This is a genomic window from Lysinibacillus sp. BF-4, assembly GCF_000743635.1.
GTDB classification, from domain to species: Bacteria; Bacillota; Bacilli; order Bacillales_A; family Planococcaceae; genus Metalysinibacillus; species Metalysinibacillus saudimassiliensis.
In genome coordinates this window covers 345,315-402,985 of the sequence record NZ_JPUW01000001.1, presented here as the reverse complement: position 1 = coordinate 402,985, position 57,671 = coordinate 345,315, and the positions used below count along the sequence as shown (strand labels likewise).

The window sequence follows — 57,671 nt, the reverse complement described above, 5'->3', positions numbered from 1 at the left end:
GTGCCATGTACATATGAGCTCCTGTTGATAAAAGACCATATAAATTTGACACTAAAGTTTCAGGTTCATTTTCTTCCGCTAAATATTTAGCTAACTGGTTAATACTTCTAGGTCCACCATCTAAAGAATACCATTTCGGAATAAACCCTCTCCTATCTTGATTTTGCAACTCATTAAATTTGATTAATACTTCTTGTAATTCTTCTAATTCTAGCTCTTTTTGGTGGTAACTTAATCCTCTACCAAGAAACCTTCTTTCTTGTTCACTAAAAATTTCTTGGTTTACAGCATTAATTTGTAGCTTATGATATCCAATCTTATATGCCTTGGATCGATCATCCATTTTTGCCGGATTTTTAAGTATATATTCCAATGCCAAAGTTGCTTCAATAAGAGCTCGATAATTTAGTTCGGCTGGACCAGCAAGGCCATTAGCTGCTGATACTCTAACGCCTTCACTTAGTTCAATAATTTTTCGATATAAAGCTGTAATTACTATTGTAGATACATCATCTAGACTTTTCGTTACTTTAAATGCTTCTAATTGTTTAGAAGCAAACTCGATAGATCCTTTTAAAAGATCATACGGTTTCATTAGTATTCCAACTCCCATTTCATAATAAAAACTCCCATTTCATAATAAAAACTCCCATTTCATAATAAAAACTCCCGTTCGCTTATTTTAATTATAAGCGAACGGGTGAAAATTATTCGAACATTTAAACAACTACTTTATATTTTAAATGATTTTATTATTTTTTAAACAACTTTATTATTCGAACACATAAATGATTTTTCAAAAGTACTTTTATTTAAGTCCAGCGCTCCTAACCCTCTACCAAAACCACTAGCTTCTATGCCAAGAAAACAACGGATGAAACTTTTTTAAAACTTTCTCTGCTTCATACGATGTTAAACTTAGTACTATAAAGAGCTATTCCTTTTTGGAGTGGCTCTTTTTCTATTATAAAGGAGGTTGTTGAACGAATGATTATCAGACGGCAAGTTACACAAACAGATGAGATACAAATTAAAACCATGCATTTGGACAACTTGTTGCAACTTGTTAAGAAACACAATAACAATCCAACAGAAGCTACTTATTTATTTGAAGCGCAGTCTACGCAAGCATATAACATCTGGATTAGAGTACATTTCACTACAAATAACCAAGAAGAAAAATGTGAGGAAGTACGTGTCATTGATGAAGAGCCAGAAAAAGTTGAAGTTAATCTGCCTTTCAATGTAAACGAGTTATTGGGATTAGATATGGAGTCAAAGATAATAAAAGAGGAACAACAAAGAACACAATCAGGTGGCCATATAGAGCTCGCTGTAGTAATCTATCACAATGCTGAATTATATCTCTTACAGGATACTAAACAAAACTACACAAGCGAATTAGAGCCTTTCATACGAGCGTTACAACGTAAATCATGCATTGACGAAAAGAAGCTTCAGGAACATAAATTAAATTATAGTAAACACCTTCCTATAACAATCGACTTGAACCAAAACTTCTATTCTTTACAGACCGTTCGGTACACGTTAAAGGAGATTTTCGATCATCGCGCGCAGCTAACCATGTACGCAATGACGAGCAGAAATGACCACTCTTTAGCCTTAACTGTTGAAGGTCAACAGCTTATTTATCAGAGCAATCACCAAAATAGCTCACCTACTATCTTCTTAGAAGCTCTACAACAATTTATGACAGAAGATTTTGCTACGTTCCAACAATGCTTTAGATTACAAGACTAATATTATTTCCCCTACAAAGCTAATAATACAGCATGTAGGGGATTTTTTAAGAAGGGATAATATTATGCAGCATAAACCGACAGGCTATCTCTCGCGAAAAAAGAGAAACAATATAACTTATATTTACCTGAGAAGATCTTATCGTGAAAACGGTAAAATCAAACATCAGTACATCTATGCATTTGGCAAAATGCCTATAGCACTTGATAACTTGTATGCTATCACAAACAATGAGCAACCTTTTCCACTTGAATTAGAACAAGCAGGCTTTGATATTTCAAATGTGATGGATTGGATTATGACGCTTGAAACTCAAATCACGCCTTATGGACGAGTATTTCCGTTATAACATACACACGTCATACATTAAACATACTGAGAAGGGCTATGACATACACAAGACATACAGATAACATACACAAGTATGTTGAAATCGCATTTTCGACATACATTAAACATACAACTTACGATATAACATACAATACGTCATACATTTCGACATACAAAATAGTATAAAACATACAAACAACATACATTTCGATATACAACGTTAATTTATAACACACACAAAACATACAACAAACTATTTTGTATGAATTAACTATTGATTATTTCATACAAAAGAAATACAATGTATGTAATAAAATAAAAGGAGCTAATTATAATGACTAAAACTGCATTCGCATTTGATTTAGGTAACGGCTATGTTAAAGCTATGAATAGCAAACGGGAGGTAATTGCCCCTAGCATGATTGCACGTGAAAGTGCTGTAGGCTCAAGCAGTATCTTCAATATTTTGAAACACAGTAGCAATAAAGGCTATGAGGTGTTTGAAAGCCAACTAGATGACACTACCAAATATGTTTGGGGAGAAGGTATCATGGAAGCCGTAGCACCTGAATCCTTGATTGCTACGTACACCCATAACGACCGCTATACACAAAAACGTTTTAAATTACTTTGCACGTTTATTTTGGCGGAACTAGCAAGTGATTTTACAGATGAGGAATTACTCGATGTCGTAGTGGTTACAGGTCTACCATCACAAGAGATTGGTACAGAGGATGAACGCAAATTCAAAGAGTTTCTTCAGCAAAAGCATGTGGTAACACGTAATGGCGAACAACGCATGATTAACGTAACCGATGTACGCATTGTCGAACAGCCGTTAGGCACGCTCTTAAAGCTATATATGAACAATAAGGGTCAATTCCATGAGGAGCTGCTAACAAGCACCTTAACCCTTTTAGATTTTGGTGCTGGTACCACAATCATGGACACCTTTAAAAACTTTAAACGTCTTCCTGAGAAGTCCGAAACGTTTTATGAAGGCATGAATGACTTACACCGTACCATCGCAAAAGAGTTGGAAAAGCAGCATAACATTAAAGGGCTAGATCCCGCCTACGTAGATGAAGGGTTCCGCCGTGGTGATTGTATCGCTGAAGTTTCTGATCGAAAAAAATATGCTTTTGAAGGGATTGCTAAACGAGTGATTGAAGATTTCGTTGATAAATGTTTAGCTGAGGTAGATCGTACACTTACAAACCGAGATAGCGTAGATAAATTTATCATTACAGGCGGCGGCGTAAACATTGTGAAAGATTATTTTCTAGAAGCCTTTAAAGAAGCCAATATTACCGTCATTCAAGACTCACAACGTGCAAACCTTGAAGGCTTCTATAAACTTGCCAGTCTACTATCACAATAATAATGAACATTAGGGGTTCCCCCTGGTGTTATTGTATAAAGGAGCGATTAAGATGAAAACTGAAGATGAACACATTCGTAAAGGCTTTATGTATAACATAACTGAGGATGAAGACATTCATTATTGGTTAAACGGTTTACCTGCACGAAAGCACTCAGAGTACATCCGTAAAGCCATTCGACACTTTATGCATAGTGAACAGCAGCATTCGGTACAAGTGGTTCATAAAAATAATGACGAGTACCTTGTGTCACGAAAAGAAATAGAAGTCATTCAGCAGCGTTTAAATGCGATTGAAGCACAACTTGCAAAGCAATCTGCGTCTTTAGGAGCTACTACAGCTGAAAATACACAAAATAAAGAAAACCGTTATATTAGTGCACCAGACATTCTACAAAATTTAGGGAGATGATGATATGATGAGGGTAATTGAAGGAGGATTTACAATGAGCCATATTCGAAAAGGATTTATGTATAATTCAGAAGACGATAAAGACATTCATGATTGGTTAATGAGTTTACCAGAACGCCATCAATCTAAACATATTCGCACAGCTATTCGCTTCTATTTAGAACACCAAGGCGAGATTAAAAATACGAAAGAACAAGAGTTTTTAGATAAGCTGTATGATATTGAACAAAAAATCGAACAACTAAAAGAAGAGTATAGTAACGATCCTGTATTAAGCAACTACGAATATGAACAAAAAGATGAATAAAAAAATAAGCCCTGTCCTCTTACAATTACCGTAGAGAACAGGGCTTTTCTTATGAAATCCATTAAAAATATTTAACTTAACTCTATTACTACTCCTTTTGTTTACTTTACATTAATCTGTATTTCTTTCTGCTCTAACCAGGTATCTCTTATCGATAAATCAAGGTTGCACACTCCTTTCTAAACGCAAAAAAAGCGTCTATCCCTAAATGAATAGAAGCGAGATGGATTAAGAAAAATCTGCTTCCCAATCCTTATTTTTAGGTAAACCCTTTATATGTTTAGCACTTGTAGGTTCGTAACGAATATAGGCTAAATCAGCTTGTGAAAAATCAATCACATTTAATGATGTGTCGATAAATGAACCACCTGTCAAATCACTGTCTGTAAAACTGACTTGTTCTAACTCACTATTCTCAAAGGTCGCACCTGCTAGCTTTCCCCTGTCAAACTTACAATCTTTAATGACCGTATAATCAAATGCTGACTGTTCTAAATCCGCAGCTGTAAAGTTGCTATTTGTGATATAGCTATCTTCAAAGTTGGAAAGTCTTAAATTTGCGCTTGTAAAATCTATATGTTCAAGTGTCCGATTACTTAAATCAATACCTGCTAAGTTTTTCTCCCTAAAATTCGCTTGTTGTTCCTCTTTGCCATCACTTGCTAGCCATTGTTCATGACGCTGCAACATCTCGTCTACCTCTTTTTGAGGTAATGGCAACGTAATATTACAGTCATTTAGTGCTTGTAAAGCGTCTTCATTCTGCTTTAGTGTAGTTAGAAACAATCGAACTCTGGCAGGGTTGTCATAGACATCTTGTAGCAGCGTATCAATCATTGTTACTGTTTCTTTTACTGACAGCTGTTGCTCACGTGCTTGCGTATTGATTGCTTCTTGCAGTTCCTCATAATCCACCACTTCCTCTACATCACTTAAGCGGCTCGCCATCGCATTCTCAATATGTTCCACTAATTCTTCTGGTTGATATCCTAATGCAACTAAATGCTGTTGCACTTGGCGCTCCACTAACACTTGTACTTCAGGTGGCAAAGTATTGATGTAACGATGTTGATTTTGAGCTACGTTAAATTTCGCTTCATTCGCTTTTTGGATATACGCTTGCACTTCTTCTTTCGAAAAAATATCCCAATCATCCCATTCTCCTTGGTTAACTAAGCGTCCTTCTACAGCGTAATACCCTTCATTTTCAATATCTTTGAATACTCTTACCTCTTCTTCTGTCGTGCCAAAATAAAATGCCTTACTATCTTCTTGCTGAAATGAAAATGACTTCTGCGGCCAGCCTTGCTTTAGGACTTCGAATGCATCTCTTTGCGTAAATTTCATATTAATGTCTCCTTCCTAAAAAAATAAAAGAGCCAGTCGTAAATCGACTAGCCCTTGATGTTTCATAGTGTTAATTCCTGCTGTTTTTTTACCTGTCGTTCACGCACATTGGCTGTGGCCACCATGTCAGCAGCTTCATCGTAATACACCGTGTCCCAATCCATCCAATCTTCTTGCCCATGTTCACGACCTTCCACATTAAAAAAGCCTTGCGCTTCATAATCTTTAACAACCTTTGCTTCTTGCTCATCTGATTTGAAGTAATAAGCATGGTTATCTTCCATTTCAAAATTAAAATTCTTGCCCCATCCCTCATGCATAATAATCGTTGCTGTACGTTGATTTAATTCCATTCATCCGATCTCCTGTTCAAATTGTTTCATTTTATTTTTAAATTGTTGTTGTTCCATAAGTGCTTTATAGTCCTCATGTTTACATTCAAATTGGTGAGTTGCCGCTAGTGAGTAGACGCCTTCTTTGCCTACAATGTAATGATCCAACAGCTCCTTATCAAACAACTGACAAACCTGCTGTAAATTTTCCGTTACTGCAATGTCTTCTGGGCTTGGCTGGGTGTGGCCACTTGGGTGATTATGAAATACTGCGATGCCGTGAGCACCTTTAATTAACATTTCGCGTGCAATTATTTTGCTATCGACAACTGCACTATTGGTACCACCTTTAAACATTTCTTGTACGTCGATAATTTGTTCATGCTCGTCATACATAATGACGCCCAGCACTTCACGCTTATGATGCTGGTAGCCAAATTTCAGTAGCTCCTGTAACTCTTTATTATCATTAAGGATATTTAACCCTTGCGCTTCAGCATTGATGTAATAAGGCGCAAATTCCGTAAATCCATCTAATTCATATAGATTGCCATAGAAAGTAGTGGATTCCATCTGCATATTTGAATGTGAATTGAGCTGAAATGTTTCATTCCCACGTGTAGATGTTAGATAGTTCATATCCACCAAAAAGGTATCTAATACATCAAAGTTTGCTTGCTCTATCATGCCTTGTGTTCGTGCCTTATCCCACTCATGTAAATTATTATCAACAAATATCATTGCTGAGTTAGCACCTGCCACAATTCCTTCACGCAGTGCTTGTTGCGTTTCTTTTGTGTATTCAGGATTAAACTTCACCATATGAATAGGCTGATTTTTAGTGTTTAAAAACATCACAAGTGCTTGCCCATCTTCTAATGGGTCCATATTGGTATAATAATCTCCTGCATCACGGGGGCTTCGAATAGGAGGCGTTTTAGCTAATAAATCCGTACTGCGGGTATACGTGATAAAATCATTTAATGCTTTTACAGATGTGTCATTTCCCTTTACCATTTCGTATAATTCTTCCTTTGACGTACAGCCAAAAGTTTCGTATAAGTTCTTCATATATTCCCTCCTCTAGTCATAAAAAAAGAGCCAATCCTGGGATTAGCTCGTTAATTCGTTTCATCTTGTCTTGCTTGATATGCTAAAAATGCTTGTAACTCTTGTACTTTAGCGTCTTCAGGATTGTCTGCAATGTATTGCTGCAACTCCGCGTGACTGGTAACACCAAAGTACGCTAGTAACTTATTCTCTTCCATTTCATCACCTCCTTAAAATGTAGGTTCTACTCGTTGTAGCGTATTAGGCTGCATAAATAATCGGTCTACTGTCAGTTGAATATGACTCATATTTTCTGCATACCTTACCGCATCTATTTTTACGTCTGCCTGCTCTAGCATCGTTAATGCATCTTCATGTAACTGATTCATAAAGTTATCGACTTCTTCTTTAGCCTGCGGCATCTCAGTATAAGAGTTGTAAAAGGTTGCACTAATTAGCTGTTCATCGTGATGTAACATTAGGGCATTTGTTTGAGTTGTAAACGAAAAATTCATGATGTCTCTCCTTATAAACGAACTGAAATATCAATAGCTTTCTTTTGTACAAAGTACATTAAAACCATACCTAATCCTGTATAACCACCAATAATCGTCATACTGGCTGCCTGATGTTTCAAAAAGGCTGTCCAAAGATCCGGTGTCATTACGGCCATAATTACTGTTGTCGCAAATACCATGCCCATTAAGACAAGAATATTTGTTTTAAGCCCTTTTTTACGGCGATACAATTCATCACGTTTTTGCATTTCTGCCACCATACGTTTCTGAATCACATCGAATAACTCTTTGGCATCACCACCACGGTCATAACGAATCGCTAGGTTTTGATGGAATTGATTCAGCGCTGGGAAATTATATTTTTCAAAGTGTGTGGCATCGAGTACCGTATCTTTACGCATAATTTCAATTGTTTTCTCTAAATCTTTACGTACATCTTCATTAACGGACTGTACAGACGTTTCTAATGAGCGCAGCACACCGTCACCTGAACGTAGCGAGAACGTAACGTTATTGACGTACTTTAATAAGTTATTTAAATTATCTTGATACCTTTTTAACTTACGATTTTGCAAAGAGAATACCAAAAATAAATAGAGTCCTGTTACAACACTAAAGCCTAAACTCAGTTGTGTATCTCGTAATAGTAAATTGAAATAATAAAAACTTGCACCAAATAAGATTGCCGCTAGAATGACCAGCTCAAGTGGTGAATATAAAGAAAAGACCTCTTGTATAGAGATCTTTTGTTGCTTCACTTTTTTTGGCTTTTCTAGCTTTAATTCTTCGTTTTTTGGCGATGCTTTTGGCGTACCTTTTACTTTTTTAGTTCTTTTCCACATGGTGTAATGAGCCTCCTTCTTTTTTAAAGACATCTGGCAGTAAATGATACAACTTGCTATCTTCTACACGCTTTAATAAGCGTTGCGGCAACACATTTGTTACTTCGTTTACTTGGTATTGATCCGTTGCCTGGTTATAATGATTGGCACGATTATATAAATATGTGCCTTGTAGTCCTTCAGAAGCAAAGCTTTCAAACGCAACTATCTCTTTAATACCTCGAACTACACCCTTACCTTCAATTTCTAGTAATTCAAGCTGTAACCCAATCGGTAAGAACTCTACAATTTCGCTACCAATTAACGTATCACTCATTTGAGAATAGGCATCTGATTTGCGAATCATCGACATCAAGCGTGAAGGTATATTCATTGCGCCTGTCGCATGTAGTGTAGTAATAATCGAGTGATTGGTTTTCGCCGCATCTAACATATCCGCTGCTTCAGCGCCACGTGTCTCAGAAACAATCAACCAATCAGGGAAGTTACGTAAACCTGCCTTTACAAGATCTTGGATTGTCACTTTGTGTTCACGTTCAGATGCCGTTAACGTTTGATAACTCTTAATCGTTTTTTGCGGGTAAAGCTTTTTAATATGACTATCACGTGTATCTTCAATCAAGACAATTTGTTCATCATCATGCATATAACCAACGAGTAGCTTTTGTAGTTCCGTTTTCCCTGTACCTGTCGCACCGCTAATAATGATATTAACGCCTGATTGTACAAGTATGCCTAGAAGTTGAGCCACATCATTACGAATTTGTTCATTATCACTAATCAAGGAATCTGCAATATTTGTCACTGCTAGACGAGGACGTGAGACACGCAGCGAAAATGTCATACCTTCTGGACTGGCGGCTGCATGTACAGCATTGACACGTAAAAAACCAATCTCAGTATCTAAGATTGGTCGATTAACCGTAAACTCCATATTTTGCATATCTGCAATTTGTTTAAAAATATTTTCTACCTGGGCTAAAGGCGGGCGCTCTTTCACAGGTACGGTGCCTTTTTTGTTATGCTTCAGTAATAACTTCACCCCGTCAAAGTTAATATCCGTAACATGTTCATCTGCTAAATAAGGGGCTAAAAAACTATTATCTAGAAGCGCCTTAACGCGTGCTTCCTTTTCTTCTACTGTAATGGTAAACATTATTCTTCCTCCTTAGAATGCATTCATAATTGGTGCAAAGAACTCTACAAGCATTACACCAACAAAAGCTAAAATAAATAAAATAGATAAGAAGATAGGCAAATAACCTAAATACTCCATATCATTCATTTTCTTTGTAATCATTTCACTTTGTGCATTTTTCTCAAGTTCTTGCGCGAAATTACCCAATTCTTGTAGCGACTCTTTCTTACGACCAAACTCACTAAACTGATAAATCGTATCCATAATCATATTTGCCTCGCTAGTACCTACATACTCTGCAAAAGCCATATAATGTTCACGCTTATTATCTAGCCATACATTTTCGATTAACTGTTGTAACGCTGAGCGTAACGGCTCTTTCGTATAAGGTAGCGCCGCCACAAGCGTTTGATAAACGTTACCTGTAGAAGGAATAAGCGCGATGAAACTTCCTAAGAACTCTGGGAAAGCATACATATTGAGTTTATCTGCTGCAGCTTTCTTCACTAACACATCGTAGTACGGAAATTTATAGCCAATAATAAAGCCAATTGGAATGGCTAATAAATAAGAAAAGCTTTGCATCACCCACCACAACATAGCACCTATTAGTAAACCACCGATGCCATATAATAAGCGTGTTTTCGCAAAGCTTTTACTATCTTTCTGAAAGTACGCTAAGTTATATGCGCGGCTTTCTTCTTTCAATAATTCAAAAAACATACCTTCACTCCTTCACTTCGTACGTCAGTTCTAGATTGTACTGATAGTATTTGTCAAATGTACGCGTGTCCATTCCTGTCTTGCGCACGGTGCCTTGATAGCGCCATTCACGCATATCTGTATCTGGTTGTTTCACTACACCTTGGTAGCGATAGACACGTGTGTCAACAGAGGGTTTATTAACTGTGCCTTGGTAACGATAAACACGGGTATCTTTAGCTGGGCTTTGTTCTTTATAAGAATAATGTAGCCGAAATGACACATCACAACGTTCTTCCGTCTCTTTTGGTGGGCTTTCCCATCCTGTATAATAAAAAGATTCAACTTGTTTCCCCACAAAATTGCTAATTGTTGAGTGAGATTCGTTCAATATTTCATTTTTATACTGACTGAAACTCTTATACATTGAACAGTGTTTGCCAGAAGTAGTTAGCATCCATGAGTTAACAACTTTAGAGTCACTTTTAGTAACTACTTGTGCAGGAGTGTAACTCCCACTATATAAATAACTTGTCAATGTTCCTTGGTAGCCTTGACTGTCACTGTAATTAGAAGAAGTCTGTCCTGTTACATATTTCGATCCACCAGGTTTTAATTCGCCACTGTAAAGATATGCTGCAAGATCGCCTTCATACCCTTCTGCATCACGATAAAATCTTCCGTATTGTGCGGTAACAAATTTCTCTCTCCCTTGCATCAAGTAGCCACTTGCGACGTATTTATTTAGCACACCTTCAAAGCCAGCTTTGTCTTTATAAACTTGGCTAGTTTGATTCGTGACGTACTTGGATTCTCCTTCAACGTACTCACCGCCTGTTTGGATTTGACGGCTCGTTGCACCACCTGTCATTTTTACTGTTACTTGATTACCATTAATACGTAGGATTTCCGCATTCCCTGTATCAGAACTAATGCGTTTGACTTTACCTAAATCGTCAACAGTAAACGTTTGTGTTTGATTAGCACTTTTTAATTCATCTGAAGTTAAAATAATTGTTTTTGTTTCGCTTCTCCCAGTGTTGCCACTATCCTCACCTGGAGTGATGGGCTTGCCTCCACCTGTTGATGTCTTTTCATCACGTTTGGTTACTAAAGCTGTATTGGTACTTTTTAAAACACGCTCTTTAAACACACTTTTGAAAGTGTAACGATAAGCAAGATTAATTGTACTGCCATAAGGTACAGTGCCTGTAACTGTAGTGCCTTGTTGGTCTGTTAACTTTACCTCATAGCCTTTGGTTTCAAGGCGCGCTTTCACTTCCTTACTCTTACTTGTAAGCCCTGCTTCTTCTTGTACTAGTTCTGTAAACTCCTTTGTATTCTTTGTGAAAGCATTTTGATTAAGTGAATCAATACCAAATTGCAAAATGCCTGGGAAAAGAATAGCTACAAAGAAAATCATAAGCAGCATGGCCGATTTAATTTCTGACAATAGATTCCCTCCTTAATCTTCTTTTACAGTTAATCCATGTAGCGCTAAACGCTTTTCAGATGTCGCCTTGCGCTCACCGTCTTTCCAATACTCAGCACGGAATTGAATACTGCGAACTTTTGAATCATCCGTTGTAATCTTGCCAGCCGCATCTAAAAACACATAGTCCACATTCACGTCAAAACCATGCGCCTTTTGCGAAGTAGCAATATGAGCTAATGCACTTGTTACGAGTTCATCTTTATCAAAATGTGGCTGTTTTCCACGCTCATCAAATTCACTCCGTACAGTGCCTGTGCCTAGGACTTCATGTAATGCTTCCACCTCTGCGGTACTTCTTGTCGCTGTATTCTGCACCAAACCGCGGTACGATACAAAAAACACGAACACCATTACCAAGAGAATGGGTACTAACCAACGAAATGTTGTTGACAATTACTTGTCCTCCTTTCCATATAAAAAAGCGAACACGTGTTAACATGTTCGCTTTATCCCTGCTATTTCAATTGGTAAAGCTACTTACTCCCAAGCCCTGGTGTAACCGTACCGTTTGTTTCAAATACATCATCAACCATCGTTTCGAAACCTTCACCTGTTTTGTTTAGTGTTGGTTTAACGTATTTATCACCAAACGTTACCCAAGCTGCGAATAATAATAACACCGCAATAATTAATGTTAATGCCCCTTTATGACTATCCAATCACGTCACCCCCCTTTCTGTTATTTTTTCTACATCTTTATCTTAACGCGCATAGACATCATACGAGGTTCGCACATTGTACATAAAAAGTACGCGAAAAGTACACGTCTTAAAAATAAAAAAGAACCCGTAATTTTACGTGTTCACTCAAAGCCCAATATCTCCTACAATAGCCTTTACTTTATCTATAAAGTCGCGGTCAGAGATTCGGATGTTATGCACTTTTGGTTGGTTTTTACGTTCTTCTTGCAACGCATGGAACTTAGCTAAATCTTCATATTTGATATATACATTTTTCGAAGCACCTGCTGGAACAGGGACGCGTGAATCTTTTTGTTCAATATAAAATGCATCATCTGCACCCGAGCCAAATAAGTAATGTTGGAAGTAAAATGAAGTAGGGTACTCAAACGTCATATCATTCAGCCCTACATGTTCTAACACATTATAGTTTTCATACAAATGCATTGGCTTTAATGGTGATTCAGGATTAATTGGGATGTAATAGCGTTGTAATTTAGCAAAGTCTTTTTCTACGTTTGGGTACATATTATCGTCAATGTACTTTGTCTTGAACGTGTTTTGGTATTCACTTTCAAGCTTTGCTTCACCAGCAGAAAGTAACGCGCTTGCTGTTGGTCGCTTACCTGTACCTAAAATTTCTTTTTTAGCAGGATCAGCATATGGTACACCTACAATAAAGCCTGTAAATTTACTAATAAAGAAAGCATCTGTTACATAGTCCCACTCAAATACACGCTGCTTGCCATCCATCTTTTTATCCTTCAAGATATGTTGCTGCACAGGAAACGCATAATCTGCATAGGTCCATTTCGTTTTATTCGCATACTCTCGCTTTAGACTATCATCAATATCTACAGGGAATGTGTAACCATTTGTTAGCTCATGACGCAATGGTTGAAAATCACTCTTTTCATGCTCTTTAGAAGGTAACTCAACTTCATACGTTAATACCCCTGATGTGGCTGGCAAAGTAGATTGCGAAATTAAATTGTACGAAGATTTTTGTTCATTACCTTCAGCACGCTTTACTCGCTCGTGATACACACTACTACGCTTTTTAGGATTATAAATATCCTTACGGCCAACAATATACTTACCTTCAGCAATACCTTCTAAATTTGGCGCTTGGACCGTATCTTTTTGTTTACTGTCAATTTTAATTTTATCTTTCAATGTAAACGTCTTACCCTTTGACCAGTCAGGTACATACCAACACTCACGATCATCGCCTTGTCCTGAGCAAACTAATTTTTTGTGATTGGTATAGTCATAGGAAAACTCGTACTCAAGGTGTGTTCCTTTTACATCTAAGCCAGGCGCTTGTAACTTAATTTCTTTACCATCACCATTCTTTGTCACAGTCTGCCCGTTAAATTTGACTGTGTGCTTCGATGTTCTTACTTCGTAATGCTTACCTGCTTTCGTAAAATTACTATAGATGTGGACATTACTATCCTTGCTACGGTCATCACGGCGTAACTCCCAATAAGCTTCACCCTTAGCAGCCCCTTTTGATAGGTTTGGTACTTCTGCTGTAGCAGGTACTAACACAAACCCCTCCATAACGATGTCATTATCGTTATACCAATAGGCACGTGCACCTGTTTGGCAATCGCCGCCAGATGAAGGTCGTCCACCATCGCCAGGGCCATTCTTTGTATTTTCATTGTAAATACTCCAATACGTACCTGTACCGTGTAGCTCTCCTTTTGCTTCTGCAAAATCAATGCCATATTCCTTCTCTAAATGCCCATATTTTTCTTTTAATTGCTTTGTATATTCCGCATTAGGCAGTTTCACAATATCATGCTTATTATCTGTATGATAACGAGGATCATCAATTAGCCACTTAGACTCTGGATAATCAGTGCCCCAAAAACCACGTATACATGTATGAGTTTCTGCCGCCCAACCAGTATGAGTAGTAGGCTTTTGGAGAATTAAATTTTCAGCCTCCTCAACATTTTTAGGACGTTTAGGTTTATCCAACATAATAATTCCTGCTTGTTTGTTGCGCTCAATATCAGCAGGAGATAACACACCTCCGCCACCTAACTTCGGCTGAAATTTTTGATGGATTGGCACCTCAATATACTCTATCTTTTCCTCCGCATAACCATTGGCAGGTAACATACTTAAACTAATTAAAATAAAGCTGCACAAAAGTAACAATTTATAACGCAAAATTTTCTCTCCCTTCTAGAAAAAAGACCTCTCCCAAAGGGAAAGGTCTTTCATTATTCATACAAATTCAACAATTACTTTTCTTTGGTAATCATAATACATTCCAAATCTATGGTCAGGATGAATATAAAATTCACCAGATTCAATAGTTTTAGTAATTAGTGCAACATATTCTTCATAAGTAAGATTAACACCTCGTGCATTAAGACCACTTAACATAGCCTTTAATTTCTCACTCATTCCTAAACTTCTTTTATCATGAATGTTAATTGTACCTCGTCCATGGTTATTAATAGGAGATTTTTTATACACTTCTTCAACTGCTAGCTCCTCATATTCCTTCATTTTGTCTGCTGTCCATCCAGCAGGCGTTTGAATTTCTTGTCGGTTTGGAATGCCAGGAATTGTCGAGACATTACGCACAGGGTCTTGTTTCCAATCATCTGGTTCATAACCTACCTCACCTGGCTTCGGCTCATTTGGCTGCGGTATTGGCTCTGGTTGAGGTTCAGGTTTAGGCTCTGGCTTTACTTCAGGTTTTGGAATGGGCTTTGGTACAAAGTCAGGATCAATATTTAATAGACGATGTAAGAAGGTTGCATAATGTGCACGAGTGACTGCATCATTTGGTTTGTAATAGCCGTTAGAGCCAGTTGTAATACCGTTAGAATATAAAGCGCGTACATATTCGTTACCCCAATGCGTAGTTGCTACATCTGGGAAGTCATAGTCTGCTTTTACTTTTAAATCAAAAGCTAATGTTAAAATCTTTGCCATTTGTACACGTGTCAATGGCTTGTCGGGGTTGAATTTACCATCTGAGCCATCAATAATCCCCGCTCGTTGTACCTTTTGGATAGCTTCATAATAGGGGTGAGTGACAGGCACATCTGAAAACTCTTTTGCTTCACGTACAGGCTCAAGTGGTAAAGCACGCGCTAATAACTCTGCTACATGACTACGCTTAATTTCTTTAGCTGGTTGAAATGTGCCATCGGGATAACCATTAATGATGCCTGTATCACGCATCTCATGAATAATAGCAAAGCTTGGATGTGTTTTTGGCACATCTGTAAAGGTTGGCTGTGTTTCTGCTGCTTGGACCAATGGTGCTACTGCAACTGGTACGGCTAAACTGGCTGCTAAAGCTGCCATAAATACGGTTTTGTTCATTTTGTTCCCTCCTGAGTCATTTGTCTTATTACATATAGCTTAAAACACTTGTTCGTAATAATCAAGCTTATTTTATTATTTTTACATACATAAATTAAATCATTGCATACTTAACTAGAGTAAAGCTTTACCTAAAAGATACAGTGCCTCCTTTTTCTTTTTGTAATAATACGTGCGCCCAATATGCAATTCCCCATAGACAAAATCATCTAATTTTTGTTTTCCTTCACTATCGACTTCCACATATTTTTTATTGATAATCGCTTGATGTAAAGTCGGTAGCTTTGCTAGCCGCATTGCAAAATAATGCTGCTTGTGTTCATCAAATCGCCATTCTAAATAAGTATTCAACCATTTAAGCGCATAGTTTATTACATCCTTCTCACCTCCTTTGGTAGCTGCTTTATAAGACTGGTTAGGATTAAACCAGTAATTTTCAAATTGATTAGCTTCGGCATATTTCGCTGTAGCAACTAATGTTTCAAGCTCTTTAACAGTAACGTGCTCAGGTATGCCATGAATCGTACAACCACTTACTTGTAAAGTAACTGTAGACGGACTCACTTTACGTTGGAACGGTACAACTTTATTTGTCGTTTTCATTGCTTCTACATGCATCAACACTCCCTCCTCCTCTCAAATAAAAAAGAACCAATCCCTTTAGGATGGCTCTTGATACATTTTGCTATACTACTAATTTATCATGCGATTTCGCAAAAAAAGTTTTATTTTAGTTTCAAAAAAGTTTCGAAAAAGTTTTCGAAAACAATTATAGATTATAATGACGCTGAATGGCTTCTATTGAAACCTGCCCCGCCACCATACATTTGATCCCTAAAATCCGTTCTTTTGTAGGGCGTAACCCTTCCTTTTCAAACTGTTTTACAATGTGTTTTGTCTTTTCATATTCTGCTTTATTAGTAAATTGAACGCCATGAAGTTCTATGTTGGTACACCTCGCCTTATTGAATCTCATGTTACATCGTAACATTAATGATGTATCAAATCACAAGACTATACCTCAAAATCTTGTATTTTCCGTTGTTCACGTTGGTATTCTACTTGTCGCACTTTAATCAATTTCACTAATAAACCTGTCAAATCACGATGCGTTAACTCGCCAATTTTCTTTCGAATATGACTAGGGTTAATTTCTTCAATATCTTCAATATTACATTTAATGATAGACGGTGAAGTTAACCCTGACTCTTCCCAATCTTCCATAAGATAACCATATTTATGATTAAGCTTTTTATCAATTTGACTTGTGATTTTCAAAGCCTGCCACGTTTCTGTTTCAGGATCTTTTAAGGCCACCACTGGTCGATCTTTCCCTACACCATTTTCATGATCTTTATAGCGCATAAAAGCATAGAATACTTCGCCATTCTCATAAGTGTCCTGTTTAGCCATCTAAAAACCTCCATAAAAAAAGAGCCCCCATAATATGAGTGACTCTGACTTCATTAATTTTTATAATACTCGTCTTCAAACCATTCCTGATCGCGCGGATCATCGGAATTGAGTAATAGCGCACCATCTGCACCCGTTTCTCTTTTTTTAGGCTTCAACTTTACCAAACGATTCATACGACCATATACTGCTAACAACTCATCCACCGACATAGCTTCTAAATCCTTTTTATTCATATCTCACACCCCTTTATACATACACTATTATACGATACGTACTCATTACCTGTAGTATAGTTCGTTTGAATCTCATTTGCAAAGTATTATCTAATTAGAATTGCGCCTTCAGCCTTCCGTCTACAATTGTTAAAGATGCAGTAAATGTCGAACCTTTCTTACTCTTAAAGCCCTTTATTTTATCTGTCTTGTCTTGCGTTAATAGTTTTTTTATTTGGGTAACTGTAATGGCTTTTTCACACCATTTCTTTGGCAACGTAAAGGCGCAGCCACTGCGATAATTGCTACAGCCGTAAAATGTTTTTCGCTCTGTAACCTTACCATCCTGGCACACAGGACAATTGCCAACATATTCAGCGTCCTGCTGGACCTTTACAGCTTGTTCGACAGATTGAGAAGGCATTTTCGTTGGTGCTTCTTGAATGGTTACAGCCAAAAACTTTTCAATATTCTTTAAAAAGTTCTCTTGGCTACCTGTCCCTTCACCAATCTTTTTCAAATACCCTTCCCATTTCGCTGTCATCGCTGGACTAGATAAAAGCGTTCCCCCAATCGCTTCACATAAAATTTTCCCTTTATCAGTAACCGTTACAATATTCTTCTTCACTTCGATATAACCGTTCTTTTTAATCGTTTCTATAATACCTGAACGCGTAGCTTCTGTACCAATACCCTCAACTTCTTTTAACATTTCACTATCGGCCACGTCTTCTACAAGTTTACCTGCTGTTTTCATCATCGTAATTAAGCCACCTTCTGTATATGGCTTAGGGGGCGTTGTTTTTCCTTCTTTAATCGTAAGCACCGCATCTACCTCACGTCCTTGCTGCACAATTGGCAACATCGGATCGTCTTTCATTTGTTCACTTTGAGGGAATAAAACATGCCAGCCCTTAGTAACTTCAATTTTTCCTTTTGTATAAAATTCAATTCCGTTAACTTCTGTAATAATGACTGTTTCTTCAAATTGATAATCGTTATGAAACATCGCAAGTGTAGTACGTAAAATTTCTTCATAGACATGCTTTTCTTCTATTGACAGCTGCGCTAACTTTTCAGGCGTTGGTATTGTCTTAGTTGGTACAAGGGCATAATGTTCAGCCACCTTCTTATTATCCACATAACGCTTATTAGGTGCTGTATGGGGCGTAAAATCCACCTTCAGTAGCGTCTGATACTCAGCTACACCTTTTGCTAAATACGCAAACTCATTTTCCGTAATATAGTTACAATCGGTACGTGGATAGGTCACCAATTTCTTTTCATAAAGCCCTTGCGTCACTTCTAACACTTTAGCTGGACTATACTTATACAATTTATTCAGACGTGTCTGTAAAGTAGATAAGGAATGCAGACGAGGTGATTTTTCATGCTTAACTGTTTTAGTTATTTCTTTAATATTTGCTTGAGTAACTACTCCTTCAGCTAAACTACTTTGCTGCAAAAGATGCTCAATTGTTGCTTTATCCTCTTCTTTATAGGTTGCCTTTCCTTGATAAATACCTTCTTGTGTTTCAAAAACCCCCACCAACTCATAAAAAGGACGCGATACAAAGTTAGCGATTTCTTGTTGACGCTGGTAAATCATATAAACCGTTGGCGATTGTACACGGCCAACACTTAATGTTGTGTTTAAGCCTTGTTGCTGAAGCAATAACGTATACAACTGACTCGCATTAATACCGACTAGCCAATCGCTTAATTGACGCGTTTTCGCTTCTTCATACAACAATAAGTCTTGCTTATTATCACGCAAGTTATTGAATCCTTTACGAATCTCATCAGGTTCTAATGAATTAATCCATAAACGCCTAATCGTTTTGTTGTTAACACCTGCCATATGTAGAATCGAATAAAAAATGTTACTTCCTTCTCGATCCACATCACAAGCATTAATAATTAGGTTTGCTTCATGCATAAGCTTTTTTACGGCATTAAATTGTTGTTGTTTATCTTTTGTCACTTTAAACTCAAAACGTTCAGGGATAATCGGCAAATTCGCTAAATTCCATTTACCCCATGCCTCTTTATATTCACCAGGCATTTTCAACGATACTAGATGACCGATTCCCCAGGTCACTACAGCTCCTCTCGGAAATGTGCTACAAGACTGCAACACAATGTGTGTCTTTTCTTTTTTGGCAATAGAAAAAGCCTCCGCATAGGCTTTAGCTTGCGAAGGTTTTTCAGCTAAAATTACTGTATTCATTTTTATTTTTCCACTCCTTTTCAAATTTCAACAACTCGTATAATAAACCGAAACAAAGAAGGTGAATATTAACAATTCACATTCTTGTTTTTATAAATAGAGGAGGAAATGTTTTGATAAAAAAAATTACGTTTCGCAATAAATATTTATTACAATATTCGATTAATTCATCTTTTGTAATCACTTTTTTATTGAAAACTAAATATAGATTTTCACCACTATCCCCTGCATGTTTCAAGGTGCTATCATCTGATATATAAAGGAATATTAATGGCACGTTTTGAAAGTCTATTTCAACATCAACAATATAAGAACCTCCTAAATACTCAAATCGGTATTCTAATACTTTTTTAGATTTAGGCTTACCGATAATTAGTGTTGGCTCATATTTATAATTATTTAATTCAATACTGCCTGTTTCCGAATAATATACATTCAAATTATTAGATGAAGTCATTTTTCCACTCCTAAGAATTTACTATCACGATATACAAAACAGAAAAACGTATTTAAGTTACTAACAACGGGGTTTAAAGCTCCTCGTCTTTTAGTCCATTCTAAGATATATTGGTAATCTTTATTTCCCTTCATTTTCCCACCCTCCAATTAATTCGAACGTACCGTCAGTTAATTTTTCAACTGGTACTGATTCGGTACACAGAAATTCTGCACATACATAATCAAAAGCGTCTGTAGAATTCATATCAGCTAATATAGCAGCTAATCTTGGCTCATTCAGTACCAACAGGTAGCTACAGTCATTTCTTTCTATTAAATACTTTGTACTTTTTTCAAAATTTCCGTAGTTTTTTTTAGCGAGTATATATCGCCCGCTTAATTGCATATTTGAAGTGTCGCACTTTATACCGTTTTCATTTCGATACATAAACCCAAACTCGTTTACATCAAGTACAATTGCTTCTTGTGCGTGCCAATAACTTATGATTGCTGCTTCTGCTAATTCGTAGCTAGGAAAATTATGAACGAATACACATTTCTCACCTTGACAATTGACTATTTCCTCGTAATCATTAATTTCGTCATCTTCTAAGCAACGATAAACTTGGTAATTATCGTCTTTACCATCTGTCACAAAGTAGATGCAACCCTTACCTAAATCGTATTTTTCTTTTTTAGGATGTTGTAATTTAATCATGTTATCGCCTCATCTAAAAATAATTGTGATATACACACTTCTCATATGCCTTCTATGCTGTACTGTAACTGCCTACATTTCCCGCTCATTCGTGCTTTTTGTAGTGACGTTTTGCGCTACTTCCTTTTGTTGCGCATAAGCTTCTTTTTCTTGATCGAGTTGCTGTTCGATGTCATTCAATACATGTAATTGCTCTTCAGTTAAATCTAGTTGCTTTACTTCGTTAATCACTTCTTTTTTCAAAAGATAAACTAACTCAAAAGAATGCTTCTGCTCAAACTCTTCAATTTCTTGGCTTGTTTTATCATCGGTATGCTCTACCTTAGTATCCGATGCTGTTGCTCGAAGTGTTTGCTTTGGCTCGCTTTCAACGCCCAAAGCACTTAATAAGTTTTGTTTATAACTCGTTTTATACGCTAGCTCATCACCTAATGAACGTTCACTATTAGCAGCTTTATCTTCTTTAGCCTTCCCCATAATTTGTTGAAGAATACTTTGACTATAGGCTTTCTTATAACTTTCCGTTGCCTGACGCTCTTCTTCAAATGCGTCAATGACATCTTGTGGTAAAGTTCGCCCTAAGCGCTCTTCTAAGTTAGCGATAGCAGCTGCTTGCTCTTCATATTGCTCACCTACATAAAAATCCTTATAGGACAACTCATCTTCACCAATATAATAAGACGTAAAAGTAGTGTACGTACTATCTAAATCATCGTAGGTTAACGCTTGAATATTTTTAAATTTATCAAACTGATAACCTAAAACGCGCATACCTAGTTGTTCCTCTTTACGCTTAAAAAGCGCTTGAATTTTCTCCTGGTTCAATTCCTCATGCACTTGCCATTCTTCAGTTGCTGTATTCATTCTTCCTACCCCTTCAAATAAAATAATAAAAGCCCACCTCAACGATGGACTTTTTAACCAACACCTAACTTATAGTTCAAGCTCTTTCGCTTTGCATGGTGGCTTTAAGCTGGTAAAAGCTTGACCTAAAAAATCATGATTTTGAATGGCTGCATTCACTTCTGCTAAAGTATCGTTTTCATTAAAGCCTAAATACTCCTGCATATCAAAGTCATACACTAACACAAACTCACCTTCCTTCATAAAGTCAGGCGTTTCAGCGCCACTGCACATATCTTGATAGAGCTGCATGCCTTTAATGCTTGGTAACGCGTCCTTATCAATAAAATCTACAAAATCTTGTGCACTACGATAATACAGCACATCTGTTGTACCCGTGTGCGGTTCTAACTTGGCATTGTCTAGCGCAGTATACAATGCTTTTACTTCTTCGTTTTGGCCATAATCAAAATAAGGATCGCCCTTTAGGTGCTCCGCAAAGTAACCGTCTTCCCAAATCTTCATGAGCACCTCTTCTACATTTGCGTCTTTATGCCATACTAAACGTTCATTCGTTGGCCAATCAATTAACATTACAAACTCCCCCTCTTGGGCAAATGCAGGAGCTTCATTCGTACTTAGCAACGCTTGATACTCTTCTAAGCCCTTAAAGTATAAGAGCTCTGGTCCTTCAACCTGTTCTAATGCTAAATTGCGCGCCACTTCTTCATAAACTTCATATAATTTCGTCATCCTATTTCCTCCTTATTATGAAAAATCAAAAGGCAAATCACCTGTTGAAAGTGACTTGCCTCGTTTTACTTCTTGCTGTTCTGTTCGCATGACTTCTTTGAGCATGGCGACTTTATCGGGTGCTACATCATTAATCGTCATCGAAAATTCCTGATTGTCCTCCACATAATTGTGCAACAACTGTTGCATCTTTGGTGTTACCTGAATAAAATCTTCCAACAAATAATCGCCACTTGTTGTATAAATGGCATAAGGTTCTAATTCGCCAGCCAAGGGATCATTGCCCCACAAACTATAAACTACTTCCTGCTGATTATCCCGCAGCACAAGTTGCGCAACCTCTCGTTCATCTATCACCTCCCTTAAAGGAAACGAACGGATCTCCAACGTAATCGTATCTTTATTTAACACTTGATTTAACAACCTACCACGTAAAGGGCGTAGTTGATGTGCAGGCGCGGCTACAATGTCATGTGCTACCCCATTCTCTTTCATTGCGTGTAAATATTCGTGCATCCTGTCACCATAAATAAAGGCTCCTTCGAGATGTAAATCATTTAACTTTTCCGCGTATGCCACTTTGTCTTCAATGTCATTAATTCGATGGATGCGCGCTGCACCAAATACAGGCGTGAGTAATGCAGAGGACGTTTCAGTTGATACATCTACTTGTAATAACGCCATATCTTTTACAATTTCTGCTTTGACAGTATCCTCTAATGACCAAATGCGGCCATCTTCAAATACCACGGCAAAATCACTTAATTCACCCCACTGCTGAATCTGTGGCGAAAAATCCACTTCAGCTTCTGGCAATGTTAATTGTAGAAAATAATCGTGATGTACTTGCCTAATTTCATTCACACTTTCTTTTGGTACAGTAACGTTTGGTAAATTTAATTCGATCTCTGATGTCGATTTTAGAAGCCGACTTAACTTCATATCACCTACAATTTCCTGACCGACTGTAAACTGTAGTATTGGATCAATATCTTCATGAATAATACGATTGCGAAAGCCATAACTTTCTTCTTGTTCTACTAAACGTATCCCCAGTTGCACAGGCTCCCCGTACGTATTTTCTGCCCTTACTTCTATATATCTTTTCATTGTGTCGCTCCTTTCTTAGTACAAAAATAATATAAATCAATTTATTTCTCCTTCCAACATACGATCAAATTCAGCAAGGTTTCGATCCTTTTGGTGCTCATGGTACGTTTTACGAAGCGCTTTATTTAAATGAAAAATTGCTACACGCAAGTCATTCGATTTTGTTTGGTAATAAAGCATAGGCAATGACTTCGACTGAACAGTTGGTGTATCTACTTGGTACATTCTTTCAGCTGTGTGCTTTACACTTTCCCCTTTTTGTTTTGAATAACCGTTACCCTGAAGTTCTCGTTTTTTATATTCGCGTAACTCTTGTAATACTGCATTCCCCATTCGTTTACGTAGGTCAGCTAATTTATTTTGTTTATATTGTTTGTGCTTACTATCTGCACCATACAACCGTTCTGCTAGCAGGACTTGTTCATCTAATACATTCGTCAGCTCTTCCATTTCATCTTTATGAAAGGCTGCTAAATAAATATCTGTAATTTTATCAATATAGGGGCGCGCTGCATTAATCGTTTGATAGCCATACTGCCACTGCCTTAAATCATCAGGTAAAGCTACTAAAGCTTGCGCAAATAATTCTGCCGTTTCTTCAAACTGAGCGACATTAAAACTTCGCTTTTTTGTGACCGTACCTCGAATCAATTCATCAATCTTTTGATAAGCCGGTGTACGGTCTACAATTTTATTTGCTACTTCAGCCTTCATACGGTCCAATGTATCTTGCTTTCTTTTACCACGATACTGCTCTACCACTTTCCCTGTTTCTTTATCCATAACAGACACACGTTGCAAGTAACTAGGCTCTTGTTCTATCGTAGCAATATGCACATGAATATTATCAGTATTGTAATGAAAGGAAGCCGTCCAAACAGGCGACTTCATTTTTTCTTCACTTATCATTTTATCCATCGCAGCACGAACAATATCTTTCATTGCATCTTCATTTAACCAATGTGTTTTGCTATCGTATAAGCCTTGTTCTTCTAGCCACTCGTTGTCAAAAGAAATGACATCTTGCCACATTGGTGATTCTTTTTTCTCTGCGGTTGTAAATACTTTACGTAGCGCTTTCTTTTGCACATCCGTGAGCTGATTGTGTGTTGCCGTAAATAAATGGCCCTCCTTTTCTTCATCGCCCATGTAATCCATATAACTATGAAACACCGCAAAGTCATGTGCTTTACCCGACTTACCTAATTCAATATTGAGCTTTGCTTCATCTCGATCAATGTACTTAACGTAGCCTTCATATTCTTTTGAATGTGGTAAAACAAATTTTGTTTTTAAAACAATACCTGGTCGTACATCATTCATTTTTCAGACCACCTCAGCCACGCTTTTTCTGTTGTGCATATAAAATACGGTTTTGAATATTAGCTTCGGCCTGCTGTACCTCATTTGCTTTTTTAACATCTGTGGTTACTAATGTGCCATCGCCTTTATCAACATAAAAATCATTCCAAAACTCTAAGTTCATTTGACTTTCTTTCGCTACTTGGTTAACAGCAATACGTGTACGTTTTGATTCTTCAACAATAGACTGCAAGTTTCCCTTAATTACCGCATCAAATAACTTTGCTAGCTCAGGATAATCTCTTCCTTCATGCTTTAAATAATAATGAATCGCTTCGTTAATCCATTTAGATTCAGACATATTTTCTTTTTCAGCCCATTCCTTAATTTTAAGATCTACTGATGGACTACAGCGAAAGAACTTACCTACTAATTTACTCATTTACTTCATCTCCATTCGATACAATATATCCGGCCAATACTTGCTCTACCTCTTCTTTGGACATTCCCATTAACATAGCCAACATCATAAATATTTTTTGATAATTTGTTTCGATGCCGTCTAGCTGGTGTGCAACAACTTCAAAAGCGTTGGCTGTTCTGGTGACAGCTTGTTCCATGTAAGCACGTTCTTCTTTTATCAAATCACGTTCCACATCTAATCTTAATAGATTAAGTAAGTAATCATTACGAGAAATTCCTTGTTGCTTTGCTTTCGTATCAATGATTGTAACTACTGCATTTGAAATGCCACGAATCTTAATTTCTCTTTCCAAACTCAACACTCTCCTTATTTAATTGCCTTAACAAATCTAGAAAATACTAAAACCCTTTGTTCGGAAAGTTCGTTAGTACTCACAAAGATCCCCCTCACAAATTTATGAGCATAAGGGGAAAGTGCCCCCAAATACTTTGGGGGGCTAGGCGGTGCCTAGCTTTCCTATGGGTACATCGAACACCTAAAAAATATCGCTTTGCTATCGCTTTTTTTCGAAAACATAGCATATTGCTATCATTAAACTTAATGTTTGCTATCACTTTGATTGCGCTTTTCCACGTCACTTTTTATATTTTCACCATCTAAATAGGCAATCTTCTCTTTCAATTTCACAATCTTTTCTTCAAGATTAACCACTTCATCTTCTAACTTCTCTTTATCACGTAACGCTGTTTTAATGGCTTCCTTCTTCGCATAAATATCACGTTCCAGTAACGCTTTCTCTTCCGCTGTCGCGAATTGTACTTCATCTTCTAGCGCTGTGATGTCCTGTTCAATTTCTAAAACGCCCTTTGTTTTGAGTGGTATTTTTTCATCCGTGATATAGGCAATTTGCTTTTTCACACTTTCAATTTCCACACGAATATTTTCTTTCTCATATTCTTTTTGTGGACGTGTTTTCAGTTTGTTGTCTGGCGTAATTTTGCGGTAATCGCCTACAAAAACATAGCGCTTAGGCTTCACTTCTTTTGCGTCACCTTCCACAATACCTTGTTCTACTTTGACGGTTTCTTCATCGCGGTATTCATCCATAGCTACGGTTATATATTTAAACTTTTCAGGGATGTCATGCAGTTCCAGTACGACCATATGGTCACTTTCAAAAATGATTTTTGTTGGGAGCTGCTGATTTTTCTCTGCTTCTTTACCTACATATTTGAACGTTGGCTTAATTAAATCGGTACCTGTATGCTTCTTCTCAATGATGACTTCCATGAAGTTTTGTTCCGCATTGTAGGCCCATTTTTTGAGTGCAATATCTGTTTGATCTAGTTGCTTGATGACCTGATTAAATGGTGTCTGATTGATAGGATCATCATCATACATCCATAATTTTGACGTAAATAAAATGGCTAACAATACGCTAGCCACACCAATAATCACAAGCATTACTTTATTTTCTTTGCTTGATTTCAACTCCACCTCATCACCTCCTGCTTCCCTATTGAATAAATGGTAACGGCGGAACGGACTGACCGTTGATACGCACTTCAAAGTGTAAGTGTGGCGCAGTAGAGCGCCCAGTATGGCCTACTTTACCAATGTTTTGATTCTGCTTTATCTTATCGCCAAGCTTGACATGTGTTGCACTTAAATGCGCATAAATCGACACAATCCCATCACCATGATCTACAAAGATTACAGCGCCAAAACCATCAGGGTAAGGTTCCCACCCAGGTCCTCGGTAGGCTTGCATATAACTTACAGTGCCCTCTTTCGCTGCATAAACAGGTGTGCCCATTGGTGTACCATAATCCACTCCCGCATGGAATTCTGGCCCTGCCCCTAGATCACGCCAACCATGATTAGACGTTAAAGGATAGTTACCAATAAAGGGCTTTACCCAACCTTTCGCGTTGGGGCTATTCGTGCCCATGCCTTCGCCTCCTGTAGCGTCACATGTGCTTTCTTCGCCTTTTGAAACGTAGTTCAATACTGACCAAACATATAAAATGTCACCGTAACAAGCACCTAATGGACTTGCTTCAGGACGCAAACAACTAAACATCCCACCATTACCAATAGATGCTTGATAGTTGTATTGCTCTTGTGAAAATTTAACGGCTAGGTCATAGGTTTCTTTGCCACCACCCAGCTGCTTATTAAAAGCATATTTACCATTTTGCTGTTTAACATAATTAATAAAACCTGTTCCAAAGTTATAACTTTGAATCGCTAAATATAAATCACCCTCTGCTTTTTCTAACACATTATTAAAATGTTTGAGCCCCTGCGCGATAGAATGTTCAGGGTTGGTAATACATCCGATTCGACCACACAAACTCTCCGATGATTGCATTGGATCGGCTTCACTTGGATTACCACCTGACTCTTGTTGCATAATTGCGAGTACAACAGGTGTGTATTGTTCAATGTCGTATTCACGCGCATATTTTCGTACGGTTGACTCGTATTTTTGGACGTGAGGTGAGAGCGTACCTACTTGAAAATCTGTACAATTACCACTTCCACCGCCTCCTCCGCCACCGCCAATTGCACCTAAAATAACGCTTAATAAAATAAGGGCAAGACCGATAATTGCAAAGCCACTAACCCCGATAGTACCTACAAGCCAAAGCAATGCTTTTTTAGTCAGTAAGCCACCAATTTTCTTTATAATTTCTTTCACGAGCTACGTCACCCCACAAAAAAAGAAGCCTTTTTATTAAAAAGACTTCTCATTAATTGCTCCACACTAAAACAAAATCATCTACAAGATACGTGTTATTTTCTTTAACAAAAATTAAGCTGTATGACTTCGCCAGTTCACCAGCACTGATAATTGTACCGATGATAACATCTTGCTCATTTACTTGTTCTGTTGGAAAGACATCAATACTTGTCACTTCTTTTTCACTAAGTAATTTTACTTTCTCCGTCTCAACACGTTGCATTAAAGATGGCGTTACCACTTCTTTTAAAGTAGCTTTATCACCTTTAGCAATCGCTTCAGCTGCTTGTTTTGCACGTTTCATAATTACAGGATAGGCTTTATCACCAACACGCTTTTTCACCTTGCCTTCATAATCAAAATCAGCCAGCTCTTCACCTGTAATAGTTTCTAATGATTGTGGGCTATCCGGATCAGGTGCCACAACACCTGTTGTTTCTTTCTCACTTTCTTTGTATTGTTGCTCAATATTTTTTATTTTTTCGTTATCTTCCTCGGCCATCACCACTTTTTCATCTTCAACGATAAGTGGCTCATCTGGTGCTAAGTCTTGTGAAGGTTCCTTCTTCATCATCCCGATTAATGCCAGCATACATAGCGCACCAATGACCACCAAAAAAAGCAGTTTAGCTTGTGGCTTTTTCATACCCTCCATCTTACAGCCCCCCTGTAAATAGTTTTAATTCTTCTTGACTAGCTTCTACACTCAGCATGATATTTTGTACACCACTTATAGAGAGTAAGCAGTCGCCTTGCTCAAATTGTGGTATACGTTGTAGCTCACTGCCGCTCATCTCATTTTCAAAAATACGACTTAGGGCTTCAATAGTATTTACGTCTTGTTGCATGATGAATTTATATTGCGTCAACTCAAATAAAGTACGAATCTTTGAAACGGTTTCGGTGTCCGCATGATCTGGTACAAAGTCACGAATAGATTGACTAGCTAATAATAAACCACCAAAATACTTACGGGCCTCACGCGCAAAGTCAGTAAGAAATTGTACAGCTAACATATTATCTGCATTCACCATACGGTGCGCTTCATCAATTAACACAAGCAGTCGTACGACATCGTCTTCATGAAAATTAGGGTCTTCATATACGCGTTTCATTTGCGGCACACCTAGCTGAATCAAGTTATCCCAAATCATATTTAATGCATTAAACATTTGTGCATTGAACACACTTTTCTCTAAACTTGTTAAATTACGAATGGAAAAGAAAATAATCTGTTCATTCGTAAAGTCAGGGATGGTTGTATGACCGTTAAACAAATAGGCATACGTGCTAACTAAGTTTTCAATCACTAATATAATCTTCTCTAAGCGCTTAGTACGCCCAGCTGATAGCTCTGCACGAATTTTAGAAGTAACCATGTCCTCATATAATAATTCCTGAATAAAAACTAAAAAGTCGCCAAAGATCGGATATTCTTCCGCCTGGCGACTTGTAATATTATCGGCTTTCGCATCAAAGCCGTACGCTTCATAAAACATACGAAGTACACGTTTAAATTCTTCAATCTCTTCACCTGTATAGTCGTTTGATAAAAATTGATAGAAGGTCGTAACTTTAGAAATGTGCTGCATAAAACTTAATTGCTCATCCTTTTTCGCATCATAATCTTTTTCACGGCTATTATCTACTGTGCGGAAAATTTGAAGTGGATTAATGATACCCTGGCTTCCATCAAGCGCAATTGAGTGGCCATCTAATGCGCCAACAAGTGTAGCAAACTCGCCTGTTACATCAAACCCACGAATAAAATTACCACGGCTGGCATTATCAAACGCTAATTTTTTTAATAGTGTTGACTTACCAGCACCCATCTTACCGACTACCACTCCATTATAAAAACGACGCTTCTTGTCACGGTAAAATAAATCAAATAATACATTACCACCTGTTGATGACACCCCTAAATAGGAGCCGTTTGTATCATCTAAATCGGAAAAGCTATACGGCAGACCGGCAGCTAATGTAATCGCAGGCATCCCTTTTCCTTCACGTTTATTGGGTAACTTCTGTTGCTCATCGTAAGGTAAGAAAATCGAACGCCATTCCCACTCGGTTTCATTTAAAAAGATTTGGCCACGAAAACTATGCGAGGTTAATTCCGTTTGTACATCATTCACTTTCTTTTCTAGTTGCTCTAACGTTGCCCCGTGCACATATAACCGCAGCTGAATCATTTTTACAACCTCACCCATCTCACTAATTTGGCTATATAAGGACTGCATTTCTTGATAGCTGCTTTGTGCATCCATTCGCTGTGATTCATCTTTCGAGCTACGGTACCGTACATCATGTTCCAACATACTTTTATTAATGGCATCTACCACTTCGTTTTTATCCATCGTGGCAACATCCTGCACAACAATCACATCATATTGCGACATGATACGTTCTAACCATAATTGATTTACGGTGGTCGGAAAATCCCAAATATGAATACAAGTTTCATAGCCATCCCCCTTAGTAATGTATTTGTCTTTAAAATGAATACCACCTTGTGGTTGGATGGCTGCTAAAAACTCCATGTTCATTAATGCTTCCTGACGTTGACGCTCTACTTCTTCCTCATTATTTGTTGTATCCTTTTTACGCTTTAATAACTTTAGCATCACCGTACCTCCTCACTGTAATTTTGTACTTTGATTATTAAGCAAAAACAAAACATCTTGTTTTTTCTTTTTGGATAACTTCATTAACGGAAAACTATTTTGTCGTGCACGTGTCATTGACTGACGCTTTTGTTCCAAAGCATCTTGTGTCTTTGCATACAAAAATACAAAGTACTCACGGTTCGTTCGTTCGCGCTCAATAAAATCAAACTCAAATAATTTACGTTCAATATAACTTAAGCGAAATGGATCATTCGTTTGTTCTTTTTTCTTTAGCCAGTACCTACGCTGCTTTTCTACGTTCGATGGGAAATTTAATACAACTTCTTTAAAAGCGTCACCAAAGCTTCGCAACATCTTGGTTTCATTCAGCATTAAAATATTCAAGTCTGTATCATTCATGGCATACAAATCTTTTGTTCGGATCTGAAGAATATCCATATAGCCATCTTTCAGTTGAATATAGTCCTCTTCGATTTTTAAAAAAGGTAACAGACCATGCGTTTGTTTCAATACTTTTGGTGCAGTTGCTTTCGCTTGTTTTTTTTTCTTTCTTACGTTGCTTCAAATGACTTAACTTTGTTTTTAACACTGTCTCACTCCTAACGAAAAAGAGTCAGCACTCAATGCGCTAACTCTCCTTACTATTTCAGATAAATGAATAATCACCATTTTCATTGCGTGTAAACAAATTCGTTTTTAATAAAGGTGACGCATTTTCTTTCGGTAAAAGAGGTTCAGAAATGGTTTCTTTATCTGCTTGTACAATATTTTTTACATATTCAATAAGCGTACGGTCGCCCACTTCATCCGCATATTGGCGCGCTTTGTGTAAATTATCTAACGCGACATACGCTTGTACAATCGCCTGATGACGATCCGCTTTCATTAACACAAATTCTTTTAATTCAATAACTTTCCAGTAATCGCCGTTATCGACTGCGACTTCGAAATCTAATACGCGTGACTGTACTTTGGTAGCCAATTGACGTAAAACTTCAATATTATTCGTAGTTTTGTAGTAATTCACTACGGTTTCCGCAAAGTCAGGCGATAACTCAATCGCTCGCGCTGCTTGCCCTGTAAAGAGATAGGACAGTAACATCATATCTTGATCAGTTATCTCTAACTTTTGAAAGTCAATCTGCTCAAAATACTTCAGTGCTTCATCATACTGCTGCATCCCAAAACTGCGTAGCGCTGGTACTAGATTTTTGTTCACGCGCTTATGCGTAAATAGCTTTAACACAAATCCCCCTCCTGTCTCAGCTTTTTTAATCGGTTGTGCTTTCTCACCTTTTCGCGGCCACAACTTTTTAAACCATGCAACCTTTGCCTTACTTAAAGTAGGTTGCTGTTTTTCTAGCATAGTAGGTACTGCTATTTCCTCAGCATCCTCAATTGCTTGAACATTATTAGGAGTAGCTTTAACCCTAGCTTTTTTAGCTTCTAGCACCTGATCCCTACCTTTTGTTTCTGTAAGCTCGATTTCGTCCACCGATGGGGACTGGGCAACCTCTGTGATTGAATGGGATTGTACTTCCTTTACACTTTCTGTTTCATTCATAGTATCACTATCATTGGTAGGTGCTTCAGCAACTTTTATTTCTGCCGAATGCATGACCTCTGTTTCTACTATTGACTCTGTTATGACACTTTCTTTTTTTACAATGCTCGCTTGAGTACTAGGCATATCCTTTACAGCTACTGTAGGGTTGTGCTGCTCTTTTAGTTTGTCGCTTGTTTCATTCGTTACCTGGTAACCTTTTTCAATTTTGTCTTTACCAAAGAGCAATACATTTTGTTCCCTAACCTGAGCCATCACTTCTTCATTCGCAATCGTATGCCTTTCGATTGCGTGATAGCAGCTTTTATCGCGCTTAAAGAATAGGTAGAGTGCATGAAAATTCTTTTTTTGCGGATTATGCGTGGATGGTGCGATCATGTAAAAAAGAAAGCCTACAGCTACAATAAAATAAGGAATAACAAATAACCCATGGACCATATCTTTAAAAAAGGTCATGATTAAAATAATTAACAGCACCAAAATGGCCATTTCCTTAATTTCTAATCCCAGCAACTTCGGCTTCGTTTTAATTTCCTTTGGTATTTCAAAGCGATTCAACTTTTCCCCTCCCTTCAAAAGAAAAAGGCTAGCCACATGTTGGCTAACCTTCCCAGACTTTCTTACACTACTAATTTATCACCTTTTTTTAGCTAAAAAGTTTCAAAAAAGGTTTAAAAAAGTTTTACTTTTTATTGTTAATGGTATTTTCACTTCTTAGTGTACGGTTTTGACCTTTAGTCGTTGCATTTACCGTTTTCTTCGTACCCCTAGTCACCTGTGTGGGTTGAGAGGGTTGATTCGCTGCCACATTGCTACTGCTTGAAGTCGGTGTAACCTGTTGTGACGTCAATTGTGAGCCACTCATAACATTGCGAGACCCTTGCGTTGGCATGATTGCACTGCCCACTGTACGAACACCACCTGATTGAGGCGCCGATGGAGAGTCCACTACGCTACCACCACTTCCATGACTTTGTACGACACCTTGTACCTGTTGCGCTGCTTGATTTGTTACCGTGCGATTTACACTCGGCGTTGTTGCCATTTGTTGCGGCATCGCTTGCGAACTGCTCATAACATTACGAGGCGCTGTCGTTGGCATGGTTACACTGCCTACTGTACGAACGCCACCTGATTGAGGCGCTGATGGTGAGCTTGCGCTTGCCACACTACCTGTACTTCCACTACTTTGTATACGCTGAGCTGCTTGACTTGTTACAGCACGACTTACACTTGGCACTCCAGTCACCTGTTGCAGCATAGCTTGTGAAACACTCATGACATTACGAGGCCCTTGCGTTGGCATCGTTGCACTACCTACACTCGCACTGCTCGTCATAGATGGCTGCGTTTGCCCTACTACTGAGCTCGACATACTGGACGTACTGGCTGTTGCTGCATGGTTAGCTGCACCTACTGCTGTTGAAACAGATGAATTTGCACTACCAATTGGCGTATTGACACGACTCACAAAATTACCTGCTGCCGCACCAACACGTGACGGCATTGATTTAACATTTCTGCCAACAGTACTTGCCACATTCACCATTCTGCCTGCTGTAGCACCTGCGATATTACGAGAAGAACGGATTGGTGAAGCCATAAATCGCGCACTACCCATCGCAAGTCTACCCATACCACCACCTACAATGCCTAAACCAGCTCTTGTGCTAGCGCCTGTATTGTAAGCTCTTGCCTGTAAATCCGCTGTGGATTGTCCTGCACGTGATCCACTTAATAAACCATAGCCCTGGTAAGGATTATCGTTTGGTTGAATTTTAGACGAGCCACTCGCCTTATTCATTTGTGTTGGCATACTCGGATTATGGGACTTCGTTTCATTCGCATTTTGCTTACTACCGCTCTCATAGCCCTGTGGCGTTTCTTGAATAGTAGAAGAATCGCTTGGCATCATCGCCTCTTCCGTAGCGCCACCTACACCACCTTTACTTTCAAGATCTTGTGGCATACCTTTCACACTGCCTAAGGCGTCTGTTGCGTTAGCACTTGAACCATTAAAACCACCTGCATTAGGCATAGGCTTTACATGTGAAGCGCTTGCTTTATTAGGAGCTGCACCTGCAAGCCCTTTACCAAAAGCTAAGCCACCTTTAGCCATTTTCCCTGCACCGACAGCTACTTTCTCTACACCTTTGAGCCCTGCACCTATCGTTTTAGCTCCTGCATAAGCCCCCATCATAGCTTGCCATCCACTGCGCAAACCTGCATCAATACCCAGTAAACGTTGAACAATATCAGGCGCATCAATCAATGCCCATGCACCAGCGATTAACATGAGGACCATAATAACACCACCAACGGTTGAACTTAAACCCGTTACCCAGTTCACGTAGAGCGTGAATAACTTAAGAATAAGTACCATAACAAATAACACTGCAAAAGAGGAAACAATCTCTGTTACTATTTTTTTAGTACGTTGTCCACCTGTTAAGTCTGTAGCAGCCACAAACATACCAAAAATGGCATGGAAGCCTAAATCAAAAATCACACGGGCCATCTTAATTACCGTAATTGCAAGGGCTACACCTATTACCAAAAAACTAAAAATTAACGTACCCCAATTGATATGATAACGATAGTATGATTCTTGCCCCAATGTGGTAGTCGGAATTTTATTGTCGGCTAATGCCTTTAAACGTACTTTATTGCCATCCCCTTGATAGACGGTTTGAGTCATTAAAAAATCATGCCCCAATTTATTACTACCTTCCAACTTCTTTTTATAACCTGTAGACCACCAAGCAAATTTATCACTTTGTAAGTCTAGCTTTTCTGTAATATTAAGACGTGTACCCGAAATTTTATTCGCATTAGCGTAATCCGTAGTGCCACGCTTTTCTCCTTTTCCTACAGTCTTGTCAATAGGTAAACCTAATTGATTAAACGCAAAACCTGAATCCACATAATATTTAATATCAGCAACATTTTGTTTAATCAGTGATTCACTCAACTTTAAATTGTCTTCTCCTTCTAGCTGTGAAACCCCCACCTTTAACACCTTATCCATATATGGCATTAGTGCTGGCACTAAAAAAATTAATGAAAAAGCCATTAAAACATTCATTAATACTTCTTCACGCTTATCGATTTTATTGGTCATAAATTGAAACCCTAAATAAATTAAAGCAATCAGAAATAAGCCAATCACAAAAGGTGTCAATTGCTTCATTAGCGTACCCACGCCTGATGACTCATAAAAGTTATTCCATTGTAAAATGCCATTTACACCATCTTCGATATAATTGACAATCCAAACCAATATCTTTAAAGTTCCCCATCCAATAGAGCGAATTACATCTTGATATAACCATCCATTATCTAAATGGAGTACAGAATCCATCTTTTGATGCATTTCAATGACTTCTGCTTCACTGACACCATCTGATAATTTTACTTTATCATCCTCAGCATAAACCGTTGGCACAAGATAAAAAAAGCTGCTGAGCAACAATAGACTTGTCATAAATATAAAAACAACATTTCGTTTATTCATATGCATCTGTCCAATAAAAAAAGAGCAACCGCATTGGCTGCTCTTTCTAGGACCTATACCTCCCTTCTCTACTATTGAGGCGTAAGTTCATACGTCAAACTATATTCCTTCATCAATTGAAGTTGTTTTGTAATCGTTGTGTTTACTTTAGTTTCATCTGCATCACCACGTTCAATGATAATAGGCGAGAAATTAGGCATGCCGCTCATTTGAATGACTCCACCATTCTCTACATAAACCAACCCGCTTGTTTTAACTTGCCAACTACTAACTGGGCCATTGCTCATAAAAGGATGCAAATAGTCTTTACGTAAACTTTCCTTTTCTTCTTCAGTTAATTGATGAATATTCACATAGTACGCTGCAATCCCTTGCTTTTTTAACCCTTTGTCAAACAGCTCTACGACTTGTTTCTCTTTTATTAACTTAGGCTCAGCATCTAGTGTAACTACCCAAAATGTATCATGGTTTTCAAACTTCTTTATCATTTCTTTATAACTAATTTCAGTGACACCTGGTTGAGTGGCCTTTGGTTCACCGCAAGCAGTTAATACAACCATCAATCCCAACATACTCATTACCAGTAACCATTTATTCATACCTACACCCCTCTCATTACATACATAATAACTTAAATGTATGCGTAAATCAACATAACAACATGTTATTTCAAACAAAATATTTTCATTACATACATCAGCTGATTAACTGGCTGGCTTTTCCCTCGATGTTTTAGCGCCTTTTTCTGCTAACACCCAATCGAGGCGCGCTTGCCATTCCTCTAATACCTGCTTATCAATAAACATAGCGAGGTTCAAACGGTTTGCTCCTTTATACATATCAAAATAAGCCTTTTCTGGACGTATTTTATAAACCAAATGACTTAATAAATGTAAAGTGGACCATTTCTCTAAATCATTATAGTTATACGTGTGATGTACAAATTTACCAAGCGTCACTTTAAGCTGTTTCAACTGTTTTGGCGTTAGTAACTTACCTAATCGTAAATATTGATCTACTGCACGTGGTTGATCCGCAAACACAATCTCTTGCATGTTTAAGATGTAGTACGTGGAAGAGGTAAGTGGTAACGAAACTACAGAACATGTCGTATCAAAATCTTCCGCCAAATACTCCCATCTGAATTTTTGTGCTGTACCACTAGATAGTGCATTATAGATTGGCTTCGGAATAATCTTCTTTCTTTTAAGGTCTTCGCGTTTATTAACACGAATAACAACCGATTCACCTAACTTCAATTGCATTAATTCATCATGCATAAGCAATGGACGTTCTTTTGTTGATTCACTATGCGTCTTATCAAAAGAAAATAGATGTCCTGATCGGCTAACATCTGTAATCGTTTTATTACCTAAAAGAGCAGAATATTGTTCTGCGGTTTGTTTATCATTCGTTAAAATGTAAATTTGATTCGAACAGTTACCAATAATCGTATCGCCTTCATCACCATACTTTGTTTTGATTTGTGCATAGGCTTGTATGATTAAATGAAAACGGAAGCCACGGCCTGCACCAACCGTTACCATACCAGCCATACCTTCAACCGTTGGCATATTGCCAAATTCGTCAAGTAAAAAGTGGACATGGCGCTTCATTTTACCGTCTTCCATAGAAGCTTTTTCAGCATTCACACGGTACAGCTGGCTCACAAAGATACTTGCAAGTACGTGGTTAGAAGAATCAAAGTCTGGCACTACCATAAAAACAGCTACAGGCTTGTCACCAAAGCCAACTCTCGTTAAATCCATACTGTTATAGCTAGTTAAGCGCGCATTGGGTTCTGACGTGAAAATTTGTAACTTGTCCATGGCAATCGAGAAAATACTTGAACGTGTATTACCCCCTGCAAAGTTACTAGTTGCATACATCATGCGTGCAGGATTAAGTTCGTCCCGGGCTTGGAAAAATTGATCCAAAGCATTTGTGCCTGTTTGTTCATCGTTATCACTGCCTAATGTAGATAAGAAGTTGGCTACCGAATATAGGTTGACCTTATGCTCTTCACCTCGGTCCACTGAATCCTCAACAAGCGCTAAAATAATTGCCTTTACTAGAGAAGAGGCCGAGTTGCCCCAGAACGCTTCTTTTGCGTTCGGGTCATAATACAAACTATGGCCAATCGAGTTGGCGTATTGCGCTGCCAAAGAATACTCACCTTTTTTCCAAGCATCAATGACCAGTTGTAAGGGATTAAAACCCATGCCCATATGTTGCTCCAAGAGGTTAAACACATATACTTCATAGCCACGCTTTTTTAATGTTTCATAAGATGCACCGGCCAATTCCCCTTTAGGGTCATTAATAACCATAGAAGGCTTTTCTTTAGCGCGACTTAACACATCAATCATAGGCACTACAAATGTTTCCCCTTTACCTGAGCGTGTAATACCAATAATCATGGTGTGTACTGGCGAGTCATCAATTAATAAGCGATACGGCTTTAATGGCTCTTGTAGCCCGCCAATAATCACGCCACCAGCACCTTCATATTCGTCATCCGCAGCAGGAATGGCACGGTACTGTTGCTTTAATTCCTCAGTGGTCGCAAATTCACGTGTACCATGCTGCCCTTTATCCAAATCAGAAAAGTTCATTTTAAGGTTATAGTAAAATTTCGCTAGTAGACCCAAAATGAAAATATAAAATAAACCATAGCCCATCAGATATATTGGCTTAAAATAAAAGAACTCCTGCCATGGAGGTGCGCTAAAAGTTGCAGTCTCTGGTGTAGTCATGAAAGCAGCCATATAGTCACCAACTTGTACAAATAGCGCAATCATATAATTGGCTACAAAAAAACCGAGTATCGCTATACCTAGCGTGAAAATTCCCATTGTTTTTTTGCTTGGTAGCCTTCGTTCGTACATTCACTCATCTCCTTCATTTGCCTACTGGCTTATAAGAGAGAGCAGCCATGGTTGATTCCAATACATCGGAAAATTTTTCATGCAGTTGGTACTCTTTATAATTTTTCAAGCGTTCAAGTTCCAATTCATAGAGTTCCCGATGCTGTAAGGTCATGGCGCCTAGCATCTTGTGATACATTTCATCATCAGCTAGTGGTGCTAAAAAAATAGGTTCGTTCTTTTCATAGATGGCACGCAAAAAATGGGCGCGGTCGACTAATACCTTAGCCACCTTACTTTGTAACATTCCCTTACTATAAGCTGTGCTTAGTAATACCTGGGCACCACCTTTTAGAACATCAGGATGATTTAACAACCCCTGCTGATTTAACCAACCTACGCAATGAAAATAATACAATGGCTTGAGCGTCTCCTCTTGGTAGTGATGAGGAAACATTTCCTTATACAAAGGCTGCACCTCTTCAAAATTTCGAATTGCTTCTTTAGACGCAGCATAATGGGGCGTTAAAAACTGTTCAGCTAAAAAAATCTCAATAGCTACTTGTATTTCACCTTGTCGTTTATAACCTAAAAAATCCACAACATACTGTCGCGGATCTTGAATTAACGTATTCATTTACTCACCTCTCACTTATTCAATTAAAAAAGTAGCAACCGCAGAATTGCAGTGACCTCTTTGTCATCCATTTGGCAACCATTCAGAAGAAATAATACAACTAGTATCATGACTAAGATGCCTATGTCTTTCGCTTTATCTTTGCCTTTATCCTTTGCTCTTTTCATCCATCTCCTCATACGTCACCTCTGCCTAACAAAGCTTCAGTTGGTAGCACTAGGCTATTGTGTAGGACTTCTTCAACTATGCCTTTAATTTCGATTAAAATAAGCTCGCTTTGTTCCTGCTGACGTAAAGTCGTTACAATTTGTTGACTAACCTCACGCGAAAAGGCGTGTACTCGTTTTAATTGCTCCGTTTGATGATAATAAAACAACGCTCTTGTACTCAAAAACGTCATATATTGCGCCTTATACTCATAAATCTTCGGCACTATCAATCGCTCTACGTCTTTAACGTAATTTGCATCACTTAATTTTTCACGCCACTCTTGCTGCTTCTTTCGTTGCTTTTCATACTTCATCACCACATAGTATCGGAAATGCTCAATAATAGCTGACAATCGCATAAATACTAGCAAATATGATTTCTCTTGATCGCTTAGAGTTTGTATCCATAAATCAAGCTGCCTCGCAATACTTAATGCATCTTTTTTCCCCTGGGTCGTAATAGCAATAGCTTTGTTATTTTTACCTAACACAAATAAATACTTCTCTTCTTTGATTCGCTCCTCCTCTAATGAATAAGAGGAAGGTGATAGCTGCGGCTTATTCAGTTGAAATAATTCGAGCTGCATAGCAAATCACCCACCTTTCTTTTATTAGCTATATATCGCTTCTATGGCTTGTTGGTGCTGGCGTAAAGCAAAACTCAAGCTTCGCTTAAATACCATACGGTCCTGCTGCAAAAATTCATTCGGATCATTTATCCCTTCAGGGTAAGAAAATACTTGCTGATTAGCACCAATTTTTTCTCTCACTAGTACTTGCATAATATTGTCACTCGCTCTTTTTCCTGCCAAATCATTATCCATCGCGACCACAATATGCTTATCTGCAAAGTATTCACGATTATCCTTCAAATAATTCAAGAGTTTACGTGTTCGATTTACTCCAGTAAGCGCCAAGTAATTAATTTCAGGGTGTACTTCTTTAAAACTCATCCCATCAAATAACGCTTCAGTAATAACAACTACTTTTGATTGCCCATTTAGGTCAACAAAAAAATCCTTCGTATCTTTCGAAGGATTTAACACTAACTGTATTTCTTTCGGCTGCATATTTGGGGCAATACTCGATCGCAACAATACACGTTCAATCATATTATGTTCATCATAAATAGGGATAATTAAATTACGCTTCAGCATCCAATCATTTTTCGTATAGTCTTTAGCTAACAGCGATTTAGCTTTTTCAAAAAATAATTGTGTTGCTAACTCTCCCTTCCTATTGGTTGATGAAAGATCAGCTACAAATGCCTCTGTTACATTACGAGACAGGCCACGGTATCCATTATCTAAGTCACTGACTATGTTGTATTGCATATGTTGTACAAACTGTGAAAGATAATGTAAGTCTTGCCGTTGTTCTTTCGTTAATCTTTCGTACTGTGGCTCTTGCGCTAATTGTACAACTTCATTTTTCCCTGCCTCTGCAAAAACAATATGCGTGGTAGCTCCGCACTCATTATCACGATTACAAGTGATTTTGCGTAAATTATTTTTATAAATAAACGCTTCGGGTTGCTCACATTCAGGACAAGCGCATAAAAAATAACGCCCCTTGTCCTGAGCGTTTAATTGACCTAACATTTCTTCTACGTTTTTAAATTGCACCTTACCTCCTCCATTCAAAATTCCAATAAAAAAGAACCACTTTAGCTAAAGTGATTCTAGGTTGTAGACTAACTATTTAAATAGTATTTCTTTTGACCCAATGTATAGAGTATGGCAAAACGGAAATCATGAACCTCTAACTCGTAAGGCGTTTTAGTATGAACATTAACCCACTTCTTACCGTCTGTAACAACATGCGGGAATAAGGCTTCAGCGTCAACATGCTTTGCCATAATCGTACCTTTTTCATGAATAATGCCTGCTGTAGTCGAGTGTAATCCATTATCAACATAGCAAAGCTCTAGAGATGAAAAGTACGTTGAGAAATGATTATTTTCATGGCTTCGCTCTTTACCTGAATCAGTCTCATATTCTTTTCCCTCTTCGTCATAATAAGAATGAGGTAAAAGCAAGAGAGGCCACCTTTTCTCAAAATGTTCCTTATTATATAAAATGGTAGTAAGCGTATCATATTGTAAATCTTTACGAATCGCTTTCATCACAAAATCAATGTACATGAGCTTTTCTTCGACCTCTGTCTCTTGTTTCAACCATGTATCAACCAAATTAATCGTGTGTTGGTACGAATACGAATTACTATCTTTACAACTTGTATGTGCTACTTCATTTTCTTTTGTAACATTATTCTTCAACCAACTCAATATCCTCAACTTAGAAGCCCTCCTTAATACTCAAATTCGACTTAAGTAAATCGAGTATATTGTACCGTATTCTAGGTTGAGTAAAAGGTTCATAATACAACAATGTTTCCAACTCATGACAAGCTAACCGATACTGCTTTTGGTCAAACGCCTTTTTTATTGGGATTAATTGCAGTAAATACGCAGTATGAAATCTTCCAGGGTCATATTCCACGGGTTTTATTCTGATAGCTGTCAGCATTTCATAAAAAGTAATTAATCCTTTGCGCGCTGCTTCCTCTAACTCTTGATTATATTCGTATGGCTCAAACATATTTACACCTGCGCTATACGTACTTAAACGTTTGAGCCAATTACGTCGAATCGTTGCTTCTTTTTCCATTACTTATCTTCCCCTCATGATTTTCTTTAACACTGCAATACTTTACTCAACTCTTCCATGTCATAACCTTTAACTTCAAGTAGCTCCCAAGCCCTTTTTTCTATATTACTTTTAGTGGCTTCAAAGATGGGCAAAAATAGCTTCTCTTCAAAGTCACTGTCCGTCATAAATGTTTCTCCTTCAAATAAGATCAAATGAAACTTCAAATACAGTTGATCAATAAGACGCTCATGCATAGCAAGAGAATTTTCAAAGTCACCATAGAAAGGCAATTTATCAAATAAAAAATGTTGAATATCTTGATACATCGGATGCTTAGGATATAATGCTTCAATACGTTTAACACTTAATGATTTTAAATATGAAGGGATATACGCTAGCATTTTTTCAAAGTTATGTTTGTCCTCAATGAAGATATAAAAGGCTTCTTCTAGCTCCTTGTTACGATTCGGTAAGTTTTCCAAGATCGAAAAGACTACGCGATACAGACTATCCATTGCGTGCATCGTACTTTCTAATTTAGAAAAAAATAAATGGCCATGATGAGTCGATGCTACTTCATACAACGCATACAACTTATTGTCATCTAGCTTTATGGTAAAGGGTTTGTAAGTAGTGCTGTATAGCTGCGTATGTCTTTCTTTAAATATTTCAAAGGCTTGTTCCATAGCATGTCACCTCTAATCACGAAGTATATACCAACCTAGCACTACGATTTCTCCGTCTTCCAAGTCATGTTCATTCAACAAAAACCCTACGACTTCCGCAACTTTATCAATCGTACTTAAACCGCCCTCAACTTGCAGCTCTATCCACTGTTTCACAACCTCATTACTCTTTACATACTGAATCAGATACGTAGCAGCTCCCTCAACACCAACAAATGGCAGGTATGCTTCTATACTAATTGCTTCAGTAGGAACTTGTTGGAACGCTTCCGCTTGCATATGTGTAATTACATCTTGTAATACCTGCTTATTGACAGGCACTACTGGCAACGAATAAGGATAGTACTGACCGTTTACTTTAAATAAGAAATAATGGTCCTGATAATTTATTTCGTTCATTCATTTTCTCCTTTCGAAAATAAGAATTAGTTAGGAGTGCAACACGACACCCCTAACTGTATTAACCACTGAATCCAACTGTTTTCGTACCTAACCATGTCACGATAGATGCGCCTAACCATACAATCGCGAAACCAATTGCAACGTTTACGAACCAACCTGTGTACATTTCTTTTTTCTGTGGATCTTTAGCAAACATCCATAGTAAACCAATAACAACAAGAGCAATACCTGCTACAGCAATAGATAAGGGCTTAATGCCTTCTGCAATCTGATTAATCGTTTGAATAACCTCGTTCAATCTTTTCACCTCCTTTCAGGGTACAAAAAAAGACACCTTCCTACGAAAGTGTCTTTACTTATACTGATTGATGGTAAAATCTAATAGCTTTTCTTTATGTTGCTCATCTAACCAGTCAAAATAATTTTTATTATGTTGCTGCATCATATTTTTCACGGCATCCTCACGTTCCTTGAATCCTTTAGGTCGTGGCACGACAGGTTTTTTCTTTGTTGCTGACTTATGCTGCTCATGTCCATGCTGCTCACTCATATGCTCACCCCCTTTCAGTAAATCAATTTAATATCTTGTAATGGAGTAAGCTACACCTAACGCATCGCCCATCGCAAAGGACTCTGGGATTAATCTATGATACTTGTTGTATAGCTTGCTGTTTGAAAAATACAGAGACCTCCAAATGCTATCTTCACCTGTTAGTACTTCTCCAAATAACACTTTATTGTAGGCTCTATAAAAATTTTCAAATTCTGAATCAATAAACATTGACCAAATTTTCGTGATATGTCTATGATGCTGTTTTGCTCTATAGGTTTGTACGATAAGTATTGGTAAAGCTCTGTTCGATTCGCACTCAACCTTCAAATCTTTTTTAAATTCTTGTCGTATCGTTCGATATTTACGTTTTATTCGCCTGCTCAAAATATCTCTCCTTAACTAAAAAGAGCCAATCCATTTGGATTCGCTCTCTTACATTTCTCTATACTACTAATTTATCACCTTTTTCTAACCAAAAAGTTTAGAAATAGTTTCAAAAAAGTTTCAAAAAAGTTTTCAACTTAACTTTTTCGCAATTGCATAAATTACTGGTACACTTACAGAATTGCCTGCCTGCTTATAAAGTTGAGTGTCCGAATTGACTAAACTCGCTTTCTCAAAGTGCTTATCAAAAAATCCTTGCAATCGCCAACACTCCTTAGGTGTAAGACGCCTAATCTTATAATCGTTTGTAAGTGCAGCTTGGGTACATGCAATGTCTCTTGTTTGTAGTTCATCATTCTCTTGTTTCCTAGCTTCTTTGATTATTAATTTTTTCATAAAATCCTACCTTTCTCATTTTCTAATAAAATGCGTGGTGGATTACTACAGGTTAGTGTAGGAGATAGATTATTAATGTCATATACATGCCCACTTACACCTCGGCCACTTGGATTTGTGCTACCTAATTTTTTAATACGAGTCTCTGTGCGATTCGTGGAGACAGGAAATACTTTTCCTGTACGTTTGTTTCGAGAATGTCCAATAATGAATACTCGTTCTCGGTTCTGCGGCACTGGTCTTGTTGCTGTGGAGAAATCTTTTGTGTTGAGCAGAGACCATTCAGCATCATACCCTGCTTCATCCAGGCTAATGAGAATTCGGGCAAAATCCCATCCTCCATTGACTGAAAACAAATTTTTAACGTTTTCAATGAACAGGTATCGAGGTTTATCTTCTTCTTTTTGGTTTTTAATGAGCTCAATCGTTTTATAAAATAATCCAGATCTTGTTCCTTGTAATCCTCTGGTATTTCCTGATGCAATACTGATGTCTTGACATGGGAATCCATAACACCAGACGTCAGCTGCTGGGACTGTTCCTGGTTTAATGTTATTAATGTCATATTCTGTCCACTCTCCTTTAGTGTTATGAATTGCTTCATATGATGCCCTTGAGAATTTATCCCGTTCAACATAACCAATACATTTGTGTCTAGCTTCTTCCATTCCTAATCGAAAACCACCTATACCTGAAAAAAAATCTATAAATGTTAATGACACTAAATCCTCCCCTTCAGTTAATAATCAAATAAAAAAAGACCATGGACTAAGCAAGTTGCCTAGTTCATAGCCTTCGATTTTTTCGTATCGGCTAATTTCATTGTTTTTGTTTCCTTTGTAGAAACAGGTATGAAATCACTATACAATATTTTAATTTCTCCGTAACCAGATAATGGTGGTGAAAGAAACGTTTGATCACCTTGTGAGCTTACAATATATACACCTTCTTTTATCATTAATCCCACCCCCTCAATAAGAACATACGTTCTATTAATTACAATACAATATTTGATCCTATTAAGCAAGTTTGTTCTCATTTTTAAAAACAACTTTATGACATAACCAATGTTTACAGCTCCTTCCTAAGACATAAAAAGAGACCTGGCATTTAAGTCAAGTCTTTAACGAATATTTCTTTTTCTTCTCTTTTGTTTTTGTATATACTTAGTAATTCCTCAATTTCCTTAAATTCTTCTTTGTGATAATTATCTTGTAAGACTGCTACTTCTTTTTTTATAACCATGTGTAAATACTCGTTCATTTCATTAATTTTGTGAGTCATAATACCTCGCTTTTCTATAGAGATAATATCCTCTTTTTTAAATTCATCTAATTGTATGTCTTTTAAAAATTCCTCATAAATATCAAAAATAATAGGGAAGTCCATACTATTAATAGTGTCATTCATAATACATGAATTAACTGTTTTGAATGTATTAGCATTAAACCCTGATACCTCATCATTCATCAACAAACGATTAATTTCTTCCCACTTTTTATAAACCTCATAATCAAGTTGTAATATTTTATTGATTTTTTTATTTTTATATTGTTGCTCAACGTGTGCTTTATTTGAAAAATCTTTTAAAAACTCCACCAAAAACACTATAGAAACCATGATTACGAAAGAAATACCAACACCAATAACTATGTCTTTCATAAGATCAAAAATAATAGACTCTAGACTCATATTCAACACTCCTATTGTTTGCTCAATCCATACTGCCAATGTAATTATAAAAAATAAACAAATTCATTTGAATAGCCATCTATAATCCTCTCTTTCATGAGCCAAAGACAGCTCCCATAAGAGCTCCAATACTCATTACTACCATACACATCGCATTCATAGTAAGTAACACTAATCCTACACCTTGAACAATCCTACTTTTACTCATGAAAATACAGCTGAAACCGACCAAAATAGCAAACAGTAATATTAATAACCAGATCCCCATCCCTATTCCTCCTCTTTATTTTTGCAGCGCTTGCAACCTCCCTCGTAGCGAGGGAACGCCCTGAGCCTAATGCCTATTTATCCTCGCTCAGCCGAGTGTGACTCATTCGAAGTGGCGCAATAAATAGCGCACCTAGTAGCAATACCGTTAAAATATTCATATTTTTCTTCCTCTCTTTATCACTGTGTAATAGCCTCTAATGCAAACAAATCTAATTGCTTACATTGATTAGCTGCTTTAGGGTTAATCCATAACACTTCTTGCTTTAAGTTAGCCGCATCGGTTGTGGTCATTTTTGAGACCTTATGCCAATCTGAAAGGAAATCGTTATATAGTGCACTATCATAGCCACTTAGTAATACATAGCCTTCATGAGTTTTTAGCAACTGTAAAAGCTCAATATGCTTTGATTCGCTCATTTCATTTGCGTAATGTCTCTTTGTACGTGTACTTAAAAGGTAAGGTGGATCCGCATAAATTAGGCAATCCTTACGGTTATATCGTTCAATCAGCTGTAAAGCATCTTGATTTTCGATTTGAATGCGTTGTAAACGTTGTGTAGCTTGAGTAATCGTACTTCGCACTTCTAGCCAATCAGGTACTGCATTAATGGTTGTGGCATCTATGTTATGGCGCCATCCTGTAAGGTCACTTGTTTTACCACCGCGCCCCATCCAACAACGCACTAAAAATAACCTTGCTCTTTCTAATTCATCTAATTGACTATTTAATTTCTCGTACGCTTGGCAATATTCTTGTCTTGCATAAGGTGTTAATGCTACTGCCCTGGCAAGCTCTTGTGGTCTATCGCGAATAACCTTAAACAAATTGACAATATTACCATCCACATCGTTCACTGTTTCAATGGCTGCTGAAGTTTTATTAAAAAGAACGGCGCCACTTCCAAAGAACGGTTCTAAATATACACTGTGTTCAGGCATATGAGATACAATCCATTGTGCCAAGTTCCACTTACTACCGACATAATTTAATATTCTTTTCATAAATACCCCTCCTTAAGATTTATTATTTACTTTTACATGTTACAAAGAGCAGTAGCAAAATAACTTGAACCAACAAATTTAGACCGAATATTCTGTCACTATATTTCACAGAAAGTGATGTTACTAATTCTAAATTCTACTAACGCTTATTACTTTGCTGACTCACGTCCTGGAATAAACGAAGGATTTTTATAATTATCATATTCTAAAAAATCCATTGTCTTAATTTGATACCATACTTCTGGAAAGTGTTTTTGAAAAATACCATACGTAATAAAAATCCAATCTAATGCAATTAAGAATGCTAAAAGAATTAAACCCAACCCTACAATTCCCCAAAACATACTTAGAAAATTCTTTGCAATTACCATCACAATGTCCCTCCTCACCCTTATAAGTAAATTAACGAGTTACTACTATTCCATGTTTATTAAATTGCTGAAGCTGATAGCCTTCTTGCTTGTACGTTACTATTTCTTGTCTGGTAAAATGACCAACTAATAACAGCTGCTGCCCGTCTTCATACTTTGTCAGCGCTTGAATCATACGCTGTCACCTCATCAATCGTTTTCATTGGCTCGCTATCAGCTTTGTAGTCGCCACAATACGGTTCAATACCGAGTACAACGTAGCCTGCTCGTTGCATAAAATCTGTAACGTATACAATACGACGCAGTAAGTTACGCCCTGTAAAACGATAAGATAGATCCGCTGCACACGCTACTTCCTCAAGAATGAGCACATCTCCGACTTCATAGTTGCGATCCACCTTGCGAATCTCGAATGTTTTCTTTCCACTTTCGACATCAGCATAATAAGGCTGACGTAATTTTAAGCTATGTTCCTTCATGACTATCCCTCCATAATTTAAGATACTTTTTCCGAAATCTCAGCTACCCCTACATAATGCACGGTTGGCGTTAGCTGCTTGAAAAACCCCTGATGTTGACGAGCCAGTGCATTTTGCACCTCATCCTCGTCATAACAAATCGTTTTACAAACCAACTGCATGTCAGGCATTTTCCAAATCACAATCGCAAAAGGTGAAGTTGTAAATCCTACACACTGCACGTATGTACTATGCATAAAATCAGCTCCTTGTTCGTTATTACATACATGATACTACTAATGTATGCGATAATCAATACATTCGCTAAAACTTTACATACTTTATATTTTCATTGCATACACAACACGTTTACGTTTGTGTAAGTGCATGCAATGTGCGTCCTAGCTCATCAAGCGCAATTGGTTTGATTTTGTAATATGCCGATCGCGAAAGACAAAGTGAATCGTACACGTAATCATCCGCATAACACTGTCCGTCTCCCCTGCGTTTCAGGTATTTTAGTTCGATAAGTTGTTGAAAATCACCTGGCAACTCAGCTAGTGCTTTGTGTAAGGTAGCTAGCCATTCTTGCGCTGTGATTTTCTTTAACGCATAGCGTTCTACATTACTCTCATTGACACCTGTTACATGAGATGTAACATCCGACCAACTTGACGTAATAGACGGCACTGCTAATGTAGTTGCCACACGTTTCATTTGGTGATATTGCTTCAGCCACAACTCCGCAAAGCTCATAAAATATTTTTGCTGATTCGCTAAAATTCGATCTAATTCTTCAGTTGTAAATAGTTTATCCGCGGCATCTAAATAAGGACTCTCAATGCCAAATGCTAGTTGATTGCTGGTTCGCATGTAACCACTCCTTAAGTTTATTAAATTTCGCCTGTTTGAATTAATTTGCTAAGGTGTTGCGTTCGCTTTTGTGCTAACTCCTTGCGGTAACTCGTTGCCGCATTATATACGGGCTGGCACATCTCTAAAAGACGATCATGAATACGACTCCCTAACTTGGCACAAATTTCATCGGTAGTCAGGTTAGATGTAGCAACTACTGGCCGATTACAACGATAACGTGTATCCAAAATGCGATATACGGTCTCTTCCACCCAATCACTAATTTTCTCCGCACCAATATCATCAATAATCAATAAATCGCACACAGCAAGTGCCTTTAAAATATCGTCTTGGGTTTCTTTAGCTGCCTTGTTAAACGTTGATTTAATTTTGTTTAATAAATCCGTCATCGAGATAAAAACAATGACATGTCCCTGAGCGACTAAAGCGTTATGAACTGCCGCAGCTAAATGTGTCTTACCGTTACCTGGCTCACCAAAAAATAATAAGGCATTAGGGTTTTCTTTGTTAAAACGACTAACATAGTGCTTTGCGAGCTTCAATGAATTTTCGGTACCTGGGCGCACTGTGAAATTCGTAAATGTCACATTTTGATAGCGGTTGCCCACATCGCTGATTGCAAATAAGCGCCTCACATCTTTTTCACGCTGATAATTCTCAAAGCGCTTTTGTTCCGCTGCTTGTAGCTTAGTAACGCATTTACACACAGGCTGTACAGTACGCTTCCTCCCAAGCACCTCAACTTCCAAAGGTGGCACCAGCGTGCCGCAGTGCACACACACAACACCATCTGGGTTAGACAGAGTAGTTGCGCCATTCTTCGTGATGTTGTCCACTAGCTGGTTCATTAGATCCGTTGATTGATTGTGGCTCATAAGGCACCCCTCCTTTATTTTTTTCGAACGGTATTTCGTTTAGGTAAGCGTCAAAATTATCGCCATTAAACAACGTTGATGGGCGTAAGTAATTGGACCATTTGGGATGATGCAGCCAAACAGCGACTTTGTTATCAATGACGGTTTTTAAGTCTGCTAACGTGTAACCTTCAGCCAATCGTGCATTGATATATTTTTGGTTTCCTTTTGCCTTTGCGTTGTAATTACGACCCGTTCGTTGATTCAGGTAACCAATCACATCATCGTGCACCGATGAGCGCGCATCGTCTGTTGCGTCAGCAACGACATTGTTTTTATCTTCTGTAGTAATCTTTGTAGTAGTCTTTGTAGTAATCTTTGGTATTGCTTGCTCACCATGAGCATTCGATTGCTCACAGTGAGCGTTCGATTGCTCGTTTTGGGCTTTCGTATGCTCACCATGAGCATTCGATTGCTCAATTTGTCCATTCGGTTGGTCATTTTGTCCATTCGACTGTTCACCATAATTACTTGACTGCTCATTTTGGAATTCCGATTGAGGTAATGAATATCCTTCTAACACATAGCCTAATTTGATTAATGCTTGACTTAAAAATTGTAAATTCACACGATATTGCCATGTCTTATCCCACTTATATTTAGGGTTTCTACGCTTATCAATAAAGCCTTTTTCAGTTAAGCTTTTAAAAATGCGATCCATAGTCTGTCGGCTACATGTCAACATTGTTTCATCCAACATTTCCTCTGCCGTTTTGTACACCCAGCCACTCAGCAGTGTTTTTTTAATGTCCTCTGGGTCCATGGCTGTACCGTCATTAAAACGCTTGGCACGTGCAATTTCTTCTTGTAAAAAGTTATCCGAGTCCTTCGCACGCTCAGACCAAAAAATAAGTTGATTTAATACAATAGCTTCGTTAAGGCTGCCCGTTAGTACGACTAACTCCTCTTTGATGACGGCTCTTTTTAATTTCTGCATAGTGCAACTCCTTTACTACGAAATGTAATTCGTATTTTATAAAACATAATGTCGTTTAATGTGTTATGATTTCATGAACATTCTAGCTACATTCACCATCACCCCAACTTTTCTAACGATTCATGGGCTGCTGCTAAGTACTCGTGTGCCATCTGTGATAAATCACGTAAAGGCTTTGTGCCATGTCCCCAATGTTGGATTAAATCAAGTGCTTTAGCTGGACTAGCCAAAGCTACATCTGCAATTTGTTTAGGCAACTGCGCTCGAATCATGACAAGCTCTGGATTAATAACTGGTTTCATCAGTAAACACCCCCTTTCATTTAGTAGTTTTTGTTATTTTATTGGGTTATAATTAAGCTCTAAAACTGTTATCAATTAGCAATTCTGTTATAGATACGTTTAATGCATTAGCAATTCTTTCTAGCATTTTTAAAGAAGGATTTGCTTTATTATTTTCAATTTTGCTTATCGTTGACACGTCAGCAACTACTAGATCTGCTAATTGGTACTGGGTTAAATCACGTTTTTTTCTTAGTTCACGAATATTAATACCTACACTTTTATTCATAATTGAATATCCTCCTTAATTAACACCAATTATATTGGATTATATCCAATATATCAATAATATTATTGACTTTAATCCAATATTACGTCTTAAATGCCTAATATGATAAAATTTATGTTGAATATAATTCAATAAGGGTGATGATAATGTTTAATATCGGAAATCGTATTTCTTTACTACGAGAAGCAAATAATCTATCAGCAAATAAACTTTCTAAAGAGTTACAGGTCGATCCATCCACAATTAATAAAATAGAAAAAGGTACCGCTAAGCCCTCATTGGAATTACTCTTTAAAATTTGTAGTTATTTCGATATGTCGCTATCCGAATTTTTCGATACATCGGAGGCTTCATTATCCTCTGAGTTACTAGCATGGCTAGACATTGGGAAAAACTTGACTGATGAAGAACGTGCTACTGTTATCCAGATGATTAAATCGTTAAAAGCCTATTAATACCTACTCCAGCTAGTAAATTCTTATACTACTGGAGTTTTTGTTTGTTGCTTAAATATTTTTCTAAATGGACGTTTGTTTTCATAGCAATTACTCAGCTCTGTTCATTGTTATCCCAATTTTTTTTAACGATTCACCCGGTGCTAAGTACTCGTGTTCCATCAAGTACTCATGTGCCATCTGTGACAAATCACGTAAAGGCTTTGTGCCATGCCCCCAATGCTGGATTAAATCAAGTGCTTTCGCTGGACTAGTTAAAGCTACATCTGCAATTTGTTTAGGCAACTGCGCTCGAATCATGACAAGCTCTGGATTAATAACTGGTTTCATCAGTAAACAACTCCTCTTCTGTTAGTAGTTTTTGTTATTTTATTAAGATATAATAAACTACAGGTTAACTTTTTGTTTAAAAAAAATTTCATCTGGCTTTTTATTAAACACGTTCGCAATTCTAACGGCCATATCATAAGTCAAGCCCCGTTTTCCATTCTCTATAAACCAATAGTGTTCTTTGGATATACCTACTATTTCGGCTACTTTTTGATATGTCATTCCACTATCTTCTCTTATTTTTTTTAATTTAACTAATGTCATAACACACCTCCTAATTAACATAGTGTTAACTATATGATAGTTAACTTGATGTTTACTGTCAACAATTAAAATTTTGTTTATTCCTTTTTAGTTAACTTAGATTGTTATCCACTAGTTAACTTGTATAATTAAAGTATTGGCGAAAGTGAGGTATCATTATGAATGGTAAACGCCTAAAAGAGCTTCGTTTAAATAAGAAACTAACTCAAGAAGAGGTTGGCAAATTTGTAAATGTCACTAAAGTTTCTATCTCTGGTTATGAAAATAATACTCGTTCTCCAGACACAGAAACATTACAAAAGTTAGCTGATCTTTTTCAAGTAAGTACAGACTATATTTTAGGAAGAACGGATAAGCAAACTATTCCGAACGAAGATAGTAATAACGATAAAGAATTCAAAGAATGGCTAAACAACCCTGACTTGAATGTTTTTTATCGAGAATTGCCTAAATCTGAGGAAGATAAAATTAGGCAGCTACGGGAGATTTGGGAGATTATTAAAAAAAAGTAAAAAAGCATGATGATAAATTCATGCTTTTTATTGTATTACAAACAACCATTATATATAATTTATACCATTAATTAGACACAGGAGAGATGTAATGTGAAACTTGATGCACAAAATTATTTTATTGAAGACAATATGTACTTACGTAGACCACAACGTGAAGCTTATACCGCTGTTAAAAATGCTTTTCAACAAAATCCTGATACACACAAAATTGTTGTATTACCAACTGGTACAGGGAAAACAGGCTTGATTGGTTGTTTACCTTTAGGCATAGCTAAAGGGCGTGTTTTAATAATAACTCCTGGTTTAATAATTAGAGAAGGTATTTCAGATGCCTTTGATACACGAAATGCACTAAACTTTTGGTCTAAACACAAAGTTATTATAAACGATGATAATTTACCTACATTTTATCGGTATGCTGGATTTAAACCTAAGAGTCCAAGTGACAAGAAAAGAGTGATAACATATTTAAACGATGCTGATATTATAGTAACCAACATTCACAAAGTCTCTGGAAACGGATCTAAACAGACGTTAACTAATCTATTGAAAAAAGATTTTTTTGATATGATAATTATTGACGAGGCGCACCATTCGGAAGCTCAAACATGGTTAGATGCTCTAGATTATTTTGATGCAAAAAAAATTATTAAATTAACAGCAACTCCGTTTAGAGATGATAAGGTTCCACTCACTGGTGATGAAATCTATAATTATAAATTATCAGATGCTATAAAAGAAAAGTATATCAAAAACATAGTTAATGAAACTCATAGTGAAGAGACGCTACAATTTGAGGTTGACGGCGAGCTTGTAGATAAAGAAACAGCTTTAACTTTAATGGATGCCAATAAACTTACTAGAAGCGTGGCGTATTCCATGAGTTGTAGTAAAACCATTGTAGATATCAGTTTAGAAAAATTGTCTGAAAAACGTACAAATGGGAACGCTCATCATCAAATTATTGCTGTTGCATGTAGCATTGATCATGCTAAACAAATTACTGAACTTTATAGACAATCAGGAGCTAGTGCTGAATATGTCTCCAGTGAAGATACAGAAGCAGCCAGCAAAAGTATCATTGAGTTTAAAAAGGGCCAAATAGATGTATTAGTAAATGTTGATATGTTAGGTGAAGGGTTCGATCACCCTAATATTAGTATAGCAGCCATCTTCCGTCCTTTTCGTTCACTTGCGCCCTACGCACAATTTATAGGTCGTGCACTCCGTCGTATAAATAGTCCTAATGCTATTGATAACATTGATAATATCGCAAATGTAGTTTATCACACCGAGCTCCAATTAGATGAATTATGGAAGTATTACACTTCACAAACAATTGAAGCTCAAACTAAATCAAATATCACTAGATTTATTGATATGGAATATAACCGTAGTAGTGATATAAGTGAAGTTAAGGGTACTGGTGCTATTATTACAACTATTAGTGAATTTTTAAATGATGGTTCTGCAAATCACTATAAAGAAGAGCTTCAATCTATCATTAAAAAACGTGAACAAAAACTAAATCAACAGCTCGAGATGTTACGAAATATTGGAACTGATGAAAAGATGTTAAATGCTATCAAAAGAAGTTATCAGCAAGAATTAGAACAAGATATTACAAACAAAAGAAATCAATTACGTGAAGAACTATTACGTGAAGAGTTGCATAATAACTATCGCAAACAGGTAGATGAACTTTTAACTAATTTATTCATTGAAACATCGTTGGATCCTACAACCAGGGAACTTGTTGAAAATACGTCAAACCCTATGTATAAATCTTTGTCTGATAACGCTGCTTATACAAATGTTTATGTTAATTATCAAATGAAACGTCACTTAAAACGTGGAATTGATGAATGGGAACGTTACGATTTTGAAGAAGCAGAAAAAATATTGCCAGATTATATTGCTAAACTTAAAGAAAAGATTAATAATATGTTGAAGGAGGGGGATAACTAATGTCTGAATACCTTAACAAAATAGTTGACTTATTAATGTACCAGGGAGTAACACCTGAAGAATTATTACACCAAGTCTCTCAACAGAATCACTTATCTTTAATTAGTGATTCAAGTTCAAAATCTACTCGTAATATTATCATTTCTGAAAAATTAGCATTTAATACCTCTGTAGTTGATGCATATGTATTTAATTATGATGGTGATTTAATTAAACAAACAGTCACAATCAACGGTAAAAATACAGTTATTTTCAATAAATATGCTGAAGCTAAACAAATGATAGAAAATATTTCCACTCAATATCAAAGTATAGTGTAAAACAAAGCCTCTATTTACTTAATAGAGGCTTTGTTTTACACTGAAATAGAACAAATGTTCTACAGAGGTGGGATATCGTGTATTTTACTCATACAGAAGATTTAATTGAAAATTTGTTGACTACGCGCTGTAACATACAAAAGCCTGAGGATCTCAGCATTGAACACATCTCTTGCTCCTTAGGTATTGATGTGCATTTTTGGTTAGATACGAGCATGACCATTTATTATGATGAAATTATGTATATCATGCTAAACAATAAGCAATCGAAGGAGCTACTATGGCTAGATTTTTGTCATGAGTTAGCACATATTTTTTTGCACGCTGGTAGACAAGATAAATCAATCAACTGGTTAGATTGGATTAACTATCAGGAGAGTAAAGCTGACTATTTGATGCGTCATATTTGTATACCCACCTTTATGCTTCAGCAAGAAGACAATTGGACAATATCTGACATCATCAACAGGTTTAAAGTAACAAAAGAATTAGCAATTAAACGATTTGAAGAGTATTCTCGCAATAAACAATTTCGTGTGTGCAAGAGTAGTCGAAAAGAAATCAAAGAAATGATAAGCTAAGTCATTATTAGCGAAAATTTCATTAGGAGTGAGTGGAATGAGCAAACATAATGTGGCCATATATATTCGTGTATCAACTAAGCTGCAAGAAGACCGCTACAGCTTACCTGCTCAACGTCACGAATTAACAAAATATGCGGAACAGCAAGGCTGGCACATTACAAAAATTTATGAAGATGTGGACTCAGGGGCAAACTATGAAAAAGCAGGACTAACAAAGCTCCTAGATGCTGTCGATGATGGTTTTGTTGATATAGTGCTAGTAACAGACCAAGACCGTCTATCTCGCCTTGATACAGTCAATTGGGAGTTGCTTAAAGGTGTTTTACGTGACAATGGTGTAAAAATAGCAGAGCCTGGCAATATCGTTGATCTAACCAATGAAGATGACGAGTTTTTTAGCGATCTAAAAAACCTCTTTGCACAGCGAGAGCGACGTGCAATCAAACGTCGTATGACACGAGGACTAAAGCAGTATACACGTGAGGGGAAAATCTATGGCCGCCAAGCTGACGAGTACATCTATGACGCTAGCACCAATAGCGTCACAATAAATGAAGAGCACGCTTGGGTGATTTCTTATATTGATGATTTATTTGTAAATAAGAATCTAAGCATCAATCAAATTGCAAGCAGATTAAATAAGATTAGCAAAACCCCTAATGGTGGTACGTGGCAATCTCAGCAAGTTTCAGTAAAGCTCAACGCTAAATGCTACCACGGGATACTTGAAAGACGCTTTGGTAGCGATATAATCAGTGTGCCTAATGTTTACCCCAAGCTACGCACAAAAGCAGTATATGAAGCCATACAAGCACGTATTAATAAGCGTTATAGAGAATACCCTCAAAGTAAACATGCTCATGCCTTGAGAGCCTTGAAATACCGTTGCCCTAAGTGCAATTATTATTTATCCATAGGATTTGGTTATCAGAATGGACAAACTGTTAATGCTTATTTAAAACACAACAATTACTTTCATCACAAAGCATGTTCGCTCCAACCATCAATTCATACTGACCGTATTACCCGACCGCTCTTTCAAGCGATTAAATCTATTTTAAAGGACGAAGAATTGGCGGAAAAATATTTAGCAGTAGACTTTAGTAAAGATAAGAAAGAATTAAATACGTTAAAAAAAGTAAATACTAAATTAAAGTCACGATTACAGAAAACAAAAGGTAAACTAGACAAGCTCATTGATTTATATATGGATGGACATTGGTCTAAGCAATCGTTAGATACAAAACGCTATACCATTGAACAAGAAATAAAGTCGCTAGAAGATGAAGTCCAAGCCAAACAATCAAAAATAACAATGATCGAGGAGCAGCGGTATAATTACGATAGTTTTATCCGAGGTATTAATCTCGGAGAAGAATATCTAGCAATCATAGATAATATTGAAAATGAACTCACAGAAAGCGAAAAAGCAGATTTGTTAGGATCCTTAATTAATGAAGCAGAACTACGTTGCACTGGAGAGGATCAATACGAGATGACGTTTGCATTTAATAACAAATTAGGCTTTGACCTTAAGTTTGATATTAAAGTTGATGATTATAACGTAGTAGCAGCGCGCCAATTAAGAGAACGTCAATACAAGCGCTATATAGCTACTCAACAGCTATTAAATAAACAATCAAAACCTATATCTTTCATGCAACTAAAAAGAATGACTGGATTAAACGCTGAAACCTTAAGAAAAGATGAAAAACGCTTTGGTAAATACAATAACCTATTACCTGGTAGGGCTTCTGACGAAAAACGCAAAATTGCTGTAGCTATCATAAAGGAATGTTTAGCTG

70 protein-coding genes and 1 pseudogene (2 of these 71 cut by a window edge) are annotated in these 57,671 nt (G+C 37.3%); 11 read left to right on the top strand and 60 right to left on the bottom strand.

The genetic code is table 11. From position 1 onward, the window contains the following. Positions 1-595, bottom strand: the 5' portion of a protein-coding gene (locus tag CH76_RS02130; RefSeq protein WP_152553274.1) for a DUF5677 domain-containing protein. The gene continues 209 nt to the left of window position 1, outside the view; the window shows 595 of its 804 coding nt (coding positions 1-595); the start codon lies at positions 593-595; the stop codon falls past the left edge of the window. A 392-nt stretch (positions 596-987) separates the two neighbouring features. Here CH76_RS02130 and CH76_RS02125 point away from each other — a divergent pair, with 392 nt between their 5' ends. The 5 genes from CH76_RS02125 to CH76_RS02105 all read left to right on the top strand — a co-directional run bounded on the left by CH76_RS02125 (position 988) and on the right by CH76_RS02105 (position 4,191). Further along, complete coding sequence (locus CH76_RS02125; protein ID WP_036142136.1) at positions 988-1,761, top strand: hypothetical protein; 774 nt, start codon at positions 988-990, stop codon at positions 1,759-1,761. A gap of 64 nt (positions 1,762-1,825) precedes the next feature. Beyond that, positions 1,826-2,110 (top strand): hypothetical protein, encoded by a 285-nt coding sequence (locus tag CH76_RS02120; protein WP_036142132.1) that lies wholly within the window; start codon positions 1,826-1,828, stop codon positions 2,108-2,110. Between the two features lie 315 nt (positions 2,111-2,425). Continuing rightward, positions 2,426-3,472 (top strand): hypothetical protein, encoded by a 1,047-nt coding sequence (locus CH76_RS02115; RefSeq protein WP_036142130.1) that lies wholly within the window; start codon positions 2,426-2,428, stop codon positions 3,470-3,472. Between the two features lie 52 nt (positions 3,473-3,524). Further along, on the top strand, positions 3,525-3,884 hold the full coding sequence (locus tag CH76_RS02110; RefSeq protein ID WP_036142127.1) for a hypothetical protein: 360 nt from the start codon (positions 3,525-3,527) through the stop codon (positions 3,882-3,884). Between the two features lie 34 nt (positions 3,885-3,918). Then, complete coding sequence (locus tag CH76_RS02105) at positions 3,919-4,191, top strand: hypothetical protein (protein WP_036142124.1); 273 nt, start codon at positions 3,919-3,921, stop codon at positions 4,189-4,191. Positions 4,192-4,419: 228 nt separating this feature from the next. Here CH76_RS02105 and CH76_RS02100 read toward each other — a convergent pair whose 3' ends face one another. The 57 genes and pseudogenes from CH76_RS02100 to CH76_RS01820 form a co-directional block, all read right to left on the bottom strand. After that, positions 4,420-5,538 (bottom strand): pentapeptide repeat-containing protein, encoded by a 1,119-nt coding sequence (locus tag CH76_RS02100; RefSeq protein ID WP_036142123.1) that lies wholly within the window; start codon positions 5,536-5,538, stop codon positions 4,420-4,422. 62 nt (positions 5,539-5,600) lie between these two features. Beyond that, positions 5,601-5,891 carry a hypothetical protein gene (locus tag CH76_RS02095; protein ID WP_036142121.1) on the bottom strand — a complete coding sequence of 97 codons (291 nt, stop codon included), beginning with the start codon at positions 5,889-5,891 and terminating at the stop codon, positions 5,601-5,603. Then, entirely contained in the window at positions 5,892-6,941 is a 1,050-nt protein-coding gene (locus tag CH76_RS02090; protein ID WP_036142119.1) for a JAB domain-containing protein, read from the bottom strand. Positions 6,942-6,991: 50 nt separating this feature from the next. Beyond that, on the bottom strand, positions 6,992-7,138 hold the full coding sequence (locus tag CH76_RS13875) for a hypothetical protein (RefSeq protein ID WP_161769851.1): 147 nt from the start codon (positions 7,136-7,138) through the stop codon (positions 6,992-6,994). A 12-nt stretch (positions 7,139-7,150) separates the two neighbouring features. Then, positions 7,151-7,435, bottom strand: coding sequence for a hypothetical protein (locus CH76_RS02085; protein WP_036142117.1), 285 nt, complete (start codon positions 7,433-7,435; stop codon positions 7,151-7,153). Between the two features lie 11 nt (positions 7,436-7,446). Continuing rightward, positions 7,447-8,280 (bottom strand): hypothetical protein, encoded by an 834-nt coding sequence (locus CH76_RS02080; RefSeq protein ID WP_036142116.1) that lies wholly within the window; start codon positions 8,278-8,280, stop codon positions 7,447-7,449. After that, a complete protein-coding gene (locus CH76_RS02075) occupies positions 8,264-9,436 on the bottom strand; it encodes a CpaF/VirB11 family protein (RefSeq protein ID WP_036142115.1) in 1,173 nt (390 codons plus the stop codon). The genes CH76_RS02080 and CH76_RS02075 overlap by 17 nt, the downstream gene beginning before the upstream one ends. Positions 9,437-9,448: 12 nt before the next feature. Beyond that, the gene (locus CH76_RS02070) at positions 9,449-10,141 is read right to left on the bottom strand and encodes a hypothetical protein (protein ID WP_036142114.1); all 693 of its coding nucleotides are present in this window, start codon (positions 10,139-10,141) and stop codon (positions 9,449-9,451) included. Between the two features lie 4 nt (positions 10,142-10,145). Continuing rightward, a complete protein-coding gene (locus CH76_RS02065; protein WP_036142113.1) occupies positions 10,146-11,573 on the bottom strand; it encodes a hypothetical protein in 1,428 nt (475 codons plus the stop codon). A 12-nt stretch (positions 11,574-11,585) separates the two neighbouring features. After that, positions 11,586-12,008, bottom strand: a complete 423-nt coding sequence (locus CH76_RS02060; RefSeq protein ID WP_036142111.1) for a hypothetical protein — start codon at positions 12,006-12,008, stop codon at positions 11,586-11,588. Between the two features lie 80 nt (positions 12,009-12,088). Continuing rightward, a complete protein-coding gene (locus CH76_RS02055) occupies positions 12,089-12,274 on the bottom strand; it encodes a hypothetical protein (RefSeq protein ID WP_036142109.1) in 186 nt (61 codons plus the stop codon). A 147-nt stretch (positions 12,275-12,421) separates the two neighbouring features. Next, complete coding sequence (locus tag CH76_RS02050; RefSeq protein WP_036142107.1) at positions 12,422-14,482, bottom strand: hypothetical protein; 2,061 nt, start codon at positions 14,480-14,482, stop codon at positions 12,422-12,424. A 57-nt stretch (positions 14,483-14,539) separates the two neighbouring features. Continuing rightward, complete coding sequence (locus CH76_RS13420; protein WP_051910142.1) at positions 14,540-15,655, bottom strand: S-layer homology domain-containing protein; 1,116 nt, start codon at positions 15,653-15,655, stop codon at positions 14,540-14,542. Positions 15,656-15,769: 114 nt separating this feature from the next. Then, on the bottom strand, positions 15,770-16,276 hold the full coding sequence (locus CH76_RS02040; RefSeq protein ID WP_152553273.1) for a hypothetical protein: 507 nt from the start codon (positions 16,274-16,276) through the stop codon (positions 15,770-15,772). A gap of 393 nt (positions 16,277-16,669) precedes the next feature. Next, on the bottom strand, positions 16,670-17,068 hold the full coding sequence (locus CH76_RS02030; RefSeq protein ID WP_036142100.1) for a type II toxin-antitoxin system PemK/MazF family toxin: 399 nt from the start codon (positions 17,066-17,068) through the stop codon (positions 16,670-16,672). Positions 17,069-17,121: 53 nt separating this feature from the next. Next, the gene (locus CH76_RS02025; RefSeq protein WP_036142098.1) at positions 17,122-17,304 is read right to left on the bottom strand and encodes a hypothetical protein; all 183 of its coding nucleotides are present in this window, start codon (positions 17,302-17,304) and stop codon (positions 17,122-17,124) included. Positions 17,305-17,398: 94 nt separating this feature from the next. After that, positions 17,399-19,513, bottom strand: a complete 2,115-nt coding sequence (locus CH76_RS02020) for a type IA DNA topoisomerase (RefSeq protein ID WP_036142091.1) — start codon at positions 19,511-19,513, stop codon at positions 17,399-17,401. A gap of 76 nt (positions 19,514-19,589) precedes the next feature. Then, complete coding sequence (locus CH76_RS02015; RefSeq protein WP_036142089.1) at positions 19,590-19,970, bottom strand: hypothetical protein; 381 nt, start codon at positions 19,968-19,970, stop codon at positions 19,590-19,592. 120 nt (positions 19,971-20,090) lie between these two features. Further along, positions 20,091-20,669: a hypothetical protein gene (locus CH76_RS02010; protein ID WP_036142086.1), complete on the bottom strand. Its 579-nt coding sequence runs from the start codon at positions 20,667-20,669 to the stop codon at positions 20,091-20,093. Between the two features lie 72 nt (positions 20,670-20,741). Beyond that, on the bottom strand, positions 20,742-21,533 hold the full coding sequence (locus tag CH76_RS02005; RefSeq protein WP_036142083.1) for a hypothetical protein: 792 nt from the start codon (positions 21,531-21,533) through the stop codon (positions 20,742-20,744). A 69-nt stretch (positions 21,534-21,602) separates the two neighbouring features. Next, on the bottom strand, positions 21,603-22,265 hold the full coding sequence (locus CH76_RS02000) for a hypothetical protein (protein WP_036142080.1): 663 nt from the start codon (positions 22,263-22,265) through the stop codon (positions 21,603-21,605). A gap of 15 nt (positions 22,266-22,280) precedes the next feature. Continuing rightward, positions 22,281-23,375 carry a hypothetical protein gene (locus CH76_RS01995; protein ID WP_036142077.1) on the bottom strand — a complete coding sequence of 365 codons (1,095 nt, stop codon included), beginning with the start codon at positions 23,373-23,375 and terminating at the stop codon, positions 22,281-22,283. Positions 23,376-23,411: 36 nt separating this feature from the next. Further along, positions 23,412-24,698 (bottom strand): MobP2 family relaxase, encoded by a 1,287-nt coding sequence (gene mobP2 / locus CH76_RS01990; RefSeq protein ID WP_036142074.1) that lies wholly within the window; start codon positions 24,696-24,698, stop codon positions 23,412-23,414. Between the two features lie 13 nt (positions 24,699-24,711). Next, on the bottom strand, positions 24,712-25,119 hold the full coding sequence (locus CH76_RS01985) for a hypothetical protein (RefSeq protein ID WP_036142072.1): 408 nt from the start codon (positions 25,117-25,119) through the stop codon (positions 24,712-24,714). After that, positions 25,112-25,453 (bottom strand): hypothetical protein, encoded by a 342-nt coding sequence (locus CH76_RS01980; RefSeq protein WP_036142069.1) that lies wholly within the window; start codon positions 25,451-25,453, stop codon positions 25,112-25,114. The genes CH76_RS01985 and CH76_RS01980 overlap by 8 nt, the downstream gene beginning before the upstream one ends. Before the next feature lie 245 nt (positions 25,454-25,698). Continuing rightward, a complete protein-coding gene (locus CH76_RS01975; protein ID WP_036142066.1) occupies positions 25,699-26,598 on the bottom strand; it encodes a hypothetical protein in 900 nt (299 codons plus the stop codon). A gap of 19 nt (positions 26,599-26,617) precedes the next feature. Continuing rightward, positions 26,618-27,805, bottom strand: a complete 1,188-nt coding sequence (locus CH76_RS13415; protein WP_051910140.1) for a lysozyme family protein — start codon at positions 27,803-27,805, stop codon at positions 26,618-26,620. 52 nt (positions 27,806-27,857) lie between these two features. Continuing rightward, a complete protein-coding gene (locus tag CH76_RS01965; RefSeq protein WP_036142065.1) occupies positions 27,858-28,502 on the bottom strand; it encodes a hypothetical protein in 645 nt (214 codons plus the stop codon). A gap of 1 nt (position 28,503) precedes the next feature. Continuing rightward, positions 28,504-30,474 (bottom strand): VirB4 family type IV secretion system protein, encoded by a 1,971-nt coding sequence (locus CH76_RS01960; RefSeq protein WP_036142062.1) that lies wholly within the window; start codon positions 30,472-30,474, stop codon positions 28,504-28,506. A 12-nt stretch (positions 30,475-30,486) separates the two neighbouring features. Next, a complete protein-coding gene (locus tag CH76_RS01955; RefSeq protein WP_152553272.1) occupies positions 30,487-30,987 on the bottom strand; it encodes a hypothetical protein in 501 nt (166 codons plus the stop codon). A gap of 136 nt (positions 30,988-31,123) precedes the next feature. Further along, positions 31,124-32,599, bottom strand: a complete 1,476-nt coding sequence (locus tag CH76_RS13870; RefSeq protein ID WP_161769849.1) for a DUF5592 family protein — start codon at positions 32,597-32,599, stop codon at positions 31,124-31,126. 124 nt (positions 32,600-32,723) lie between these two features. After that, the gene (locus tag CH76_RS01945) at positions 32,724-35,555 is read right to left on the bottom strand and encodes a pLS20_p028 family conjugation system transmembrane protein (RefSeq protein ID WP_152553271.1); all 2,832 of its coding nucleotides are present in this window, start codon (positions 35,553-35,555) and stop codon (positions 32,724-32,726) included. Positions 35,556-35,626: 71 nt separating this feature from the next. Further along, the gene (locus CH76_RS01940; RefSeq protein WP_036142056.1) at positions 35,627-36,154 is read right to left on the bottom strand and encodes a hypothetical protein; all 528 of its coding nucleotides are present in this window, start codon (positions 36,152-36,154) and stop codon (positions 35,627-35,629) included. 105 nt (positions 36,155-36,259) lie between these two features. After that, on the bottom strand, positions 36,260-38,443 hold the full coding sequence (locus CH76_RS13410; protein ID WP_051910136.1) for a VirD4-like conjugal transfer protein, CD1115 family: 2,184 nt from the start codon (positions 38,441-38,443) through the stop codon (positions 36,260-36,262). A gap of 13 nt (positions 38,444-38,456) precedes the next feature. Continuing rightward, on the bottom strand, positions 38,457-39,059 hold the full coding sequence (locus CH76_RS01930) for a hypothetical protein (RefSeq protein ID WP_036142053.1): 603 nt from the start codon (positions 39,057-39,059) through the stop codon (positions 38,457-38,459). A gap of 175 nt (positions 39,060-39,234) precedes the next feature. Beyond that, a complete protein-coding gene (locus tag CH76_RS01925; protein WP_036142050.1) occupies positions 39,235-39,855 on the bottom strand; it encodes a hypothetical protein in 621 nt (206 codons plus the stop codon). A 24-nt stretch (positions 39,856-39,879) separates the two neighbouring features. Further along, positions 39,880-40,893: a toprim domain-containing protein gene (locus CH76_RS01920; RefSeq protein ID WP_051910134.1), complete on the bottom strand. Its 1,014-nt coding sequence runs from the start codon at positions 40,891-40,893 to the stop codon at positions 39,880-39,882. Positions 40,894-40,961: 68 nt separating this feature from the next. Further along, the gene (locus CH76_RS01915) at positions 40,962-41,564 is read right to left on the bottom strand and encodes a DUF6710 family protein (protein WP_036142047.1); all 603 of its coding nucleotides are present in this window, start codon (positions 41,562-41,564) and stop codon (positions 40,962-40,964) included. Between the two features lies 1 nt (position 41,565). Continuing rightward, a complete protein-coding gene (locus tag CH76_RS01910; protein WP_051910132.1) occupies positions 41,566-41,937 on the bottom strand; it encodes a hypothetical protein in 372 nt (123 codons plus the stop codon). A gap of 26 nt (positions 41,938-41,963) precedes the next feature. Further along, positions 41,964-42,605 carry a hypothetical protein gene (locus CH76_RS01905; RefSeq protein WP_036142044.1) on the bottom strand — a complete coding sequence of 214 codons (642 nt, stop codon included), beginning with the start codon at positions 42,603-42,605 and terminating at the stop codon, positions 41,964-41,966. Between the two features lie 12 nt (positions 42,606-42,617). Beyond that, positions 42,618-43,004, bottom strand: a complete 387-nt coding sequence (locus CH76_RS01900) for a hypothetical protein (protein WP_036142041.1) — start codon at positions 43,002-43,004, stop codon at positions 42,618-42,620. Between the two features lie 61 nt (positions 43,005-43,065). After that, complete coding sequence (locus CH76_RS01895) at positions 43,066-43,305, bottom strand: pilin (protein WP_036142038.1); 240 nt, start codon at positions 43,303-43,305, stop codon at positions 43,066-43,068. Positions 43,306-43,359: 54 nt separating this feature from the next. After that, positions 43,360-43,557 (bottom strand): hypothetical protein, encoded by a 198-nt coding sequence (locus tag CH76_RS01890; protein ID WP_036142035.1) that lies wholly within the window; start codon positions 43,555-43,557, stop codon positions 43,360-43,362. A 519-nt stretch (positions 43,558-44,076) separates the two neighbouring features. Then, positions 44,077-44,289, bottom strand: a pseudogene (locus CH76_RS01880) (DNA cytosine methyltransferase); the annotation flags it as partial. A gap of 47 nt (positions 44,290-44,336) precedes the next feature. Beyond that, the gene (locus CH76_RS01875; protein WP_036142030.1) at positions 44,337-45,062 is read right to left on the bottom strand and encodes a DNA cytosine methyltransferase; all 726 of its coding nucleotides are present in this window, start codon (positions 45,060-45,062) and stop codon (positions 44,337-44,339) included. A gap of 59 nt (positions 45,063-45,121) precedes the next feature. Further along, the gene (locus CH76_RS13980) at positions 45,122-45,298 is read right to left on the bottom strand and encodes a hypothetical protein (RefSeq protein WP_200877318.1); all 177 of its coding nucleotides are present in this window, start codon (positions 45,296-45,298) and stop codon (positions 45,122-45,124) included. Positions 45,299-45,450: 152 nt separating this feature from the next. Further along, positions 45,451-46,032, bottom strand: a complete 582-nt coding sequence (locus tag CH76_RS01870) for a hypothetical protein (RefSeq protein ID WP_036142027.1) — start codon at positions 46,030-46,032, stop codon at positions 45,451-45,453. Between the two features lie 94 nt (positions 46,033-46,126). Further along, positions 46,127-46,300, bottom strand: a complete 174-nt coding sequence (locus tag CH76_RS13865; RefSeq protein WP_161769847.1) for a hypothetical protein — start codon at positions 46,298-46,300, stop codon at positions 46,127-46,129. Between the two features lie 179 nt (positions 46,301-46,479). Continuing rightward, positions 46,480-47,304, bottom strand: a complete 825-nt coding sequence (locus CH76_RS01865; protein ID WP_036142025.1) for a DNA adenine methylase — start codon at positions 47,302-47,304, stop codon at positions 46,480-46,482. A gap of 149 nt (positions 47,305-47,453) precedes the next feature. After that, complete coding sequence (locus CH76_RS01860) at positions 47,454-47,678, bottom strand: hypothetical protein (RefSeq protein WP_152553270.1); 225 nt, start codon at positions 47,676-47,678, stop codon at positions 47,454-47,456. 146 nt (positions 47,679-47,824) lie between these two features. After that, positions 47,825-48,154 carry a DUF3850 domain-containing protein gene (locus CH76_RS01855; RefSeq protein WP_081892593.1) on the bottom strand — a complete coding sequence of 110 codons (330 nt, stop codon included), beginning with the start codon at positions 48,152-48,154 and terminating at the stop codon, positions 47,825-47,827. 17 nt (positions 48,155-48,171) lie between these two features. Beyond that, the gene (locus tag CH76_RS01850; RefSeq protein WP_036142020.1) at positions 48,172-48,390 is read right to left on the bottom strand and encodes a hypothetical protein; all 219 of its coding nucleotides are present in this window, start codon (positions 48,388-48,390) and stop codon (positions 48,172-48,174) included. Between the two features lie 112 nt (positions 48,391-48,502). Next, positions 48,503-49,006, bottom strand: a complete 504-nt coding sequence (locus tag CH76_RS01845) for an ArpU family phage packaging/lysis transcriptional regulator (RefSeq protein ID WP_036142017.1) — start codon at positions 49,004-49,006, stop codon at positions 48,503-48,505. Positions 49,007-49,026: 20 nt separating this feature from the next. Then, complete coding sequence (locus tag CH76_RS01840) at positions 49,027-49,884, bottom strand: ATP-binding protein (protein WP_235190334.1); 858 nt, start codon at positions 49,882-49,884, stop codon at positions 49,027-49,029. Further along, a complete protein-coding gene (locus tag CH76_RS13405) occupies positions 49,805-50,860 on the bottom strand; it encodes a conserved phage C-terminal domain-containing protein (protein WP_051910129.1) in 1,056 nt (351 codons plus the stop codon). Before CH76_RS13405 ends, CH76_RS01840 begins: the two co-directional genes overlap by 80 nt. 98 nt (positions 50,861-50,958) lie before the next feature. Beyond that, a complete protein-coding gene (locus CH76_RS01825) occupies positions 50,959-51,162 on the bottom strand; it encodes a hypothetical protein (RefSeq protein WP_036142012.1) in 204 nt (67 codons plus the stop codon). Between the two features lie 52 nt (positions 51,163-51,214). Continuing rightward, the gene (locus CH76_RS01820) at positions 51,215-51,430 is read right to left on the bottom strand and encodes a helix-turn-helix domain-containing protein (RefSeq protein WP_036142010.1); all 216 of its coding nucleotides are present in this window, start codon (positions 51,428-51,430) and stop codon (positions 51,215-51,217) included. A 146-nt stretch (positions 51,431-51,576) separates the two neighbouring features. On the opposite strand from CH76_RS01820, the gene CH76_RS01815 reads away from it, so the two are divergent. Beyond that, entirely contained in the window at positions 51,577-51,885 is a 309-nt protein-coding gene (locus tag CH76_RS01815) for a helix-turn-helix domain-containing protein (RefSeq protein ID WP_036142008.1), read from the top strand. Positions 51,886-51,975: 90 nt separating this feature from the next. Here CH76_RS01815 and CH76_RS01810 read toward each other — a convergent pair whose 3' ends face one another. Both CH76_RS01810 and CH76_RS01805 read right to left on the bottom strand, forming a co-directional pair. Beyond that, positions 51,976-52,215, bottom strand: coding sequence for a hypothetical protein (locus tag CH76_RS01810; RefSeq protein WP_036142006.1), 240 nt, complete (start codon positions 52,213-52,215; stop codon positions 51,976-51,978). A gap of 57 nt (positions 52,216-52,272) precedes the next feature. Beyond that, positions 52,273-52,479 (bottom strand): helix-turn-helix transcriptional regulator, encoded by a 207-nt coding sequence (locus CH76_RS01805; RefSeq protein WP_036142004.1) that lies wholly within the window; start codon positions 52,477-52,479, stop codon positions 52,273-52,275. Positions 52,480-52,637: 158 nt separating this feature from the next. Between CH76_RS01805 and CH76_RS01800 the strand changes: the two genes are divergently transcribed. From CH76_RS01800 to CH76_RS01780, 5 genes are all read left to right on the top strand, one after another. Then, complete coding sequence (locus CH76_RS01800) at positions 52,638-52,991, top strand: helix-turn-helix domain-containing protein (protein ID WP_036142001.1); 354 nt, start codon at positions 52,638-52,640, stop codon at positions 52,989-52,991. A gap of 93 nt (positions 52,992-53,084) precedes the next feature. Continuing rightward, the gene (locus CH76_RS01795) at positions 53,085-54,962 is read left to right on the top strand and encodes a DEAD/DEAH box helicase (RefSeq protein WP_051910127.1); all 1,878 of its coding nucleotides are present in this window, start codon (positions 53,085-53,087) and stop codon (positions 54,960-54,962) included. Next, positions 54,962-55,282, top strand: coding sequence for a hypothetical protein (locus tag CH76_RS01790; protein ID WP_036141999.1), 321 nt, complete (start codon positions 54,962-54,964; stop codon positions 55,280-55,282). The genes CH76_RS01795 and CH76_RS01790 overlap by 1 nt, the downstream gene beginning before the upstream one ends. A 77-nt stretch (positions 55,283-55,359) precedes the next feature. Continuing rightward, positions 55,360-55,863, top strand: coding sequence for an ImmA/IrrE family metallo-endopeptidase (locus CH76_RS01785; protein WP_051910125.1), 504 nt, complete (start codon positions 55,360-55,362; stop codon positions 55,861-55,863). Between the two features lie 37 nt (positions 55,864-55,900). Continuing rightward, on the top strand, positions 55,901-57,671 hold the 5' portion of the coding sequence (locus tag CH76_RS01780; protein ID WP_036141996.1) for a recombinase family protein. Its footprint extends 95 nt past the window's final position; the window shows 1,771 of its 1,866 coding nt (coding positions 1-1,771); the start codon lies at positions 55,901-55,903; its stop codon lies off the right edge, out of view.

Bases quoted from the DNA above. Each gene is read 5' to 3' on its own strand.
- CH76_RS01805 (WP_036142004.1), bottom strand. From the start codon at position 52,479: ATGACATTAGTTAAATTAAAAAAAATAAGAGAAGATAGTGGAATGACA.
- CH76_RS01985 (WP_036142072.1), bottom strand. From the start codon at position 25,119: ATGAGTAAATTAGTAGGTAAGTTCTTTCGCTGTAGTCCATCAGTAGAT.
- CH76_RS02090 (WP_036142119.1), bottom strand. From the start codon at position 6,941: ATGAAGAACTTATACGAAACTTTTGGCTGTACGTCAAAGGAAGAATTA.
- CH76_RS01940 (WP_036142056.1), bottom strand. From the start codon at position 36,154: ATGAATAAATGGTTACTGGTAATGAGTATGTTGGGATTGATGGTTGTA.
- CH76_RS02010 (WP_036142086.1), bottom strand. From the start codon at position 20,669: ATGATTAAATTACAACATCCTAAAAAAGAAAAATACGATTTAGGTAAG.
- CH76_RS01945 (WP_152553271.1), bottom strand. From the start codon at position 35,555: ATGAATAAACGAAATGTTGTTTTTATATTTATGACAAGTCTATTGTTG.
- CH76_RS13865 (WP_161769847.1), bottom strand. From the start codon at position 46,300: ATGGGGATCTGGTTATTAATATTACTGTTTGCTATTTTGGTCGGTTTC.
- CH76_RS01995 (WP_036142077.1), bottom strand. From the start codon at position 23,375: ATGAAAAGATATATAGAAGTAAGGGCAGAAAATACGTACGGGGAGCCT.
- CH76_RS01890 (WP_036142035.1), bottom strand. From the start codon at position 43,557: ATGAGTGAGCAGCATGGACATGAGCAGCATAAGTCAGCAACAAAGAAA.
- CH76_RS02095 (WP_036142121.1), bottom strand. From the start codon at position 5,891: ATGGAATTAAATCAACGTACAGCAACGATTATTATGCATGAGGGATGG.
- CH76_RS01910 (WP_051910132.1), bottom strand. From the start codon at position 41,937: ATGGAAAAAGAAGCAACGATTCGACGTAATTGGCTCAAACGTTTAAGT.
- CH76_RS01865 (WP_036142025.1), bottom strand. From the start codon at position 47,304: ATGAAAAGAATATTAAATTATGTCGGTAGTAAGTGGAACTTGGCACAA.
- CH76_RS02020 (WP_036142091.1), bottom strand. From the start codon at position 19,513: ATGAATACAGTAATTTTAGCTGAAAAACCTTCGCAAGCTAAAGCCTAT.
- CH76_RS01800 (WP_036142001.1), top strand. From the start codon at position 52,638: ATGAATGGTAAACGCCTAAAAGAGCTTCGTTTAAATAAGAAACTAACT.
- CH76_RS13405 (WP_051910129.1), bottom strand. From the start codon at position 50,860: ATGCAGAAATTAAAAAGAGCCGTCATCAAAGAGGAGTTAGTCGTACTA.
- CH76_RS02070 (WP_036142114.1), bottom strand. From the start codon at position 10,141: ATGTTTTTTGAATTATTGAAAGAAGAAAGCCGCGCATATAACTTAGCG.
- CH76_RS13980 (WP_200877318.1), bottom strand. From the start codon at position 45,298: ATGATAAAAGAAGGTGTATATATTGTAAGCTCACAAGGTGATCAAACG.
- CH76_RS02075 (WP_036142115.1), bottom strand. From the start codon at position 9,436: ATGTTTACCATTACAGTAGAAGAAAAGGAAGCACGCGTTAAGGCGCTT.
- CH76_RS02105 (WP_036142124.1), top strand. From the start codon at position 3,919: ATGAGCCATATTCGAAAAGGATTTATGTATAATTCAGAAGACGATAAA.
- CH76_RS01905 (WP_036142044.1), bottom strand. From the start codon at position 42,605: ATGGAACAAGCCTTTGAAATATTTAAAGAAAGACATACGCAGCTATAC.
- CH76_RS01825 (WP_036142012.1), bottom strand. From the start codon at position 51,162: ATGAAACCAGTTATTAATCCAGAGCTTGTCATGATTCGAGCGCAGTTG.
- CH76_RS01840 (WP_235190334.1), bottom strand. From the start codon at position 49,884: ATGAGCCACAATCAATCAACGGATCTAATGAACCAGCTAGTGGACAAC.
- CH76_RS01845 (WP_036142017.1), bottom strand. From the start codon at position 49,006: ATGCGAACCAGCAATCAACTAGCATTTGGCATTGAGAGTCCTTATTTA.
- CH76_RS02120 (WP_036142132.1), top strand. From the start codon at position 1,826: ATGCAGCATAAACCGACAGGCTATCTCTCGCGAAAAAAGAGAAACAAT.
- CH76_RS13410 (WP_051910136.1), bottom strand. From the start codon at position 38,443: ATGTACGAACGAAGGCTACCAAGCAAAAAAACAATGGGAATTTTCACG.
- CH76_RS01960 (WP_036142062.1), bottom strand. From the start codon at position 30,474: ATGCTAAAGTTATTAAAGCGTAAAAAGGATACAACAAATAATGAGGAA.
- CH76_RS02100 (WP_036142123.1), bottom strand. From the start codon at position 5,538: ATGAAATTTACGCAAAGAGATGCATTCGAAGTCCTAAAGCAAGGCTGG.
- CH76_RS01925 (WP_036142050.1), bottom strand. From the start codon at position 39,855: ATGCAGCTCGAATTATTTCAACTGAATAAGCCGCAGCTATCACCTTCC.
- CH76_RS01815 (WP_036142008.1), top strand. From the start codon at position 51,577: ATGTTTAATATCGGAAATCGTATTTCTTTACTACGAGAAGCAAATAAT.
- CH76_RS01870 (WP_036142027.1), bottom strand. From the start codon at position 46,032: ATGAGTCTAGAGTCTATTATTTTTGATCTTATGAAAGACATAGTTATT.
- CH76_RS02030 (WP_036142100.1), bottom strand. From the start codon at position 17,068: ATGGCTAAACAGGACACTTATGAGAATGGCGAAGTATTCTATGCTTTT.
- CH76_RS02005 (WP_036142083.1), bottom strand. From the start codon at position 21,533: ATGAATACAGCAACTGAAGAATGGCAAGTGCATGAGGAATTGAACCAG.
- CH76_RS01790 (WP_036141999.1), top strand. From the start codon at position 54,962: ATGTCTGAATACCTTAACAAAATAGTTGACTTATTAATGTACCAGGGA.
- CH76_RS02015 (WP_036142089.1), bottom strand. From the start codon at position 19,970: ATGACTTCATCTAATAATTTGAATGTATATTATTCGGAAACAGGCAGT.
- CH76_RS02085 (WP_036142117.1), bottom strand. From the start codon at position 7,435: ATGAATTTTTCGTTTACAACTCAAACAAATGCCCTAATGTTACATCAC.
- CH76_RS13420 (WP_051910142.1), bottom strand. From the start codon at position 15,655: ATGAACAAAACCGTATTTATGGCAGCTTTAGCAGCCAGTTTAGCCGTA.
- mobP2 (WP_036142074.1), bottom strand. From the start codon at position 24,698: ATGAATGATGTACGACCAGGTATTGTTTTAAAAACAAAATTTGTTTTA.
- CH76_RS02025 (WP_036142098.1), bottom strand. From the start codon at position 17,304: ATGAATAAAAAGGATTTAGAAGCTATGTCGGTGGATGAGTTGTTAGCA.
- CH76_RS02115 (WP_036142130.1), top strand. From the start codon at position 2,426: ATGACTAAAACTGCATTCGCATTTGATTTAGGTAACGGCTATGTTAAA.
- CH76_RS13875 (WP_161769851.1), bottom strand. From the start codon at position 7,138: ATGGAAGAGAATAAGTTACTAGCGTACTTTGGTGTTACCAGTCACGCG.
- CH76_RS01930 (WP_036142053.1), bottom strand. From the start codon at position 39,059: ATGAATACGTTAATTCAAGATCCGCGACAGTATGTTGTGGATTTTTTA.
- CH76_RS02110 (WP_036142127.1), top strand. From the start codon at position 3,525: ATGAAAACTGAAGATGAACACATTCGTAAAGGCTTTATGTATAACATA.
- CH76_RS02000 (WP_036142080.1), bottom strand. From the start codon at position 22,265: ATGACGAAATTATATGAAGTTTATGAAGAAGTGGCGCGCAATTTAGCA.
- CH76_RS01850 (WP_036142020.1), bottom strand. From the start codon at position 48,390: ATGCATAGTACATACGTGCAGTGTGTAGGATTTACAACTTCACCTTTT.
- CH76_RS01900 (WP_036142041.1), bottom strand. From the start codon at position 43,004: ATGAACGAAATAAATTATCAGGACCATTATTTCTTATTTAAAGTAAAC.
- CH76_RS02125 (WP_036142136.1), top strand. From the start codon at position 988: ATGATTATCAGACGGCAAGTTACACAAACAGATGAGATACAAATTAAA.
- CH76_RS01855 (WP_081892593.1), bottom strand. From the start codon at position 48,154: ATGAAGGAACATAGCTTAAAATTACGTCAGCCTTATTATGCTGATGTC.
- CH76_RS02080 (WP_036142116.1), bottom strand. From the start codon at position 8,280: ATGTGGAAAAGAACTAAAAAAGTAAAAGGTACGCCAAAAGCATCGCCA.
- CH76_RS01820 (WP_036142010.1), bottom strand. From the start codon at position 51,430: ATGAATAAAAGTGTAGGTATTAATATTCGTGAACTAAGAAAAAAACGT.
- CH76_RS01810 (WP_036142006.1), bottom strand. From the start codon at position 52,215: ATGAAACCAGTTATTAATCCAGAGCTTGTCATGATTCGAGCGCAGTTG.
- CH76_RS01965 (WP_036142065.1), bottom strand. From the start codon at position 28,502: ATGGAGGGTATGAAAAAGCCACAAGCTAAACTGCTTTTTTTGGTGGTC.